The following is a 44,550-nucleotide window of genomic DNA, read 5'->3' as shown; positions in this document are numbered from 1 at the left end:
CGCCAAGGCCCGGCGCCGCGCGCGCCGGCCGCGCCGGACGGCCCCAATATCCAGCAAAGCGAGGGCGGCGCGCTGTCGCAGACCCGCACCTACCCCGACCTGCTCAAGACCGCGTACGACGCCGACCTGCTGGACTACCAATTGCAAAGCCAATTGGCGCTGCTCGGCATGGACGGCAAACTCAGCCTCATCGGCCAGCCGGAACGCTATCTCGGCGTCAGCGGCGCGCCCAACCGCCAATATCTACTGACCACCCGGCTGCAACGCCCCTATTCCACGCTGGTGCCGCTGTCGCGCTTTCCCAAGCGCATCGATGTACTGGATCGGCAGGGACGCATCGTGCGCACCGTGGCCCAGCGGCCGCTGCTGGAACGCATGCCTTCCGGCAATGACGCGGTGGAGGCCGGTCCGCGCGAAGTGGCCTGGCGCGCCGATGCGCCGGCCAGCCTGTTCTGGGTCGAGGCATTGGACGGCGGCGACCCTGGCCGCGCCGCCGCCGAGCGCGACGCGCTCTTTCTGCAAGCCGCGCCCTTCCAGCAAGCGCCGCGCCAATGGCAGCGGCTGGCCAGCCGCTTCGTCGAGATCCGCTGGGGCCGCGGCGACCTGGCCCTGGTGCGCGAACACTGGTGGAAAACCCGGGAATTGAAAGTCTGGCGCGCGCGCCCCGATCAAGACGCCGCGCCGGAACTGCTGAGCAGCCGCAAATCCGAAGACCGTTATAGCGACCCCGGTGAGGCCGCCACGGTCAGCAATGCCAATGGCCAGTTGGTGCTGCAGACCACGCCGGACGGCAAGGCCATCTACCTGCTTGGCGATGGCGCCGGCCCGGATGGCGACCGCCCCTTCGTCGACCGCTACGCGCTGGACGACAAGCGCGCCACCCGTTTGTGGCAATCACAGGCGCCGTGGTTCGAACAAGCGCTGGCGCTGCTGGACGACAAGGCAGGCCAGTTGCTGCTCAGCCGCGAATCTCCGTCGCAGCCGCCCAACCTCTACCGGCTGGAACCAGGCCGGCCGGCCAGCCTGGCCATGCTGACGCATATGCCGCATCCGACGCCGCAGTTGCAGAACGTGGGCAAGCAGTTGCTGCGCTATCGCCGCGCCGATGGCGTGGAACTGACCGCCACCTTGTATCTGCCGCCCGGCTACCAAGCCAAGCGCGACGGCCCGCTGCCGCTGCTGATGTGGGCCTATCCCACCGAATTCAAAACCGCCGCCGCGGCCAGCCAGGTAACAGAATCGCCGTACCGCTTCAACCGCATCAGCTATTGGGGGCCGCTGGCGATGCTGGCGCGCGGCTACGCGGTGCTGGACGACCCCGGCATGCCCATCGTCGGCGAAGGCGACAAAGAACCGAACGACAGCTATCTGCCGCAACTGAAAATGAACGCCCAGGCCGCGGTGGACGAAGTGCTGCGCCTAGGCGTGGCCGACCCCGCCCGCATCGCCGTCGGCGGCCACTCCTACGGCGCCTTCATGACCGCCAATCTGCTGGCGCACACCCGGCTGTTCCACGCCGGCATCGCCCGCTCCGGCGCTTACAACCGCACGCTGACGCCCTTCGGTTTCCAGTCGGAAGAACGCAATTTCTGGCAGGCCAAAGCGGTGTATCAAACCATGTCGCCGTTCAACTACGCCGAGCAAATCAAGGACCCGCTGCTGCTGATCCATGGCGAAATGGACAACAACCCCGGCACCTTCCCGCTGCAGAGCGAGCGGCTGTACCAGGCGCTACAGGGCCTGGGCGCCACCGCGCGGCTGGTGACGCTGCCGGCGGAAAGCCATGGCTACCGCGCGCGTGAGTCGATACTGCATATGCTGTGGGAGCAGGATCGCTGGCTGGAACGTTATCTGGGCCGCGCCAGCGCGGCGAAGACGCCCGGCTGAGCCGCGGGCAAGACAAGGCCTTGCGCTTGAAGCCGCGGCGCGCCCGCTGGCGGCGACAGGCCTAGAGCGGCCTCTCAGGCGGCGGGATCGCGCGCGGCGGCGGACAGCCAGCGCCGCACCGCCGCCTCTTCCTCCTCTGCAAAACCGGCTAGCAGCGCCTCGTCCAGCGCGTGCACCCGTTCGCGGCAACGCTCCAACAAGGCCAAACCCTGAGCACTGACGTCGATGTGGAGGATGCGGCCATGTTCCGCGTGCCGCCGCCGCGTCACCGCCCCTCTCGCCTCCAGATTGCCGACGATCACCGTGACCGTTGGCGCGGTCAGCACCGCGATGCGGGCGATGTCGGCATTGGAACAGCCGGGATAGGACGCCAGCATCGTCAACACCGTGAACTGCGGCGGCGTGATGTCCAGATCGGCCAAGGCCCGCTCCATCCGCAAGCGATGCGCCGCAGCGGCCTGACGCAATAGATAACCCAGGCGCCCTTCCGGCCCGCGTTTGTCCTCGCCCGCCTCCGGCAATGACATTTGCCTATTGCGCATAATGTTAGACCTCTAATATTATCTTAGAACTCTATCATTGCACGGAGCCGTCAAGATGTCATCCGCCCCCAAGCACGCCGCCAAGTGGCTGCCCATCGCCTGGTTCACCATTTTCCTGGTCGGCACCGACTTATTCGTCATCTCGCCGCTGCTGCCGCTGATCGGCCGCGAACTGGGCTATCAACCCGCCTCTCTGGCCGTGCTGGTCAGCGCTTTCAGCCTGACCTACGCCATCGCCTGTCCCTTGCAGGGACGCCTGGCCGAGCGCTGCGGCGCGCGCGGCGTGTTGCTGTTCGGCATCGCGGCCCTCGCCGCCGCCAATGCCTATACCGCGCTGGCCACCAGCCTTGCTCATCTCTTGGCCAGCCGCGTGCTGGCGGGATTCGCCGCGGCCTCCATCTCACCCATGCTTTACGCCCTCGCCGCCGAACATGCCGAAACGGAGCGGCGAGCCTCCCGCATGGCTCAGGTCAATTCCGGGCTGGTGATCGCGCTGGGACTAGGCGCGCCTTTCGGCCTGCTGGTCGGCGATATCGGCAACTGGCGTCTGGTCTTCCTCGGCCTGGCCTCGGCCTTGACGCTGATGCTGCCGCTCAATATGCGCGCCTGGCGCACGGCCGGCGACCCGCCGCCGCGCGCCGCTCAGGGCGCGGCAGCCGCGCCGGAAAGCCTGCTGCAAGCCTGGCCGCATTTGCTCACCATGACCGCCTGGGCATCCAGCGTCTACGCCGGTTACACCTTGTTGGCCACCGCGCTCGGGCGGGAACACGCCGCCGACGCCGGCCACATCGCCGCGCTGCTCAGCAGCTTTGGTTGCGGCGCCGCGCTGGGCGTGCTGCTGGGCGGCAAGATCGCCGATCGCATCGGCTCATGGCCGATGGTGCAAGCCGCCTTGCTGGCGATGAGCGCCATCTTCGCCGCCCTGGCCTGGCTCTGGTCCGCCGCATCGCTGCCGGTACTGGCAGCCGGCCTGTTCTTGCTGGCCTTGAGCGCCTACGGCTTCTTCCCCGCGGCGCAAGCCCATGCCGCGCAACACTTCCCCCGCCGCCGGACCACGGTGCTCGGCATGATGAGCAGCGCCCTCTACCTGGGCATCACTATCGGCGCCGCCGCGGGCGCTCAGCGCTTTCAACACGCCGGCATGCCGGCGGTGCTATGCCTGTCCGCCGTGCTGGCCGGGCTTGGGGCGCTGGCCGCGCGCGCCCACGGCCGGCGGCAAGGCCGCCCAAGTCCGCGCATAGCCTGAGAACCTGTTCAAGGTCTGCTGCGCTTCGTGAGGCGTCGCACGGTGAGTACGAGCTCAAAATGCTTATGTACCACGAGTACATTCCGCTTTTTCGCTCGTTTTCGCCTTGTCTCGCTCCTGCTCGCGAGATCATGAACACGTCCTGTGAAGCGCCGTATCTCGGCCGCGCTCAAGCCGCCAGGCCGCTCACGGCCTGCGCGGCCATGGCCAAACCAACCACCAGCATCAGCCCGGCCGACAGATAAGGCGCGCGCCGCGCCCACTCGCCCACCCCGCCGAAGCGGGCATCAGCCTTGCGCACGCCCCAGGCGGCCAGCAAGCCGACGCTGACCAGCGCCAAGGCCAGGCCCAGGCTGAACGACGCCACCAGGGTCGCGCCCAGGGAAAAATGCTTCAGATGCAGGCATAACAGCAGAATGGTCACCGAGGCTGGGCACGGTATCAGGCCGCCGGTCAGGCCGAACAAGGCGATCTGGACATTGCCGACCTCACGGCCGGCAAAGCGCCGCTGGATCTGCTCGGCGTGAGCCCTCTCATGAGCATCCTGATAAATCGACACCGTTTCCGGCCCACGCCGCAGGCTCTTGGCCGGCCCCACCTCCGCCGCGCGACGATAAGGCCCGGCCTGCGCCGCGTCGAGCGGTGACGTCAGCCGCAGCGGATAATGGTGCGCATGGCCGCCATGAGCCAGCCGCAAGGCCCCGATACGGGCTCCCGCCGGCAACGGCGCGCTCAACAGATACTCCCCCTCGGTTTCGAAACCGGACTCGCCCGCGCGGCCATCCAAGCACCACTCCAGCGTCAGGCCCTGTCCAGCCGGCTTTGCTCGCCGCAGTCCGGCGCCATACTGGTACAAGGCCACGCGCGCGACCGTCCCCGGCAGAAGCACGACCTCCAGCAAGCCGTGCCCGGTATCTATCATGCGGCCGCCATGAGGCGCTTGCCGCATCGCCCGTGCAGCCAGATTATCGCGCCAGGTGCGCCACAACATCCAGCCCGCCACCGTCAAGACCACCACGGCCGAGAACAACATCAAATACGGCTCGGCCTGCTCCGCGATCAGCTGATTGCCGTATTTGAGCGCCAGCCCCGCCAGCAGCCACACGATCAAGGAATGCGACAGGGCCGCGCACAAGCCCAGCAGCACCGCCTGGCCCAGACTGCCGCGGATGGCGATGATGAAGGACGCCATCATGGTCTTGGAATGCCCTGGCTCCAGCCCGTGCAGCGCGCCCAGCAGAATAGCGGATGGAATGAACAGCCAGAGATTGATGTTTCCTTGTTGAATCAGCTCGGCGATTGGCGGCATCTGTGACCTTCTCTACAATGAGTTCCGTTTGGCCACCGCGGCGGGTTCGCATCCACGCCCCGCGGCAGAATGGCGTTCAATATACTATACCCCAGTATATTACCAAGAAAAGGAAACCGCGCGCATGCCGCACACCGTGAAAGACAAGAAAAAGCTATTGACCCGCGTCCGCCGCATCAAGGGCCAGGCCGAAGCGCTGGAGCGCGCGCTGGAACAGGAAGTCGATTGCTCGGCGATATTGCAGCAGATCGCCGCGGTGCGCGGCGCCGTCAACGGCCTGATGATGGAGGTGATGGAGGGCCATCTGCGCGAGCATCTGGGCCCGGACGCGGCCGATCCCGCGCAACGCAGCCGGGACCTGGAACAGGTGGTGGGCGTCTTGCGCTCCTATCTGAAATAAGAGCCCCTGACAAAACCGCGCAGCGCACCTGAACCAAGGCGCGCCGACGCAGACAGTACCAGTAGTGCGACAAGGAGGCGCAACGCAGGATCAGGGGTTTTGTTAACGGGCCTGAGAAACCTGTTTACGATCTGCTGCGCGTCGTGAGACCTCACACGGTGAGTGCCGTTTCGAAATGCTCATGTACCGCTTGTACATTCCGCTTTCTCAACGGTTTTCGCCTTGTCTCGCCCTAGCTCGCAAGATCGTAAACACGTTCTAAGCGCGCAAAAAAATTGGGAGGGCTAAGCCCTCCCATCAAGTCTTGTAGCCAGGAGTGTTACAAGAAATCCTGCGCCGCCGGCCATCCGCCCGCGGCGCGTCAATAAGCGATCGCGCTTATTTCCAGTTCTGCGGCAGCTTGTAGCCCGCGTATTTCTGCTTGGCGTAAGCCTGGAAGGCCGGCGAGTTGTAGGCCGCCACCACATCCTTGGCCCAGGGCTTGCCGGCGTCCGCCGCGCGCACCACGCCCCAGTTCACATAGGCGTAGCTCTTTTCCTGATACACCGCCTCGGTCAGCTTGATGCCGGAGCTGGTGGCGAAATTGCCGTTGATCACCGCGAAGTCCACGTCGCTGCGCGAACGCGGCAGTTGCGCGGCTTCCAGCGGAATGATCTTGATCTTCTTCACATTGACGGCGATGTCGCGCTCGGAAGCGGTCAGCGGATTGATGCCCGGCTTCAGCTTGACCCAGCCCAGGTCGGCCAGCATCACCAGCGCGCGGGCGAAGTTGGACGGATCGTTGGGCGCGGCCACGGTGGAGCCCACCTTGACGTCCTTCAAGGCCTTGACCTTGCCGGCGTAAACGCCCAGCGGCGCGGTCGGCACTTGGAACGCCTCTTTCAGGCTCAGCTTGTGCTCTTTGGCGAAGTTGTCCAGATAGGGCTTGTGCTGGAATACATTCACATCCAGCGCGCCTTCCTGCAAGGCCAGGTTCGGACGCACATAGTCGGTGAATTCCACCAGCTTGACCTTATAACCCTGCTTTTCCAGGATGGGCTTGATCGACTGCTTGACCATATCGCCGAAGTCGCCGACGGTGGTGCCGATCACGATATCCTTCTTGGCCGGGTCCGCCGCCAGCGCCGCGCCGGCCACCGCCAGTCCCAATACCGAAGCCGCCACTGCCTTGATCACGAATCTGCGCATCTGTTTCTCCTGCTTGTCATTGATAGATAAAGGGTTCACCCTGCCGGCGCCAGGTGCCGGCGGATGTCAACGTTTGTCCAGCTTGGCCGCCAGGCGGTTGCCCAGCAGTTGGATGATCTGCACCAGCGCCACCAGCAGCAGCACCATGGCCACCATTACATCGGTCTGGTAACGGTAATAGCCGTAACGGATCGCCAGATCGCCAATGCCGCCGCCGCCCACCACCCCCGCCACCGCGGTATAGCTGAGGAAGCTGATGGTCAGGATGGTCAGGCTGGAAATCAGGCCGGAACGGGCTTCATTGATCAGCACCTTGCAGATGATCTGCAGCGGGCTGGCCCCCATCGCCTCGGCCGCTTCCACCACGCCGCGCGGAATCTCGCGCAGCGTCTGCTCGACCAGGCGGCCGAAATACGGAATCGCGGCGAAGGCCAGCGGCACCGAGGCGGCGATGGGGCCTATGGTGCTGCCCACCAGTACCCGCGTCAGCGGCACCAGCGACACCATCAGAATGATGAAGGGGAAGGAACGCACCAGGTTCACCGTCCAGCCCAGCACGCCGTTCAGCGCGCGGTTGGCGAATTGCTGACCCGGCTGGGTCAGATAGAGCACGATGCCGAGCGGACCGCCCAGCAAGATGGCGGCGCTCAAGCCCAGGCCCAGCATCACCATGGTTTCCTGCAGCGCCTGCCAGATCTCCGGTCCCATGCTCACCAGGTTCTGCACGGCTTCGTTCAGGGTTGCGGCATCCATTACGCGGCCTCCAGCAGCGAGCGCGCCAGATCGGAATCCGCCGCCACGACATTGTTCGACACTTCCACCACTTCCACCACCCGGCCGGCGTCCAGCGCCGCCGCGCGGTGGCAGATCGCCCGCACCACGCCCATTTCATGGGTGACGATGACGATGGTGACGCCAAAGCGCTGATTGATGTCCTTCAGGCACTCCAGCACCGCCTGGGTGGTTTTCGGGTCCAGCGCCGAGGTCGGCTCGTCGGCCAGGATCACCTTGGGATTGGGCGCCAGCGCGCGGGCGATGCCGACACGCTGCTTCTGGCCGCCGGACAATTGCGCCGGGTAATGGTTGGCGCGGTCCAAGAGGCCCACCACTTCCAGGCATTCATTGACGCGCTTGTCGATATCCGCCTTGGACCAGCCGGCCACTTCCAGCGGAAAGGCGACATTGCCGGCCACGGTGCGGTTGGCCATCAGATTGAATTGCTGGAACACCATGCCGATGTTCTGGCGCGCGCGGCGCAGCGCCTTGGCGGACAAGCTGGTCAGGTCTTCGCCGTCGACGATGACCGCGCCGTGGTCCGGGCGTTCCAACAAATTGATCAGCCGCAGCAAGGTGGACTTGCCGGCGCCGGAAAAACCGATCAGGCCGAAGACTTCACCCGGGCGGATGGTCAGAGAGGTTTCCGTCACCGCGTCGAACCAGCCACCCTCGGGGTGGCGAAACCGCTTGCGGACATTCTGTAGATGAATCATTCCAAACACTCCAAAAGCACAAGGCCCGCCGATTGGAGCCGGCGGGCCTTGCATGGGAATCTTCGGAATCACTGCTGAATCGAGATTGCTGTAAGCAGATGCTGGATCACGTCCTGGGTCTGCTTACCCACGCTTTAGCTGTTTTACGCCCGCAAGCTGTGTTCAAATCGGCGACTAAATTTGTTTATGATTGAACATCTATTTTCGTTTCCAGTCAATACCCGCCACCCAAAAAAACCGGTATTTGTCGCATCCGACGCCAAAGTCGCCATCTTTTAATACTAGGGGTTATAAGCAAATAAGCAAAGCACGCGCGCCCAAAGCGCCAGCACAATAAAAAACCGCCGTCAGCAATCGCTGGCGGCGGTCCATTTGGCCTTGCGCCGAACTTACTGCGCGTCGGCCAAGCCTTGCTTGCCCATGGTGACGCTGTACTTCTGGCGCAGGGTATCCAGATAGCTGGACAGCTGGGCATTGGCGTTCATCTCGCCCAGGATGGCGCCCAGCTGGCCACGCTCGGCCTCGCTGGCGGCCGGAGCCGGGATCACTTTGTCGATGCGATAAAGCGCGTAATCGCCGTTGTCGCGCTTGGCGCCGGCGAAAGCCGGCAGCTTGCCCGCCTGGGTGGCGAACACCGCGCGCGCATCGGCGATCGGCAGACCGGCCGGATCGCGGCGCAGCACGGTCTTGGCTTCGCCCCAGGCCTTGCCCTCGCCCTTGCCCGCCTTCAGCTCGGCCAACAGCGCCTGCCCCTTTTTCTCGGCCAGCTTGGCGCCTTCCTTGGCCACCAGCTCCGCCTTGATCGCGTCGCGCACCTCGTCCAGCTTCTGCTGGCGTTCCGGCTGATGATCGGCCACGCGCAGCACCAGCAGGCGGCCATTGCCGATGTCCACCGGCTCGCTATTGTGCTTTTTCTTCAGCACGTCTTCGCTGAACGCCGCTTCCAGCACTTTCGGGCTGTTGAGCAATGCGTCCGTCGCCGGCTTGTCGCGCCCCAGCCAATCCGAATGCTGCGGCTGCAGCTTCAGCTGTTCCGCGATCGCTTTCAGCGAATCGCCCTGCTGATAAGCCAGTTCGGCCAGCTTGTCCGCCTGAGCGCGGAACAGGCTGCCGGCCTGCTGACGCTGCAGCTTCTCGGCGATCGCCGCCTTGACCTCGGAGAAGTCGCGCGACTTCACTTCCGCCAGCTTGATGATGTGATAGCCGAAGTCGGTGGTGATCACCTCGCTGATCTGGCCCGGCTGCATGCGGAACACCGCGTCGTCGAAGGGCTTGACCATCATGCCGCGATCGAAGAAGCCCAGATCGCCGCCATTGGCGGCGGAGCCCGGGTCTTGCGACTTGGCCTTGGCCAGCTCGGCGAAGCGGGCCGGATTGGCGCGCACTTCCTTCAGCAAGGCCTCGGCCTCGGCCTTGATCTTGGCCTTTTGCTCCGGCTTGGCGTCCTTGGGCACGGTCAGCAGAATGTGGGACGCGCGGCGCTGTTCATTGCTGAACTCGGCCTTGTGCTGTTCGTAGTACTTCTGCAGCTCGGCGTCGCTGGGCTTGACGCTTTGCGCCAAGGCGTCCTGGGACAGCAGCACGTAGTCCAGCTTCACCTGCTCCGGCAGGCGGAAGCGCTTGGCGTTGGCGTCGTAGTAAGCCTTGAGCGCAGCGTCGTCGGTCTTGACCTCAGAGGCGAAGTCCGCCGGCTTCAGCAGCAGCGCGCGCACTTCGCGGCCCTCGCCCAACAAGCCGGCCAGGCGGCTGACCACGGTATTCGCGACGAATTCGGTGCCGGCGATGCCGGTCAGCTGGCTTTGCAGCACGATGTCGCGCTTGATCTGGGTCTCGAAGGCCTCGGGCGACGGATAGCGGTTCTGCAGGAATTCGCGGTAGCGTTCCGGGCTGAATTTGCCGTTGTCCTGGAAGGCTGGAATGGAGGCGATGACTTTGCGCAACTGCTCGGGGCTGACGGTGACGCCACGGTCATGCGCGTCGGACAGCAGCAGCTCTTGGCGAATCAGGTTTTCCAGCGCGGCCTGGCGGCTGGCGGAATCGGTGGGCTGGCCTTCCAATGCCCGATCCAGATCGCGCTTGTAAATCTTGGCGGAACCCACCTTGGCGAGATAAGGGTCGTCGGAAGCTGCTTCATAACTGCCTACGCCGAAGCCCACGAAGGTCAACGCGACAGCTCCCAAGACAACCTGAATGAAGACTTTATTGTTCTGGACAAACTCGAACATGGCGATTGGCTTGAGCCACCCTTGTCAAAAAAAAAGGTGAACGCTGTAGTTCGTTCACCTTTTTGTGAGTTCTGGCGGAGCGGACGGGACTCGAACCCGCGACCCCCGGCGTGACAGGCCGGTATTCTAACCAACTGAACTACCGCTCCGGACTGTGGTGGGCGTTGACGGAGTCGAACCGCCGACATTCTGCTTGTAAGGCAGACGCTCTACCAACTGAGCTAAACGCCCCTCGAAACACCTTGCCAGCCCTTAGAGGCTGCCAAGGCCGCTAATTATAGCGCGTCTTTCAGTGCCTTGCCAGCACGGAACTTCGGCGAACGTGCTGCCGGGATCTTGATGGTTTCGCCGGTTTTCGGGTTGCGGCCGCTGCGTTCTGCGCGCTCGCCAACGTAGAAAGTGCCGAAGCCCACCAGCGTCACGGTGTCGCCCTTTTTCAGAGCGTCGGTTACAGCAGCCACCATGCCATCCAGCGCCTTGGCGGCGGCAGCTTTGGAGATATCGGCCTCAGCGGCAATAGCATCAATCAGTTCAGACTTGTTCACGTAAGTCCCCTTTCGTCGTTCTCGGTCTACGTAATTCGGATAAAAACCGCTTGCTTTATAGCAAGGGCGAAATCCTTGTGTCAAGCGGCTTTGACGGGCATTTTGCCATTTCGCAAACCCGCTGGAAAGCCGCTTGAACACAAGTTATTCAACGTTCGGCTAAGGCCATGATTCTTAATGCTTCATCACGGACACGCCTTGCGCTGCCTCCTGCGTCGCTCGCAACTCCTCCGCCGGCTTTTCTTCTTCCGACAAAGGCTCCGGCTGTCGCTCCAACGCCAAGGCCAAGACTTCGTCTATCCACTTAACGGCATGGATTTCGATTTTATGCTTGATATTGGCGGGAATTTCAACCAAATCTTTTTCATTGCCCTTGGGGATCAACACATGCTTGATCCCGCCGCGATGCGCGGCCAGCAGCTTTTCCTTCAGGCCGCCGATGGGCAGCACTTCGCCGCGCAGCGTGATCTCGCCGGTCATCGCCACATCGGCGCGCACCGGAATGCCGGTCAGGACGGACACCAGGGCCGTGGTCATCGCGATGCCGGCACTGGGGCCGTCTTTCGGCGTCGCCCCTTCCGGCACGTGGATGTGCATATCGCTCTTCTCGTAGAAGTCCGGCTTGATGCCCAGCGAACGCGCGCGACTGCGCACCACGCTCATCGCCGCGGTGATGGATTCCTGCATCACCTCGCCCAGCTGGCCGGTGCGGATGATATTGCCCTTGCCCGGCAGCGACACCGCCTCGATGGTCAGCAATTCGCCGCCCACCTCGGTCCAAGCCAGGCCGGTGACCTGGCCGATGCGGTTCTCGTCCTCTGCGATGCCGTAATCGAAACGGCGCACGCCCAGGTATTTGTCCAGGTTGCGGCCGCTGACCGTCACCTTGGCCGCCTTGCCGGCCTTCAGCGAGGCGCTGGTCACCACCTTGCGGCAGATCTTGGCGATTTCGCGGTCCAGGCTGCGCACGCCGGCTTCACGGGTGTAGTAGCGCACGATGTCGCGCAGCGCGGTCTCCTGCACCGCCAGCTCGCCTTCCTGCACGCCGTTGGCCTTCATCTGCTTGGGCAACAGGTATTTGGTGGCGATATTGACCTTCTCGTCCTCGGTGTAGCCGGCGAGGCGAATGATCTCCATCCGGTCCAGCAGCGCCGGCGGAATGTTCAGCGAGTTGGCCGTGGCCACGAACATCACATCGGACAAGTCGAATTCGACTTCGGCGTAATGGTCGATGAAGGAGTGGTTCTGCTCCGGGTCCAAGACTTCCAACAGGGCCGACGACGGATCGCCGCGGAAGTCCGCGCCCATCTTGTCCACTTCGTCCAGCAGGAACAAGGGGTTCTTCACCGCCGCCTTGCTCATGTTCTGCAGCACCTTGCCCGGCATCGAGCCGATATAGGTGCGGCGATGACCGCGGATCTCGGACTCGTCGCGCACCCCGCCCAGCGCCATGCGCACGAACTTGCGGTTGGTGGCGCGCGCCAGCGACTGGCCCAGCGAGGTCTTGCCCACGCCCGGCGGTCCCACCAGGCACAGAATGGGCGCCTTGAGCTTGTCGACGCGCTGTTGCACCGCCAGGTACTCCAGAATGCGTTCCTTGACCTTTTCCAGGCCGAAGTGATCCTCGTCCAGCACTTCCTCGGCCTTGGCCACGTCCTTGCTGATCTTGGTCTTCTTCTTCCACGGCAGCTCAAGCAGGGTGTCGATGTAGTTGCGCACCACGGTGGCTTCCGCCGACATCGGCGACATCATGCGCAGCTTCTTGAGCTCGGACATCGCCTTTTCGCGGCCTTCCTTGCTCATGCCGGCGGCCTTGATCTTGTTTTCCAGCTCGTCGAGGTCGCTGACCTCGTCCATCTCGCCGAGCTCTTTCTGGATCGCCTTGACCTGCTCGTTCAGGTAGTACTCGCGCTGGCTCTTTTCCATCTGCCGCTTGACGCGGCCGCGGATGCGCTTTTCCACCTGCAGGATGTCGATCTCGCCTTCCAGCTGCGACATCAGATGCTCGAGGCGCTGCTGCACATCGAACATCTCCAGCACTTCCTGCTTCTGCTCCAGCTTCAGCGGCAAGTGGGCGATGATGGTGTCGGCCATGCGGCCGGCGCGGTCGATGCCGGCCAGCGAGTTCAACACCTCGGGCGGGATTTTCTTGTTCAGCTTGACGTACTGCTCGAACTGGGCGAGCAGCGCGCGGCGCATCGCCTCGGTCTCGGTCGATTCCTCGGCCTCCGGGCTCAGCGGCTTGAAGGCGCCGACGAAGCATTCGTCCTCTTCGCCCACCGATTCGATCATCGCGCGCTGGCGGCCTTCGACCAGCACCTTGACGGTGCCGTCCGGCAGCTTGAGCATCTGCAATACCGAGGCGATGGTGCCGACCTGATACAGGTCGTCGGCGGACGGCTCGTCCTTGGAGGCCGAGCGCTGGGCCACCAAGAGGATTTGCTTGCCCTCGTCCATCGCCAGCTCCAGCGCGCGGATGGATTTGGCGCGGCCGACGAACAGCGGGATCACCATATGGGGGAAGACCACCACGTCGCGCAGCGGCAGCAATGGCAGCGTGGCTTCTTCTTTGAGTTCTGCGGGTTGCGGCATATCACCTAACCTTGCTTATGAAACAATGCTTGGGAGATGGGGGGCGGACGACAAAATTCAACACCCCCATACTAAATCAGATTTCCGGCTCTACAAATAAAAAACCGCCCGGTTTGGGCGGTCTCCGGAAGCGCGGCGGTCTATCAGGCCGACTGCGCCTTATCGTCCTTGTCGCGATAGATGAACAGCGGCTTGTCGCCCTTGTCGATAACCTTTTCATCTACCACCACTTTTTCCACGTCGGCCATGGACGGCAGCTCGTACATGGTGTCGAGCAGCGCCCGTTCCAGAATGGAACGCAGGCCGCGCGCGCCGGTCTTGCGGTTCAGCGCCTGCTTGGCGATCACGCGCAAGGCGGACGGACGCACTTCCAGCTCCACCGACTCCATCGAGAACAGCTTCTGGTACTGCTTGATCAGCGCGTTCTTCGGCTGGGTCAGGATGGTGACCAGCGCTTCCTCGTCCAGCTCCTCCAGCGTCGCAGCCACCGGCAGGCGGCCGATCAGTTCCGGAATCAGACCGAAACGGATCAGATCCTGCGGCTCCACTTCCTGGAACAGCATGGACAGGCTCTTGCCGTCGTCCTTGGAGCTGATGTCGGCGCCGAAGCCGATGCCGCCCTTTTCCGAGCGCTGGCGAATGATCTTCTCCAGCCCGTCGAAAGCGCCGCCGCAAATGAACAGGATATTGGTGGTGTCCACCTGGATGAATTCCTGATTCGGATGCTTGCGGCCGCCCTGCGGCGGAATCGAGGCCACGGTGCCCTCGATCAGCTTCAGCAGCGCCTGCTGCACGCCCTCGCCCGATACGTCGCGGGTGATGGACGGGTTTTCAGACTTGCGCGAGATTTTGTCGATCTCGTCGATGTAGACGATGCCGCGCTGGGCCTTGTCCACGTCGTAATCGCACTTCTGCAGCAGCTTCTGGATGATGTGCTCGACATCCTCGCCCACATAACCCGCTTCGGTCAGCGTGGTGGCGTCGGCGATGACGAAGGGCACGTCCAGCAAACGCGCCAGCGACTGGGCGAGCAGGGTCTTGCCGGAGCCGGTCGGGCCGATCAGCAAGATGTTGCTCTTGGCCAGCTCGACCTCGTTCTTGCTGGCCGGGCTGTTCAGACGCTTGTAGTGGTTGTACACCGCCACCGACAGGGTCTTCTTGGCGAAGTCCTGGCCAATGATGTACTGGTCCAGGTCCGCGCGGATTTCCTGCGGCGTCGGCAGCGGACGGTCTTCGGAGACGGACGCGGCATCGCCGACGCCCTTCTCCAGCTCCTCGCGAATGATGTCGTTGCACAGCTCGACGCATTCATTGCAGATGAAGACCTGCGGCCCTGCGATCAGGCGCTGGACTTCATGCTGGCTCTTGCCGCAGAAAGAGCAGTAGAGAAGCTTTTCATTGCTGTTCTTGTCAGCCATTGGCGGATTCCATCGCTCCTTAAGCTGTCACGTCCTTGTGGGACGTCAGCACTTTGTCGATCAAGCCGTAAGCCTGTGCCTCGTCGGCGGACATGAAGTTGTCGCGCTCGGTGTCGGCCACCACGCGCTCCAGCTGCTGGCCGCTATGCTTGGCCAGCAGTTCGTTCATCTTGGCCTTGACCTTGACCAGTTCACGCGCATGGATTTCGATATCGGTGACCTGGCCGGACAGGCCGCCGCCGTACAGCAGCGGCTGGTGAATCATCACCCGGCTGTTGGCCAGCGCGAAACGCTTGCCCGCGGCGCCGGCGGCGAGCAGGAAAGCGCCCATGCTGGCGGCCTGGCCGATGCACAGGGTGGAGACATCCGGCTTGATGAAGTTCATCGTGTCGTAAATGGACATGCCCGCGGTAATCGACCCACCCGGCGAGTTGATGTAGAAGTGAATGTCCTTGTCCGGGTTTTCCGACTCAAGGAACAACATCTGCGCCACAACCAGGTTGGCCGACTCATCCGTGACAGGGCCCACCAGGAACACGATGCGTTCCTTCAGCAGACGCGAGTAGATGTCATACGCGCGCTCGCCGCGGCCGCTTTGTTCCACCACCATGGGCACCAGGCCCAGACCTTGAGGTTCCATCATCGATTTCATCGGCCACTCCAGCTGTTATCAGGCGTTGTTGCCCATCAGGGCGTCGAAGGACAATTCTTTCTCTACAACATTGGCCTTGGACAGCACAAATTCAACCACATTGTCTTCCAGGACCATGGAGGTCGGGCCTTCCAGGCGATCCGGGCTGGCGTAGTACCAGGTCAGCACTTCAGCCGGATCTTCGTAGCTGTCGGCGAACTCGGTGATCATGGCCTTGACTTGATCCTGCTTGGCTTCCAGCTTGTTGGATTCCACTACTTCGGACAGGATCAGACCCAGGGCCACGCGGCGCTCGGCTTGCTGAGCGAACAGTTCCGGCGGGAACGGCATGTCCTTGACGTTCATGCCGCGCTGTTGCAAGTCGCGACGGGCCTGCTCGACCAGACGGCCGATTTCCAGGCTGACCAGGGCTTTCGGCAGTTCGATCTCGGTGGCGTCCAGCAGCGCCTGCATCACGTTTTCCTTGGTGCGGGCCTGCAGGCGGCGCTTCACTTCGCGCTCGACGTTCTTGCGGATTTCGGCGCGCATTTTTTCCACGTCGCCGTCGGCGATGCCCAGTTGCTTGGCGAACTCATCGTTCACTTCCGGCAGCACGGCTTCAGCCACGTTCTTCAGCAGGATCTCGAACACGGCGGTTTTGCCGGCCACGTCCTTGCCATGGTAGTCCTCGGGGAAGCTCACTTCCACGCTCTTGATCTCGCCTTCCTTCATGCCGGTGACGCCGGCTTCGAACTCGGCCAGCATCTGGCCCTGGCCCAGCACGAAGGGGAAGTTCTCGGAAGAGCCGCCTTCGAAGGCCACGCCGTCGATGGCGCCCTTGAAGTCGATGATCACGCGGTCGCCGGCGGCGGCTTCGCGCTCAACGCGGTTGTAGCGAGTGCGCTGCTTGCGCAGGATGTCGATGGTTTTCTCGATCTCGGCATCGCTCACCGGGGTCAGCGGCTTCTCGATTTCCTTGCCGGCCAGTTCGCCTACCTTCACTTCCGGGTAAACCTCGAAAGTGGCGGCGAACTTGAAGCTTTCCTTGTCGTCGCCGGCGGCCACCGGCTCAAAGCGCGGGTAGCCGGCAACGCGCAGCTTCTGCTCGCTCACGGCGGAGTAGAAACCCTGTTGAACCTGTTCACCCATCACTTCTTCACGCACCTGGGCGCCGTAGTTCATTTCCACGATCTTCAACGGAGCCTTGCCCGGGCGGAAACCTTGGATCTTGGCGTTGCGGGCTACGCGCTTCAGGCGCTCGGCCACTTGCGCGTCGATGGCTGCCAGCGGCAGGGCGATGTTCATGCGGCGCTCAAGATTGCTCAATGTTTCCAGCTGTACTTGCATGTTAAATCCTTAGTGTGTGACAGGTTTAGTCATCTGGGACGGTACGACGCCACGGATAGGCGGACTCGGCGGGCATTGCCGCATCTCCATTACCGCACCTCCAAGTGGCGCTGCGCGGAGTTACACCGCGCACCCAACGCGAAAGCGGACAGTATAGCACGCGGCCCGCGCTGGCAAGTAGCCGCCCGGCCAGCCCGGCGTCACGGCCAGCGCAGGACGGCGGGCTCGTCGCGGGCGCCGCCGGCGCCGCGCGCAAGCCAAGTTTTTGAATCGACGGATGAATGCGCGCGTGATTTTGAACAGAGACAGGTCAGGCCGATAGGCCGGCGGCGACACGCTGATAAAAGATTTCAATCAGCGATGTTGAATATTCCAATCAAGCGAACGCTTAACCTTGCCCCGCCGCTCTTGTATATTGTCAGCCGAAACGCCCGCGCCCGGCGCGCGCGCTGTCCGAAAGAGTCCGCTCTTGGATTCCGGCGGACAGGCACCATACTTCAGAACTGAACGACTCAACCACGGCTCCAATCAGGCCGTCCGGTTCGACGCAATCGGTTTCATTACCCGCTTTTCACACAGGAAAACATCATGACCACGACTCGCCACAGTCCCCTGCTGATTCTGGGTTCCGGCCCCGCCGGCTACACCGCCGCCGTTTACGCCGCGCGCGCCAACCTGAAGCCGGTGCTGGTGACCGGCCTGGCGCAAGGCGGCCAGCTGATGACCACCACCGACGTGGACAACTGGCCTGCGGACGCGGCCGGCGTGATGGGCCCGGAACTGATGCAGCGCTTTCAGCAGCACGCCGAGCGCTTCGGCACCGAGATCCTGTTCGACCACATCCACACCACCCATCTGCACGAGAAGCCGATCCGCCTGGTCGGCGACGCCGGCGAATACACTTGCGACGCGTTGATCATCGCCACCGGCGCCTCGGCCAAATACCTGGGCCTGGCCTCCGAAGAAGCGTTCAAGGGCAAGGGCGTGTCCGCTTGCGCCACCTGCGACGGCTTCTTCTATCGCAACCAGGACGTGGCGGTGATCGGCGGCGGCAACACCGCGGTCGAGGAAGCGCTGTACCTGGCCAATATCGCCAAGCACGTGACCCTGATCCACCGCCGCGACACCTTCCGCGCCGAGAAGATCCTGATCGACAAGCTGATGGACCGCGTCAAGGAAGGCAAGATCAGCCTGAAGCTGAACGCCACCCTGGACGAAGTGCTGGGCGATGATTCCGGCGTCACCGGTCTGCGCCTGAAGTCCATGCAGGACGGCAGCACCGAAGAGATCAAGGTGCTGGGCCTGTTCGTCGCCATCGGCCACCAGCCCAACACCGAGATCTTCAAGGGCCAGCTGGAAATGGACGGCACCGGCTACCTGATCACCAAGAGCGGCCGCGAAGGCAACGCCACCGCCACCAGCGTGGCGGGCGTGTTCGCCGCCGGCGACGTGCAGGACCACATCTACCGCCAGGCGGTGACCAGCGCCGCTTCCGGCTGCCAGGCCGCCCTGGACGCGGAACGTTATCTGGACAGCCTGAAGTAAACACTTGAAAGCGTTCAAAAAAGCGCTGCAAGGCCTGCGCCAGCAGGTGCGCGATTCCCGCGCGCCGGCTGGCGTTTCCGTTTCCGCCGCCCCGCCGGCCGAGCCGGAACCGGACTTCCGCCAGCTATTCCGCGACGTCAAGCCGCTGAAACCGGATGGCCGCCATACCAGCCCGCGCGCCAAGCCCAGCCCGCACCCGCGCCGCCGCCACGCCCACGAGACGACGTCGGAGGCGGTGCAGCAGGCCTTGTTGCAGCAGATGGTGGGCTGGTTTGAACCGGCCGAGATCGACGCTCATTTCGCCCGTCCAGGCATGCCCTCCGCCACGCTGAAGAAACTGCGCGCCGGTTTCTGGCCGGTCAGCCGCCAGCTCGACCTGCACGGCTGCGACCGCTACCAGGCCCAGGATGCGCTGGCGCTGTTCCTGCACCAGGCGCGGCGCCACGGCCCTTGCGTGCGAGTGATACACGGCAAGGGTTTCGGCTCCAACGGCCAGCCGGTGCTCAAGCGCATGGTGCGCGCCTGGCTCAAGCACCACCCCGATGTGCTGGCCTTTTGCGAGGCCGGCGAAACCATGGGTGGCGCCGGCGCCTTGCTGGTGCTGCTGCGCCGCGAACACGCGCCGTGAAAATTTCGTTACCCATTCCCATTGTCTAACCGGGCGGGAATCCGCTAATCTCAAGACAAGGCGGACGCACCACCCAGTTCCACCACAGGAGTTATTGCATGTCCGGCACTGCTTGCCCCGACTTCACCCTGCCCGGCACCGCCGGCGTCTCGTTTCAGCTGTCCTCCAGCCCAAAGCCGCTGGTGATCTACTTCTACCCCAAAGACAACACGCCCGGCTGCACCAATGAAAGCATGGACTTCCGCGATCTCCATGCCGAATTCGCCGCGGCCGGCGCCGTCGTCGTCGGCATTTCCCGCGACGGCCTGAAGTCCCACGAAAACTTCAAGGCCAAGCTGGAGCTGCCGTTTGAACTGCTGTCCGACCAAGAGGAGACCGTCTGCAATCTGTTCGGCGTCATCAAGATGAAGAATATGTATGGCAAACAAGTCCGAGGCATTGAGCGCAGCACCTTCGTGATTGACCGGAACGGCGACATCGCGCGCGAGTGGCGCGGCGTCAAAGTGCCCGGCCACGCCGCGGCGGTGCTGGACTTCGTCAAGACGCTCTAAAAAACCGCGTCGGGGCCGGCCGGCTTCCGGGCCGCCCCGCGATAAAACCAGGGGATCATCATGGCCAGCCGCAAAAAAGTCAGCGCCAGCAAGCTGTTTGTTCTCGATACCAACGTATTGCTGCACGACCCCACCTGCTTGTATCGCTTCGAAGAACACGATGTGTTCATCCCCATCATCACGCTGGAAGAACTGGACACCCACAAGAAGGGCATGTCCGAAGTGGCGCGCAACGCCCGTCAGGCCAGCCGCTTCCTGGACGAGATCGTCAGCGGCGCCGAAGCGGAGATCGAATCCGGCATTCCGCTGAAGAGCGCCAGCCGCGACGCCGCCACCGGCAAGCTGATCCTGCAGACTCAGGCGATACACAGCGTGCTGCCGCCGTCGCTGCCGGTGGGCAAGGCCGACAACCAGATCCTCGGCATCGTGATGGCATTGAAGGAGCTGCAGCAAGGCCGCTCGGTGATCCTGGTGTCCAAAGACATCAATATGCGCATCAAGGCCCGCGCATTGGGCCTGGACGCGGAAGACTACTTCAACGACAAGGTGCTGGAAGACACCGACCTGCTCTACACCGGCACCCGGGAAATCGACGAAAGCTTCTGGGAGCGCAACGGCAAGGACATGAAGTCCTGGCAGGAACAGGGCCGCAGCTACTACCAGGTCAAGGGCCCGGACGGCCAGAACCTCTACGTTAACCAGATGCTGTGGCAGGAAGGCGCCCAGCCGCTGCAGGCGCGCGTGACCCAGGTGGAGGGCAAAACCGCGGTGCTGCAGACGCTGAAGGACTACAGCCACCACAAGAACAATGTCTGGGGCATTACCGCGCGCAACCGCGAGCAGAACTTCGCCCTCAATCTGCTGATGGACCCGGAAGTGGACTTCATCACCCTGCTGGGCCAAGCCGGCACCGGCAAGACCCTGCTGACGCTGGCCGCCGGCCTGGCGATGACGCTGGAACAGAAGCTGTACTCCGAAATCATCATGACCCGGGTCACCGTGCCGGTGGGCGAGGACATCGGCTTCCTGCCCGGCACCGAGGAAGAAAAGATGGCGCCGTGGATGGGCGCGCTGGAGGACAATCTGGATGTGCTCAACAAGAGCGACGACGACGGCGGCGACTGGGGCCGCGCCGCCACCCGCGATCTGATCCGCTCCCGCATCAAGGTCAAATCGCTGAACTTCATGCGCGGCCGCACCTTCCTGAATAAATACCTGATCATAGACGAGGCGCAGAACCTGACGCCCAAGCAGATGAAGACCCTGATCACCCGTGCCGGCCCCGGCACCAAGGTGGTCTGCCTGGGCAATATCTCGCAGATCGACACGCCCTATCTGACCGAGGGCAGCTCCGGCCTGACCTATGTGGTGGACCGCTTCAAAGGCTGGGAGCACTCCGGCCACATCACGCTGCAGCGCGGCGAGCGCTCGCGGCTGGCCGACCACGCGGCCGAAGCGCTGTGATGCATCCTCGCCTGGAACTGCTGCATCAGGCTCCGGCAACAACGGCGGCGCGAGACGCGCCGCCGTTGTTGTTCGTGCATGGCGCCTTTTGCGGCGCCTGGTGCTGGCGGGAGAATTTCATGCCCTGGTTCGCCCGACAAGGCTACGATTGCTGGGCGCTGAGCCTGGAAGGCCACGGCGGCAGCGAGGGTCGGGACTACCTGGCCGCGATCGGCGTCGACGATTATGTGCGCAATCTCGACACAACGCTCAAACAACTGCCGGCCGCGCCGGTGATGGTCGGCCATTCCATGGGCGGCTTTGTCGCTCAGCAATACCTGAGCCGCCACAAACTGCCCGGTGCCGCCTTGCTGGCCTCGGTACCACCCGGCGGGCTCGCCTCGTCCAGCCTGCGGCTGCTGACGCAGGCGCCGGCGCTATTCCTCAAGCTCAATATGTACCAGCACGGCCTGTACGACCCGGAGTTCGTCGAACTGAAAGACATGCTGCTGTCGCCGGATGCGCCGGAATCGGCGGTGGAACTGCTGATCAGCCGCTGCCAGCAGGAAAGCCAGCGCGCCTTGATGGACATGACCCTGGTCAATCCGCTGGCCAACCGGCCGCTGGCGAAGATGCCGGCGCTGGTGCTGGGCGCGGCCGAGGACAAGCTCGTAGGGCCGGAAGACGTGGTCGCCACCGCGCGGCGGCTGGATGTGGCGGCGGACATCCTGCCCCATCTCGGCCACATGATGATGCTGGACACGCGCTGGGAGAGCGCGGCGGAATGGCTAGCCAGCTGGCTGGAACGGCAGTTTCCGGAAGACTGGAATCAGGCGCTCAGCGCCTGAGAACCTGTTTACGCACTGCTGCGCGTCATGAGACGTGGCGAGGTGAGCACCGCTTCGGAATACTCATGCGCCACGGGCACATTCCGCTTCCTCAGCTGTTTTCGCCTTGTCTCGCCCTAGCTCGCGAGATCGTGAACAGGTTCTGAAACCCCACAATAAAAAAAGCGGCCTAGGCCGCTTTTTCAGTCACCCCGCCGTCTCAGGCGCGGGTATCGATATTCTGCCCCAGATGGGCCGGATTGCTGGCCTGGGCCTGTGCCATAGTGTCGGACGCGCCTTGCACCAAGCTCAAAGCCGACTGCGACTGCGCCGACATGGCTTTTTTCAATGCGTAGATCTGGATGCTGTTGGACACGCCCTGCCCACTGATCTGACTCAATCCATCCATACTTCGCCTCCCTCTGAAACACGCACAATGCGCATGGCTATAGTCTAGACGCATCATCGCCGGCTGTCATCGCTGAATTTAGTCTTTTGTATCCAATACACTACAGCCCTGGGCCACGATGCGACGCGGACGGCATAATACCGGACGCCCCCCGCATTCACCGAGACCGCGTCCATGCGTTTGCACAGCCTTTCCCTCACTCATTTTTCCCTGATCCACCAAGCCTTCACCCAGGCTTTCGACGACTATCTGGTACCGATGCGGATGGACGAAGAACAGCTGGCCGCCATGCTGCACCGTCGCGGCTGGCGGCCTGAACTCAGCGTCGGCGCCAGGCAAGGAGATGCTCTCGTCGGCCTGTGGCTGGCCGGCATCCATTGCGATGAGAGCGGCCCTGCCGGCTATTGCATCGCCACCGGCGTGCTGCCGGCCGCGCGCCGTCGGGGTCTGCTGCAGGCGATGGCCGCCGCGGTGAGCCAGCGCCTGGCCAGCCGCGGCATCCGCCGCCAACGGCTGGAAGTGATCGCCGACAACGCCGCTGCGCTGGCCGCCTATACCGGCCTCGGCTTTCAAGCGCATCGCCGGCTGGACTGTTACCGCATCGAACAAGCCATCGTCGCGCCACCCGGCGACTGGACGCTGCAACACGGCCAGCCGGAGAAATGGCCGTGTTGGGAGCTGGATTTCGAACCGGCAATACCCAATAGCCGCGACAGCCTACAACGGGCGCGGCCGCCGCTGAGCTTGCTGACCGCGCGGCGGAATGGTGCCCTGATCGGCTATGCCCTGCACTCCAGCGCCGGCGACATCGCAGAACTGGCGGTGCGCCCCGACTGCCGACGCCGTGGCGTCGCCCGTTCGTTGCTGGCCGCGACGCAAGCGGCCATCGGCGCCGAGCGCCTCGGCTGCAACAATATCGACGCCGCCGATCAGGCGATGGCCAACTTGCTGCGCGGCTGCGGCGGCCAGCTGTGGCTGTCGCAATGGGAGATGCGCCGCGCTTGACCGTGCGCATGCCATAGCGGTAACATCAAACAAATGTTTGCTAAACGGACAAATGTTTGATGACTGAGCGGGAACAACAAATCCTCTCTCTGCTGCGCCTGGATCCGCTGATCCCGCAGCAGGAGCTGGCGGATCAACTGGGCATCAGCCGCTCGGCGGTGGCCGGGCACATCATGAATCTGGTGCAAAAGGGGCATATCCGCGGCAAAGGCTACATCCTGGCCGAGCAGCGCTATATCGCCGCCGTCGGCGGCGCCAATATGGACATTGTCGGCAGCGCCGCCGCTGAACTGCGCCACGGCGACTCCAATCCCGGCCAGGTGCGCTGCTCGCCCGGCGGCGTGGCGCGCAACGTCGCGGAAAATCTGGCGCGGCTCGGCGCCGACTGCCGGCTGGTCTCGGTGGTGGGCGACGACATCCACGGCCGTTCGCTGCTGGAGGCCACCCAGCGCGCCGGCGTCGACGTGCGCGGCTGCCTGACGCTGCCGGACGCCGCCACCTCCACCTATCTGTCCATCCAGCAGGCCGATGGCGACATGGCGCTGGCCATCAACGACATGGACATCCTCAAGCGGCTGACGCCGGAACGGCTGCAAGCGCAGCGCGAGCTGGTGCGCCACGCCGGCGCGGTGGTGGCCGACACCAATCTATGCGCCGACGCGCTGGCCTGGCTGATCGCCGAAAGCGGCGATAAGCCGCTGTTCATCGATCCGGTCTCCGCGTTCAAGGCCGAGCGCATCCGCCCCTGGCTGTCGCGCATCCACACCTTGAAGCCCAACCGTCTGGAAGCCGCCGCCTTGTCCGGCCTGCCGCTGGAACGCCCGGAACACGCGCCGGACGCCGCGCGCTGGTTCCATGGCCAGGGCGTGCGCCGCGTGGTGCTGAGCATGGCCGGCGCCGGCATCTATTACAGCGGCGAAGCCGGCGATGGCTGGCTGGACGCGCCGGACTGCGCCATCGTCAACACCACCGGCTCCGGCGACGCGCTGATGGCCGGCCTGGCCTGGGGCTGGCTCAATGAGCTGCCGCTGGCGGACAGCGTGCGCTTCGCCCGCGGCTGCGCCGCGCTGACGCTGTCCTCCGCCGCCACCAACAACCCTTCACTGTCGCGCGCGGCGGTGGAAGCCTATCTGAACGCCTGATCTCGTCATCAACTAAGGAGCACGCAATGCACAACGCCCATCTCGACATCCATCCCGAAGTCGCCGCCGCCCTGGCCGCCAACCGCCCGGTGGTGGCGCTGGAGTCCACCATCATCTCCCACGGCATGCCCTATCCGCAGAACGTGGAAACCGCGCTGCAAGTGGAAGCGGAAATCCGCGCCCACGGCGCGGTGCCGGCCACCATCGCCATCATCGACGGCCGCTTGAAAGCCGGCCTGAGCGCGGACGAGATCGAATACCTGGGCAAGGGCGGTCGCGACATCGCCAAGGTCAGCCGCCGCGACCTGCCCTTCATCGTCGCCGGCAAGCGCAGCGGCGCCAGCACCGTGGCCACCACCATGATCATCGCCGCGATGGCCGGCATCCGCGTATTCGCCACCGGCGGCATCGGCGGCGTGCACCGCGGCGCAGAGCGCAGCTTCGACGTGTCCGCCGATCTGCAGGAACTGGCGCAAACCCCAGTGGCCGTGGTCTGCGCCGGCGCCAAGTCCATCCTGGACCTGGGCCTGACGCTGGAATACCTGGAAACCCATGGCGTGCCGGTCATCGGCCATCGCTGCGACCACCTGCCGGCCTTCTTCACCCGCGACAGCGCCTTCAAGCTGGACCACCGTCTGGACGAAGCCGCCGACATCGCCGCCACGATGCAGGCCAAGTGGCAGCTGCAGCTGCGCGGCGGCGTGGTGGTGGCCAACCCGATTCCGGAGCAATACGCGATGCCGCGCGACAAGATCGACGCCGCCATCGAGCAGGCTCTGGGCGAGGCCGAAGCGCAAGGCGTGGCCGGCAAGGAATCCACCCCCTTCCTGCTGGCCCGCGTCTGCGAACTGACCGGCGGCAACAGCCTGGCCGCCAACATCCAGCTGGTGCTGAACAACGCCCGCCTAGCCTCGGCGATCGCCGCGCGCTACTGCGAGCTGAGCGCCGGCTAAGCGCCTCGCGAGCAAGAACGACACATTGAACCGGCTTTTAACGCCGGCTTGACGGCGGTGCGGATTGGGGCTGTAATCCTCTGCCCCAACCCACCACCGCCGCAATGAGCCACCCCCTTAGCGATACCCCGCTGGAAAACTGGCGCCAACGCCTGATCCAGTTGCTGCTGCAACAGCCGGGCGACGACGACGGCGCCCACGACCTCAACCACTTCCACCGCGTCTGGGCCTGCGCCCGCCAGTTGCTGGACGCCCACCCCGAAGCCGACGCGCTGACCGTGCTGGCCGCCTGCTATCTGCATGACCTGGTCAACCTGCCCAAGAACCACCCGGAGCGCCATCTAGCCTCGCGCCAGGCCGCCACGCGCGCCCGCGCGCTGCTGGCCGCCGACAACTTTCCGCAGCACAAGCTCGACGGCGTCGCCCACGCCATCGAAGCGCACAGCTTCAGCGCCGCTATCGCGCCGCAAAGCCTGGAGGCGCGCATCGTGCAGGACGCCGATCGCATGGACGCGCTGGGCGCCATCGGACTGGCGCGGCTGTTCTACACCGCCGGCCGCATGGATTCCGCGCTGGCCCACCCGCTGGACCCTCAGGGCGCAGACCGCGAGCTGGACGACCGCCGCTGGGCGCTGGACCATATCGAGGTAAAACTGGCTAAATTGCCAGGCATGATGCAGACCGAGGCCGGCAGGAGGATGGCGGAGCAGCGGCTGCAAGCGCTGTTCGAATTCCGCCGGCAATTCTGCCAGGAATGGCTGACCGGCTAAGCTCAGACTCGCCACAGAACTCGCTAAGCCAATGATAGTCAAACAAAAATAGTTCTAGTTTGGAAACTATCAATACGATGACAAAACCATCGGCATGGCGCAAAATATCCGCACCCCACCCCCGAGTTCAAGCATGATTCTGAAGCTGCAACGCAATACCCAAGGCCGCGACTGGGCGGTAGGCGATATCCACGGCTGCTTCCGTCAACTGTCGCGGCTGTTGAAAATGGCCGCCTTCAATCCCACATGCGACCGGCTGTTCTCGGTCGGCGACATGGTGGACCGCGGCGCCGACAGCGCCGCGGTGCTGGAGTGGCTGACGCAACCGTGGTTCCACGCAGTGCGCGGCAATCACGAGCAATTGGCAATCGATTCGCTGCTGGGCGACAAACAGGCTGAGATCCGCCACGTCAACAATGGCGGCTCCTGGCTGCTGGCCCTGCCCACGGCGCAGCGACTAGCCTGCCTCGCAGCCTTTCAGCGCCTGCCCTACGCGATAGAGATCGCCGACGGCGCTGGCGGCAAGATAGGCGTGGTGCACGCCGATTGCCCGGACAATGACTGGGACGCCCTGGTCGCGGGTCTGGAAAACGGCACTCTGCCGGACGCCAGCCGCAACACCGCGCTGTGGTCGCGCGAACGCGCGCGCAATGGCCGCGGCGGCGTGGTCAGCGGCGTCGAGCTGCTGCTGGTTGGCCATACCCCGCAGACCAGCGCCACTCGTTTTGACAATGTGCTGAACCTGGACACCGGCGCGGTCTACGGCGGCAAGCTGACCTTGTTTTGCCTGAATGATTTCGTCGAATTATCGCTGCCCAGCGAAGAGCATGGGCTGATGGAGTTCCAGCTGCATTGAACGGGCCGCTGGCGCGCCGTGGCCGGGATGGCTAGAATGCGGCGCTCTGTCTTTTCCTCCAGGAGCCCCAGATGGCCAGCAAGAAAGCCGCGAGCAAGCCCCAGGCGCAGCAACGCCAGCAGCAGGACAAGCGCTGGAGTTCAGCGGAACAGGCCTGCCGCGAAATCATGGCGCTGCTGGATACGCTGGACCCCAGCCTGGACGCGCAACAGACCGCGTCGCAGTACGCGCAGATGGCGGCCGTGTACTACAAGAAAATCCGCAATGGCCGGGTGCTGTCGCCCGGCGACTTCAATCTGGCCGCCGATGTCGCCGCCAGCGCCCGCCGCGCGCTGCAAGCACTGTCACCAACGCTGGACGTCTCCTCCCTGCCCCAGGCCGCGGACTGCCAACGCATGCTGACGCTGGCCGATAGCGTGCTGGCGGCGATGAGCGAACTCAAGGCCGCTGGAAAACCAAGGCCTTAGAGCCTGTTCAGAGTCTCGCGAGCAAGAGCGAGACAAGGCGAGAAGCGCTGAGAAAACAGAATGTACTCGTGGTACATGAGCATTTCGAAGCGGTACTCACCGTGCCACATGTCACGACGCGCAGCGGATCGTAAATAGGTTTTCAGGCATCGTCGGTCGCCGGCTGCTCCGTCTGCTGCAAGCGCCACATTTCGGCATAGCGCCCGCCACGCTCCAGCAACTCGCGGTGGCTGCCCTGCTCCAGCACGCGCCCGGCCTCCATCACCAGGATCTGGTCGGCGTCAACGATGGTGGACAGCCGATGGGCGATGATCAGCGTGGTGCGGTTGGCGGAGATTTCCGCCAGCTCGCGCTGGATCGCCTTCTCGGTGCGCGAGTCCAGCGCGCTGGTGGCCTCGTCGAAGATCAGGATGGGCGGATTCTTCAGAATGGTGCGCGCAATCGCCACCCGCTGCTTTTCGCCGCCGGACAGCTTGAGTCCGCGCTCGCCCACCATGGTGTCGTAACCATCCGGCAGGCCGCTGACGAAATCGTGGATGTGCGCGGACTTGGCCGCTTCCATCACTTGCTCGCGGCTGGCGCCGGGCCGGCCATAGGCAATGTTGTAATACACCGTGTCGTTGAACAGCACCGTGTCCTGCGGCACGATGCCGATATGAGCGCGCAAGCTGTCCTGGCTCAGTTCGCGGATATCTCGGCCATTGACTAGGATGCGGCCCTGGCTGACGTCGTAGTAGCGGAACAGCAGCCGCGACAGCGTGGATTTGCCGGCGCCGCTGGCGCCCACCACCGCCAATGTCTTGCCGGCCGGAATCTCGAAGCTGACCTCGCTCAGAATCCGGCGCTTGCTCTCGTAAGCGAAGCCCACCTGTTCAAAGCGTACCGAGGCCGCCGGCGCGGCCAGCGTGGCCGCCCCTTCCACGTCCGCCACTTCTTCATTCGCTCCCAGCAGCGAGAACATGCGCTCGATATCGGCCAGCGAATGCTTGATCTCGCGGTAGACGAAGCCGAGGAAGTTCAAGGGCGCGTACAGTTGGGTGATGAAGGTGGCCACCAACACCACATCGCCCACCGTCATCCGCGCGGCCACCACTTCGCGCGCCGCCAGCACCATGATCAGGGTGACGCCGCTGGCGATGATCAGGCCCTGACCGGCGTTGAGCATGGACAGCGATACCTGGTTCTTGATCGCCGACGCCTCCCAAGCCGCCAGATTCTTGTCGTAGCGCGCCGCCTCGTAGCCTTCATTATTGAAGTATTTGACCGTCTCGTAATTGAGCAGCGCGTCTATCGCCTTGGCGTTGGCCTTGGAGTCCAGGTCGTTCATGCTGCGGCGGTAGACGGTGCGCCACTCGGTCACCACCAGGGTGAAGGCGATGTAGACGGCGATGGTGGCGAAGGTCACCAGCGCGAACGGCCAGGCGTAGCGGTGCAGCAGAATGGCGGTGACCATGCCGATTTCCAGCAGCGTGGGCAGGATGTTGAACACGGTGAAGTTCAGCAGAAAGCCTATGCCCTTGGTGCCACGCTCGATGTCGCGGCTCATGCCGCCGGTCTGGCGTTCCAGATGAAAGCGCAGCGACAGCCGCAGCAGGTGCTGGAACACCCCGCGCGCGACGCTGCGCACCGCGCCCTGTATCACCCGCGCGAACACCGCGTCGCGCAGTTCGCCCAGCACGCTGGACAGCAGCCGGGCACAGCCATAGCCGGCCAGCGCCAGCACCGGCAGCGCCAGCAAGGTGGCCGGCACCGAGAGTTGATCGACGATGTCTTTCAGGTACAAGGGCACGCTGACTGCGGCCACCTTGGCCAGAATCATGCAAGACAGCGCCAGCAGCACGCGGCCCTTGAACACCCACAGATAGGGCAGCAGCGTCTTCAGCGTCGCTGCGTCGTTGCGGTTGCCCGGGGCCGGGCCGGAATGGGTAAAACGCATATTTGGGATTGCCTGTGACGACAAGCTGTTCCAAAGTGAGAGTTGAGCGGTCTTGCGAACATCATCAACGCTCGCTAGGGAGAGCGGATATGTGGATATTATTGCTGGAAGCGGCGATTGCCGGCGGTTTGGCCACCTTCATCGTGTGGTGGACCTGGCCCAGGGAAAAATAGCGCCGCCGGCGGGAGCGTTTCAGTGCAGCACGCGCGGCGCCACCAGGTTCATCTCGGGGATCTCCGCCTCGAAACGCTTGCCGTCGTCGGCCAGGAACTGGTAGCTGCCCTTCATTGAACCGTAGGGGGTTTTCAGGTGGGTGGCGCTGGAATAGTCGAAAGACTGGCCCGGCTCGATGCGCGGCTGCTCGCCCACCACGCCCATGCCGCGCACTTCCTGCACCTGCTCGTTGGCGTCCGCGATGATCCAGTGGCGGCTGATCAGCTGCGCCGGTTCGCTGCCGGTATTGGTGATGCGGATGCGATAGCCGAACACATAGATGTCGTTGGCCATATTGGATTGCTCTTCGATGTAATGCGGCTCGGCCTGGACTTCGACGCGGTAGGTTTTTTCCGCCATGTTCTGCGCTCCTTTTGTTGTTTGTGCTTTATTTTATCCCGCCGTCCCGCATTTGGCGCGGTAGAATGTGGCCATCCCGTGTTCATCCTTGCCCAAAGCAACGCCCTATGCGCACTTTCCGTATCGCCCCTAGCATTCTTTCCGCCGATTTTTCCTGTCTTGGCCAAGAGGTTCGCGACGTGATCGCCGCCGGCGCCGACATTATCCATTTCGACGTGATGGACAACCACTATGTGCCCAACCTGACCATAGGGCCTATGGTGTGCGAGGCCATCCGTCCGCACAGCAACGCGCCCATCGACGTGCACCTGATGGTGAAGCCGGTGGACAGCCTGGCCGCCGCCTTCGCCAAGGCCGGCGCCGACATCATCACCTTCCACCCGGAAGCCTCCGAGCACATAGACCGCACGCTGGGCCTGATCAAGGACGCCGGCTGCAAGGCCGGTCTGGTGTTCAACCCGGCCACCTCGCTGTCCTACCTCGATCATGTGATGGACAAGATAGACATGGTGCTGATCATGTCGGTGAACCCGGGCTTCGGCGGCCAGAAGTTCATTCCGCACGCGCTGGACAAGGTGCGCGAGGCGCGCCGCCGCATCGATGAATACACCGCCAGGCACGGCGGCGAAATCTGGCTGGAAGTGGACGGCGGCATCAAGACCGACAATATCCGCGCGGTGGCCGAGGCCGGCGCCGACACCTTCGTCGCCGGTTCCGCCATCTACGGCCAGGCCGATTACAAGACCGTGATCGACGCAATGCGCGCCGAGCTGGCCCAACTCCGCTGAAACCGGCCCTCAAACCAGGAGCACAGACTATGCATGCCTTCATCGTGACCGGCGCCTCGCGCGGCCTTGGCCTGGCGCTGACCGAAGCCCTGCTCGCCGACGGCTACCGCGTCGCCGGCCTGGCGCGCGGCGCCGTGGACGCGCTGGCGCCGCTGACGCGCCGCTACCCGGAGCGCCTGATCGCCCTCGACGTCGACCTCGCCGACGCCGCCGCGGTGGCGCCCGCCATCGCCGCAGCGGTGGAACAACTGAAGCCGGCCGATTGCGCCAGCCTCAATCTGATCAACAACGCCGGCGTGGTCACGCCCATCGCCCAGGCTGGCCATTACCCGGCCGAAGACGTGGTGCGCGCGCTGGCGATCAATCTGGCCGCGCCCATGCTGGCCACCGACGCGCTGCTGCGCGCCAGCGCCGGCCTCAAGGCCCGCCGCCGCATCCTGAACATATCCTCCGGCGCCGCGGCCAAGCCCTATCCGGGCTGGAGCGTGTACTGCACCACCAAGGCCGGGCTGGACCACTTCAGCCGCAGCGTGGCCGTGGAACAGGCCGGCCAGGCCAACGCCGCGCAAATCGTCGCGCTCTATCCCGGCGTGGTGGACACCGAGATGCAGGCCAGCATCCGCGGCAGCGACACCGAGCAGTTTCCGCAGAAAGCCCGCTTCGACGCGCTGAAGGCGGACGGAGAACTGAGCACCCCGGCCGCCGCCGCGCGCCGCATCGTCGACCATCTGCTGTCGCCGGCCTTTGGCTTGCAAGCCGTGGTGGACATCCGCAACCTGGGCTGACGCCTGTTTACAATCCGCCGCGCGCAAACGCGCGCGACAAGCACAAGCGGCGGCCAAGGCCGCCGCGCTGAAACGCATATGAATCTGAAACACATCAAAGCCGTCGCCTTCGATCTGGACGGCACCCTGGTCGACTCCATTCCCGATCTCGCCGCCGCCGCCAACGCCATGCGCGAACACCTGGACCTGCCGCCGCTGCCGGCGCTGCGCATCCAGGAGCACGTCGGCGACGGCATCGCCAGCCTGGTGCACCGCGCGCTGACCAATGAGCGCGACGGCCAGGCTGATCCGGCGCTGTGGGAACGCGGCTACGTCTTCTTCATCCAGTACTACCGCGAGCACCTGAGCGACAACACCAGCATCTATCCGGGCGTGACCGACGGCCTGGGCCTGTTGCGCGCGCTGCAGCTGCCGCTGGCGGTGATCACCAATAAATCCGAGCGGCTGGCGCTGCCGCTGCTGGAACAGCTGGGCCTGCGCGACCACTTCAGCCTGATCATCGGCGGCGACACCCTGGCGGAAAAGAAACCGTCGGCGCTGCCCTTGCAGCACGTTTGCCAGGTCTTGGGCATCGCCCCGGAGCAAATGGCGATGGTGGGCGACTCCGCCAACGACGTGCTGGCCGCGCGCAATGCCGGCTGCGCCGCCGTGGCCGTCAGCTACGGCTATGCCGACGCCGCCGCGCTGGGCTCGGATCTGGTGGTGGCCAATATTGCCGAACTTTACGATTTGATGAAGAATAGCTGATCAGCTGATAACTTTTTTTACGGATGACAACTTCATGATGAACCTAGGATTCCGGCTTGGATGCCGATGGCGTCGCTCAATGCCTGTTTGACAAGCTGCATTCGACCTCACCACGACCGCAAAAGCGCAGGACCCGCCATGAACCATGAAGAATTCAACCGCCTGGCCGCCGCCGGCTACAACCGCATCCCGGTCAGCCTGGAGCTGTTCGCCGACCTCGACACCCCGATGTCGGTTTATCTGAAGTTGGCCAACCAGCCTTATTCCTATCTGCTGGAGTCCGTCGTCGGCGGCGAGCGCTTCGGCCGCTACTCCTTCATCGGCCTGCCGTCCAATACCCGCTTGCGGGTCAATGGCCAGCAAGTGCAAGTGGAATACGGCGACAAGGTGATAGAACGCCACAGCGGCGACCCGCTGGCCTTCATCGAAGCCTTCCAGCAGCGCTTCCGCACCCCGCCGCAGCCGAACCTGCCGCGCTTCGCCGGCGGCCTGGTCGGCTACTTCGGCTACGACACCATACGCCACATCGAAAAGCGGCTGGCCGAAACCGCCAAGCCCGACGCCATCGGCACCCCGGACATGCTGCTGATGGTGTCCGAGGAACTGGCGGTGGTGGACAATCTGTCCGGCAAGCTGTTTCTCATCGTCTACGCCGATCCGGAAGTGCCCAACGCGCTGCTGAAGGCCGAGGCGCGGCTGGCCCAGCTGCGCGCGCGCCTGCGCGAGCCGCAGGAAGTGCCGCTGTCCTTGCCGTCCCAGGCCTCGCAAGCGGCGTCGGAATACGGCGAACAGGCGTTCAAGGACGCGGTGGCCGACTGTAAGCGCTACATCCAAGACGGCGACATCATGCAGGTGGTGCTGTCCCAGCGCATGCAGATGCCGTTCGCGGAGTCCCCGCTCAGCCTCTACCGCGCGCTGCGCAGCCTGAACCCGTCGCCCTATATGTTCCTCTACCACTTCGACGACTTCCACGTGGTGGGCGCCTCGCCGGAAATCCTGGTGCGCCGCGAGCGCGACACCGTCACCGTGCGCCCTATCGCCGGCACCCGCCCGCGCGGCCAGAGCCGCGAGCAGGACGAAGCGCTGGCGGCCGAGCTGCTGGCCGACCCCAAGGAAATCGCCGAACACGTGATGCTGATGGACCTGGGCCGCAACGACGTGGGCCGCGTCGCCGCCACCGGCAGCGTGCGCGTCACCGACAATATGGCGATCGAGCGCTATTCCCACGTGATGCACATCGTGTCCAGCGTGGAGGGCAAGGTCGGCCCCGAGACATCGAACATCGACGTGCTCAAGGCCACCTTCCCGGCCGGCACCCTGTCCGGCGCGCCCAAGGTGCGGGCGATGGAGATCATCGACCAGTACGAACCCAGCAAGCGCGGCATCTACGGCGGCGCGGTCGGCTATCTGGGCTTCAACGGCGACATGGATCTGTGCATCGCCATCCGCACCGCGGTGTTGAAGAACCGCATGCTCTACGTGCAGGCCGGCGCCGGCATCGTCGCCGACTCCTCGCCGGAAATGGAGTGGCAGGAAACCCAGAACAAGGCGCGCGCGGTCCTGCGCGCCGCGGCGCTGGCCCAGCAAGGGCTGGACGCCTAAGCCAAACAAACGGCCCGCCTTGGCGGGCCGTTTTAGCAAGCGCACCAGCCATGCTGCGCCGACTCCAGGAGCCAAACGCTGAATCCCACCATCACGCTACGCCCCGCCAGGCGCGACGACCTGGCCTTCCTGCTGACGCTGCGCCGCGCCAGCATGGGCCCCCATCTACAAGCCGCGCGCATGCCCTGCGCTGAGGACGCGCATCTGAGCCGCATCCACCATGGTTTCGAACACGCCGCCATCATCATGGAAGGCGAGCGGGACATCGGCCTGCTCAAAGTCGCGCGCCGGCTCCCCGCCTGGCAGTTGATCCAGCTGCAACTGCTGCCGGACTGCCATGGCCGCGGCCTGGGCGGCAAGCTGATCCGCAGTCTGCAACGCGAGGCCGAACACGCCGGAGCCGCCTTGGAACTCAGCGTGCTGGAGCGTAATCCGGCGCGACGGCTCTACCTGCGCCTAGGCTTTGTCGATATCCAATACGCCGACGGCGAATTCCTGATGCGCTGGACCGCCTGACAGACCTCAGGCCGCCGGCCACAACACCGGAAACCAATCCTCGCGCAGGCGCTGACCCGGCCGCATGCCGTGATCCGGATACGGCGGCGAGGTGCGGCCCGGACGCTCTACGTAGCGCGCGTCGTCGCCCAGCCAGCGCAAGGACAGCGCGCGCCGCCGTCCGCCGCCGGGATTGCCGCGCGCGCCATGCACGGTGCGGAAATCGAACAATACCGCGTCGCCCGGCTCCAGCGCCCACTCCAGCACCGTCATGCCCGGTTCGCGGTCCGGGTCCGGCGCGTCGCGATAGCGGCGCGCATCGCCCTCGTAGAAGCCGGAGTCGTCCTTCCAGCGCACCGGCCGCACCCATTCCTCCCAACGGTGGGAGCCGGCGATCAGCCGCAGCGTTGCCTCGCGCACCGGGTCTACCGGAATCCAGAAGCTGACGGTCTGCTCGCCATCGACAAAATAATACGGAATATCCTGGTGCCAGGGCGTGGGTTTGTGGGTGCCCGGCTCCTTGACCAGCACATGCTCGTGGAAGAATTGCGCGCCAGCCGAGCGCATCAGGGTGGCCGCGGCGGCGGCGGCCGGCGACGCCGTCACCACCGCTTCGAATTCGGGAATGCGCCGCCAGTTGCAATAATCCTCGAAGAAGGACCCCGGCTCGCCGGCGGCGACCACATTGCCGGCATAGGGGCCTGGCGCCTGCAGATTGCGCTCGATGCCGGCGGCGATGACCTCCACCCAATCTCTGAACAGGCCACGCAGGCAGATGGCGCCGTCGCTCTGAAAGGCGGCGATGTCGGCGGTGGAAATTTCGGGACAGGCTGACATGGGCTTCTCCTCCTCTTGTATGGATGCACTCCGCCACTGCGGGCGCCCGTCCTCACTATCGCCACAAGTCCATGCCAAAATAAAATAATATGTTTTGATCATCCTCCTCGGAAAAAGCGATGAAGCTGACCTTGCGTCAATTGCGCTACGCGTTGGCGGTGGCCCGTCACGGCGGCATCAGCGCGGCGGCTGAACGGCTGAACGTCTCCCAGCCGGCGGTATCCGCCGCCATCGGCGAACTGGAGGAGATCCTGGGCCAGGCCCTGTTCGTGCGCGCGCGCGGCTCCGGCATGACGACGACGCCGTTTGGCCGGCAAGCGCTGGCGCAGGCGCGGCGAACCATGGAAGCCGCGATGGCTCTGGAGGGGCTGGCCGACGGCGCGGCATCCTTGGCCGGGGAGTTGGCCTTGGGCTGCTTCGAGGACTTGGCGCCTTACTGCCTGCCGCCCTTGCTGAGCGCGCTGCGCGAACGGCACCCGTCCTTGCGCGTGGAGCCGCGGGAGTGCGGCTTCGACCTGATCGGCCCGCAACTGCTGCAAGGCGGGCTGGACGCCGCCATCAGCTACGATCTGGCGCTGCCGCCCGCGCTGGCGCTGACCGAACTGCGCACGCTGGCGCCCCACGCGCTGCTGGCGGCCGACCATCCGCTGGCGCGGGGTGAACAAGTGAGTTTGAGGGAATTATGCGAATGGCCGCTACTGCTGACCGAGCAGGCATACAGCGGTGCGCATTTTCTGGACTTGCTGCGCATGCACGGCCTGCGGCCGGCGCGGCTGGAAACCGTGCGCAGTCTTGAACTGCAACGCGGCATGGTGGCTCACGGACTGGGCGTGGCCATCGCCTACACCCGGCCCAGCGGCGACCACAGCTATGACGGCCGTCCGCTGGCGCTGCGGCCCATCGCCGATCCGCTGCCGACGCAACGCATCGTGCTGGCCTGCCTGCGGGAACGCACGGACACGCCGGCCATCGCCGCCTTGCGCGAACTGGCCCAGGGCTGGTTCGCCGCCAGGCCGGAGTTTGGCGTCGGCGCGCCCGGCAACGCGGGATGAACCTTGCGCCGCGCGAGGTCTCAGCCGGCCTGAGCCTGCAGATACTGCCCTATCTTGGCCGCGCTGATCTTCTGCATGCCGCACAGCTGACCATGGCCGCACAGGTGCGCGCCATAGCGGCTGCTCAGTTCGCCCTGCAGATGCGATAGCAAATGCGCGGCCATTTCCGCGTCGGCCAGCGCACGGTGGGCGCGGCCGGTGTCCGGCAAGCGCAACCAGCGCGCCAGGGTGCCCAGCTTGTGGTCCGGCGCCTGCGGCAACACCCGGCGCGACAGCAGCAGGGTACAGGCGAAATCCTGGCTGCGCGCCAGGCCCAGCTGCGCCAGTTCGTAGTCCCAGAACTTACGGTCGAAGCTGGCGTTGTGCGCGGCCAGCGGCGTATCGCCGACGAAACGCGCCGCCTCCGCCATCGCCACCGCCGGCGGCGGCGCGTCGCGCAACATCGCGTTGCTGATGCCGGTCAGCCGCTCTATCATCGGCGGAATCCACACCCCGGCATTGATCAGGCTTTGATAGCGATCGACGATGCGGCCGTCTTCCAGCAGCGCCACGCCGATTTCGGTGGCGCGGCAATCGCGTCCCGGGGACGCGCCGTTGGTTTCGAAATCGATGACGGCGATGCGTCGACTCATTTCAGCGCCGCCCGCGCCGCTTCTTCCGGACTCAAGCCGTCGTAGTACTGGTCGGTATACCACTCCGCCTGTTCCTCGATATGCTCCTGCGCCTCCGCCACCGTGGCGCCGGCCGCCACCAGATGGGTTTCCACCTCGGCGCACCATTCCAGCAGCGCGCGGGTTTCCTCGTCCAGTTCGTCCTGTTTCTGTTTTTTGGCCATGGCCGCATCCTCCGCGCCGCTTCGGCGTGTCAAAAACCGTGCATTCTACCCGCGCCGGCCGTGGCGGCCAAACCGGATCAAACGCGCATGTGGCGGATGGACTCGCTCAGTTCACCAAAATGGCCGCGCAGCTGCAGCAATTCGTCCTGTACTTGTTCCACCGAACGGCTGGTGGTTCCGGCATGCTCGGTCACCGCGTCGACGTTGACCAGGATTTGCGCTCCGGCCGCCTTCTGGTTGTCCAGCAGCCGGGAAATATTGCGGATGCGCTCCTCCGCCACGCCGGCCTGACGGCCGATCTGGTCCACCATGCCGCCCAGTTGTTTCACGAGTTCCACACCTTCCTCCACCTGGCCAACACCGTTTTCCATGCCGCTGACCACCTGCTCCGAGGTGGCCTGCAGCTGGGAAATGACGTTGACGATGTCCGCCGTCGCCTGCGCGGTGCGCTCCGCCAGCGCGCGCACTTCGTCGGCCACCACGGCGAAGCCGCGGCCGGATTCACCGGCACGCGCGGCTTCTATCGCGGCGTTCAAGGCCAGGAGATTGGTTTGATCGGCGATGCCGCGGATCGAATTCACCATGCCGCCTATCTTGCGGATATCGCCCTCCAGCAATTGCACGCTGTTGGCGCTGTGATGAATGGTTTGGGCCAGGTTGCCGATATTGCCCACGGTCTGCTGCACCGCCCTGCTGCCTTCGCTCGAGCATTGCCCCACTTCGCCGGCGATCTGCAAGGTGCTGTCGGCGTGCTCGGCCACGCTGGCCAGATGATCGGCGAGTTGCTGGATGGCGCCGGCCATGGACTGGGCCGAATCGGTCTGCTGCTGGCTAGCCTGCCCCACCCGCAGGGTCAACTGCGCGATCTCGTCTACCGAGCCGCCCAACGCGCCGGAGGTCTGGCCCACCTTGCCGACAATGCCCTGCAAGGTATCCATCAAGGTGTTGAATTCGCCGATGGCGGCGCCCAACTCATCGTTGCGGCCCACCGGCGCCCGGATCGACAAATCCCCGCTGCGCTCTATGCGCTGCGCCGCGTCCTTGAAGTGCTCGATCGGCGGCAGCATCGAGCGCGCCACCCACCAACACAACAAGGCCATCAGCAGCGCCGCGGCCACCGCCGCCACGATGATGACCACCGCGGCCCCCCCCACCTGCGCCACCGAGCTATCACTCTGCCGTCGCGAGCCGTTGTCGATGGCGTCGGCCAGTTTTTCCATCTTGTCTTCCAGCAGCGCGAAATCCTGCTGAAAACCCTTCAAACTCACGGCGGCCGTCTCCGGATGCTCAAACCCACCGGCGATGATGGCGGTCGCGGTCGCGGTATAGCGCTCCACCACGGGAAGGATCTGCTGCAGCAAGGCGCGGGCCGCTGGATCGCTGAGCTTGTCCTGGTTCTCCTTCATCGCGCCAAGGAAACGCTTGCGATGCTCGTCGACATCCTTGCGGATATCGCTGAGCGCCTCACGATCGCCGTTTTTCTGCGCCAACAAAAGCGCCAGCACATCGGCATGCACCGCGTCATGCATCATGTCGGCATCCATCTGCCGGCGCACAGCCCCCTGGCTATCTAGCAATTCGTAGATATTCCGCACCAGTTGCGCCGTGCTTTGATAGCCGACCGCGCCGATCAACAGGCAGGACACCACCGCCCCGCATGCCAACAGCCGCAGCTGCGCCCGGATTGTCAGACTCCACATCGCGGCCTCCCTTCTCAGTATTCATGCCTTCAGCATTAACACTAATACATCCCCGCGATTTCACCGAAGCAATTGGGCCGGCTACAAGTCCACCTTGCCGCGCAGCGACTTGACCTCGCCACGCCGGGTCTTGCCGGCCAGGCGGCGCTGCTTGGAGCCGTAAGTGGGCTTGGTGGCGCGGCGCGCCTTGGGGGTGTGGCTGACGGCGTCGATCAAGGCTTGCAGGCGCTGCAGCGCGTCGGCGCGGTTCAATTCCTGGGTGCGGTGCTGCTGCGCCTTGATCACCAGCACGCCATCCTTGTTCAGCCGCTGGTCCGCCAGCGCGAGCAGGCGCTCGCGCAGCCATTCCGGCAGCGAGGACGCGCGCACATCGAAGCGCAGATGCACCGCCGACGATACCTTGTTGACGTTTTGCCCGCCCGCGCCTTGCGCGCGCATCGCGCTGAATTCCACTTCGCGCTCGCTGATCGGATACTGCGGCTTGTCCATGATGCAGACCAACAATCAAAAGGGATAATTGTAGCGCACCCGCCGCATCCCATGGCATGGCGCGGCGTTTTATTTCAGAGTGAAATTGTATGGATATCAATAGACTGCTATTGTCTTGCGCTTGCCTGGCCGATACCCAGCCAGACGCTCTTTGCTAGTAGAACACGATGTCATTTTTCCTCGACCCACGGACAACGCTGGCCTGTACCGCCGGCTACAGCCTGGTCATCTCCCTGGTCACCTTCCTGTTCTGGCGCCGCAGCCAACGCCAGCCCGCCGTATTGGCGCTGGCCATAGGCGGCTTGCTGGACGCGGCGGCCGGCCTGCTCTATCTGGCGCCGCTGGAGCTGGATCAGGCGCTGATCTCGATCAGCTCCAAGCTGCTGATCCAGCTGGCCGCCCTGCAGGTGCTGATCGGCATCGAACGTTTTTACAATCATTCCAGCCATTACAGCCTGCCCTTGGGGCTGGCGCTGATCTTCGTGCCGCTGCTGCTGTTCACCCATAACGGCCTGGCCCACTCGGCGCTGGCGCGCCACGCCATCTTTTCGCTGGGTGGCTGCCTGCTGTGGGGAATGATTTCCTGGCGCTTGTGGCAGGCGGAGCAGGACAAGCCGCGCGCCGGCAAATCGCTGGCCTCGGCGCTGGCGGTGCTGACCCTGCTGCTGGAGTTGACCCGGCTGGCGCTGGCGCTGTCCTCGGGAGAGCCGGAACTGGAAGTGGCCGGCCAAAGGCAGAACCTGCTGCTGTTGATGACGCAATGGACCGGTTACGGCGTGGTGGTTTGCCAGCTCTATCTGGTGTACGAACGGGCGATGGACCAATTGCTGCAGCAGTCGCGCAGCGACAGCCTGACCCGCTTGCTGAACCGGCGCAGTTTCGACGAGGAAGCGGTGGCCGCCTTCCGCAAGGCCCAGCGCGAACGGCGCGCGCTGTCACTGATCGTGTTGGACCTGGACCATTTCAAAAGCATCAACGACCGTCACGGCCACCTGACCGGCGACCAGGCGCTGACCGAGCTGGCGGACTGTCTGCGCCGCCAGGCGCGGCAGACCGATCTGATCGGCCGCCACGGCGGCGAGGAGTTTTGCATCCTGCTGCCGGACACCGGCCGCGAGCAGGCGGCGCAAGTAGCGGAACGGCTGCGCGCCGCCATCGCCCGCATCGAACTGCCGCTGCCGGACACCGGCGCGCGGCTGCGTTTCACCGCCAGCCTGGGCGTGGCCTGCCTGAACAGCAGCCACGCCTCGCTGGAAAGCCTGTTCTGCGAGGCCGACGCCATGCTCTACCAGGCCAAGCATCACGGCCGCGACAAGGTGATGCTGTCGGCGCTGCCGGCCGCGGTATGACTCAAGACCGGGCCGACAGCGCCAAGCCCTCGCACACCGGCTTTTGCGGATCGCCGGCCGGCAACTTGGCGCACACCTCGTCCAGCTGTCCGGCCAGCCGCGCCAGCGCCGCCGCCTGCTGTTGCTGCCGGCCCCAGGCCTTGAGCCGGTTCACCGCTTTTTCCAGCGAGCGCCGATTGCGCTCGTAGAAGGCGCTGGGCGTGCCGCCCGCTTCCTTGAAAATGGCGCTGGCGGTACTCTCGATCCGCTTCTCGTCCGCCGGCGCCAGCTCAATCGCCCCGCTCAGATAGCTGACACCCCATTGCAGCCGCGTGGCCGGGCCGTTGGCGGCCTCATAAGCCTGACGATACCAGTCCAGCGCCGCCGCCTTGTCGCCGCGCTGCTTGGCGTTGGAGGCCAGGATCAGCATGTGGTAGTACGGCGCGTGGGAGCGGCCCAACTCCGCCTTCAGCAGCGCGTCGGATTCATCCAGCCAGCCCGCTTGCGTCAGCAGGTCGGCGCCGGCGGTGATCACCGCCTGGCGCTCATAGGGATTGGCGGTGGCCTTGTCCGCCGCCGCCACCCGCTGTTTGACTTCCTCGCGCAAGGACCGCGGCAGCTCGCCCTTGGGCTGGTTCAAGCGCGCCAGCGTCAGCCGCGAGGACAAGGCGCCCAGGCGATCGGCGGTGGACAAGCCGGCGTCCGCGGCCAGTTTTTCCAGCGCGGCGTTCCATTGCGCCGCCAGCGCCTGACGCTCCGCCCCGTCCGCACTCAAGGCCTTGACGATGTCGGCGGCGCTATTGATCAGGATGTCAGCATTGGCGCGTGGCTGCGCCAAGGCGGCGCGCGCGACGGCCAGCCCCTGCCCTCGGTCCGCCACCGGTGCCTCCTCGCTGGCCGCTGCGGCCAGCGCTTTCAGCTTCAGCCGCTGCGCGGTGGCCGCCGGCTGCGCCGGCACCTTGTCCGCCAGGCGCGCCAGCGTCGCCGCCACCTGTTTCTCCGGCACGATCTGCGCTTGATCGGTGTCCCAGGAATAATCCGCCAGCAATTGCCAGTCGCCGTCCGCCAGCTTGTCGCCGTCCAAGGCCGCCCGCAGCAGCGCCTTCACCGGCCGCGCCGCCACCAGCCCCAGCTCCAGCGTGCGCAGATAGCGCTCCGGATCCACCTCGCCCGGCAGGCGGGTGATCTCGGCGCCGTCCGGCCGGAACAGAATCATGGTCGGATAGCCGCGTACCTTGAACTCGCTGCCCAGTTTTTGCGCGTCCGGGCTGTCGCCGTCCAGGTAGACCGGCACGAACTGGCGGGCGCGGGCGATGAAATCCTGGCGGTTGAAAATGGTGGCCTTGACCTGATTGCACGGCGGGCACCATACCGCGCCCCAGTACAGGAATAGCGGCTTGTTTTCCGATTTGGCCTTGGCGAAGGCCGCCGCCACATCGCCCTGCAGCCAGGCGATGCCGGGCGGCAGCGCATGTCCATCCGCCGGAGCGGAGGCCGCCTGCGCCGGCAAGGCCAGGCTGGCGGCGACAAAAGCCAGCGAGATCAAGGTAAGCTTCATCGCAGAATTCTCTTAGAGTTGGTTTGTCGAACCATGCTAACGCAATTATTCGAACGTAATAAAGTGCAATCCCTTCTGTGCTTAGCGATAAAAAATCCATTGTCGCGCGCGCGCCGCGCGACGCCGCCACTCCCGCCGCAAGGACAGCTCGCATGACCGCCCTACCCGCCTACTGGCTTGGCGCCCTATTGCTGGAAGACGGCTTCGAACGCGACGCCGCCGGCCAGATTGTCGCCACCGCCACCCGCCGCGCCCATTTGCTGATCGCCGACGGCCGCATCGCCGAACTACGCTTCGACGCCGTCCCTGACGATGGCCGGCCGCGCCGAGACGCGCGCGGCTGGCTGGCGCTGCCGGCCTTCGCCGACATGCACATCCACCTGGACAAAGGCCATTACGGCGGGCCTTGGCGCGCCGCCACGCCCTTCGTCAGCGTGGCGGAACGCATCCGCGAGGAACAAGGTTTCCTGCTGGATTTCCTGCCGGACACCCGGCGCCGCGCCGAAGCGCTGCTGGACCTGATCGCCGCCGACGGCGTCGCCTTCGCCCGCGTGCATTGCAATGTGGACCCGGTGGCCGGTCTCGCCACCATGGAGCAAGTGCGTCTGGCGCTGGACAGCCGCAAGCACTGGCTGGATTACGAGCTGGTCGCCTTCCCGCAGCACGGCCTGCTGTCCGGCGGCACCCTCAAGCTGATGGACCAGGCGCTGGCCTCCGGTTTCAATGTGGTGGGCGGGCTGGACCCGGCCAGCGTGGACGGCGACATCGAACGCTCGCTCAATGCCACGCTGGAGCTGGCGGTCAAGCACGATGCGCCGGTGGACCTGCATCTGCATGATCGCGGCGAGCTGGGCGCCCATACGCTGGAACGGCTGGCGCGGCTGAGCGAATCGGCCGGCCTGGCTGGCCGGGTCAGCGTCAGCCACGCTTACTGCTTGGGGGAACTGGAACCGGCCCGGCTGGACCAGGTGTGCGCGGCGCTGGCCGCCAGCGGCATCGCCATCGTGTCGGCGGCGCCCATCGACGTGCCTATGCCGCCGCCGCGCGTGCTGGCCGCGCACGGCATTCCGCTGAGCCTGGGCAATGACAATATCAACGACCACTGGACGCCCTACAACAGCGGCAGCATCGTCGAGCGCGCCAGCCGTCTGGGCGAGCGCCACGGCTGGAACGATGAATACTCGCTGAGCCGCGCCTTGCGCCACATCAGCCGCGGCCTGACGCCGCTGGACGACGCCGGCCGCCGCGCGTGGCCGCAAGTCGGCGACGCCGCCGATCTGACCCTGGTGGACGCCTGTTGCTCCGCCGAGCTGATCGCCCGCCGCAAGCCGGTGCGCGGCGTGCTGCGCGGCGGCCGGCCGGGCTGGTGGGCCGAGGGCTAGGCCCGACCAGGCTTCACCGTCTGAAAAGCTCTTACAGCAACTCCAGCGCCATCGCCGTCGCCTCGCCGCCGCCTATGCACAGGCTGGCCACGCCGCGCTTGCCGCCGCGCTGACGCAGCGCCGACAGCAAGGTGATGATGATGCGCGCGCCGGAAGCGCCGATGGGATGGCCCAGCGCGCAGGCGCCGCCGTGGACGTTGACCTTGTCGTGCGGCAGGCCCAAGTCCTGCATCGCCGCCATGGTCACCACGGCGAAGGCTTCGTTGATCTCGTAGAGATCGACGTCGCCGGCGCTCCAGCCCGCCCGGGCCAGCAGCTTGCGGATCGCCTCCACCGGCGCGGTGGTGAACCAGCCCGGCTCCTGGGCGTGGGTGGCGTGGCCGACGATGCGGGCCAGCGGGCGCAGGCCGCGGCGCGCCGCCTCCTCCGCCGTCATCAACACCAGCGCGGCGGCGCCGTCGGAAATGGAGCTGGCGTTGGCCGGCGTCACCGTGCCGTCCTTCTTGAACGCCGGCTTCAGCGTTGGAATCTTGTCGACATTGGCCTTCAAGGGCTGCTCGTCGGTGTCCACCACCTGCTCGCCGCCGCGGCCGCTGACCGTCACCGGCGCGATCTCGTCGCGGAACAATCCATCGCGGATGGCTGCCTGGGCGCGGTTCAGCGAGGCGATGGCGAAGGCGTCCTGGGCCTCGCGGCTGAAGCCGTATTTCTCCGCGCACCATTCGGCGAACACGCCCATCAGCTTGCCCTTGTCGTAAGCGTCCTCCAGACCGTCCAGGAACATATGGTCCTTGATTTCGCCATGGCCCAGGCGCAGGCCGGCCCGCGCCTTGGTCATCAGATAGGGCGCGTTGCTCATGCTCTCCATGCCGCCGGCCACCATCACCCGCGCGCTGCCGGCGCGCAGCAAATCATGGGCCAGCATCGCCGCCTTCATGCCGGAACCGCACATCTTGTTGACCGTGGTGCAGTTCACCGCCAGCGGCAGGCCGGCGCCCAGCGCCGCCTGGCGCGCCGGCGCCTGGCC

The 44,550-nt window shown here is 64.8% G+C and carries 43 protein-coding genes and 2 tRNA genes; 22 read left to right on the top strand and 23 right to left on the bottom strand.

The window, feature by feature from the left end:
• Window positions 1-1,887 (top strand): alpha/beta hydrolase family protein (locus tag LQT98_RS00955; protein ID WP_231460801.1); only part of this gene is annotated, 1,887 nt, incomplete at its 5' end.
• Between the two features lie 74 nt (window positions 1,888-1,961).
• Here LQT98_RS00955 and LQT98_RS00950 read toward each other — a convergent pair.
• Window positions 1,962-2,414: a MarR family winged helix-turn-helix transcriptional regulator gene (locus tag LQT98_RS00950; RefSeq protein WP_231460800.1), complete on the bottom strand. Its 453-nt coding sequence runs from the start codon at window positions 2,412-2,414 to the stop codon at window positions 1,962-1,964.
• Window positions 2,415-2,484: 70 nt separating this feature from the next.
• Here LQT98_RS00950 and LQT98_RS00945 point away from each other — a divergent pair, with 70 nt between their 5' ends.
• Window positions 2,485-3,675: an MFS transporter gene (locus LQT98_RS00945; RefSeq protein WP_231460799.1), complete on the top strand. Its 1,191-nt coding sequence runs from the start codon at window positions 2,485-2,487 to the stop codon at window positions 3,673-3,675.
• A 169-nt stretch (window positions 3,676-3,844) separates the two neighbouring features.
• On the opposite strand, the gene LQT98_RS24000 is transcribed toward LQT98_RS00945, so the two are convergent.
• Entirely contained in the window at window positions 3,845-4,984 is a 1,140-nt protein-coding gene (locus LQT98_RS24000) for a HoxN/HupN/NixA family nickel/cobalt transporter (RefSeq protein ID WP_269325882.1), read from the bottom strand.
• 124 nt (window positions 4,985-5,108) lie between these two features.
• Between LQT98_RS24000 and LQT98_RS00930 the strand changes: the two genes are divergently transcribed.
• A complete protein-coding gene (locus tag LQT98_RS00930) occupies window positions 5,109-5,384 on the top strand; it encodes a metal/formaldehyde-sensitive transcriptional repressor (RefSeq protein WP_048411117.1) in 276 nt (91 codons plus the stop codon).
• A gap of 378 nt (window positions 5,385-5,762) precedes the next feature.
• On the opposite strand, the gene LQT98_RS00925 is transcribed toward LQT98_RS00930, so the two are convergent.
• From LQT98_RS00925 to tig, 11 genes are all read right to left on the bottom strand, one after another.
• A complete protein-coding gene (locus LQT98_RS00925) occupies window positions 5,763-6,572 on the bottom strand; it encodes a MetQ/NlpA family ABC transporter substrate-binding protein (RefSeq protein WP_048411020.1) in 810 nt (269 codons plus the stop codon).
• Between the two features lie 66 nt (window positions 6,573-6,638).
• The gene (locus LQT98_RS00920) at window positions 6,639-7,325 is read right to left on the bottom strand and encodes a methionine ABC transporter permease (RefSeq protein WP_048411021.1); all 687 of its coding nucleotides are present in this window, start codon (window positions 7,323-7,325) and stop codon (window positions 6,639-6,641) included.
• On the bottom strand, window positions 7,325-8,062 hold the full coding sequence (locus LQT98_RS00915; RefSeq protein WP_048411022.1) for a methionine ABC transporter ATP-binding protein: 738 nt from the start codon (window positions 8,060-8,062) through the stop codon (window positions 7,325-7,327). The genes LQT98_RS00920 and LQT98_RS00915 overlap by 1 nt, the downstream gene beginning before the upstream one ends.
• Window positions 8,063-8,451: 389 nt before the next feature.
• On the bottom strand, window positions 8,452-10,287 hold the full coding sequence (locus LQT98_RS00910) for a SurA N-terminal domain-containing protein (RefSeq protein WP_231460798.1): 1,836 nt from the start codon (window positions 10,285-10,287) through the stop codon (window positions 8,452-8,454).
• A gap of 72 nt (window positions 10,288-10,359) precedes the next feature.
• Window positions 10,360-10,436 (bottom strand) — tRNA-Asp (locus LQT98_RS00905).
• A gap of 6 nt (window positions 10,437-10,442) precedes the next feature.
• Window positions 10,443-10,518: transfer RNA gene (locus LQT98_RS00900), tRNA-Val, on the bottom strand.
• Window positions 10,519-10,562: 44 nt separating this feature from the next.
• Window positions 10,563-10,832, bottom strand: a complete 270-nt coding sequence (locus tag LQT98_RS00895; RefSeq protein WP_043572292.1) for an HU family DNA-binding protein — start codon at window positions 10,830-10,832, stop codon at window positions 10,563-10,565.
• A gap of 174 nt (window positions 10,833-11,006) precedes the next feature.
• The gene (gene lon, locus LQT98_RS00890; protein WP_048411024.1) at window positions 11,007-13,424 is read right to left on the bottom strand and encodes an endopeptidase La; all 2,418 of its coding nucleotides are present in this window, start codon (window positions 13,422-13,424) and stop codon (window positions 11,007-11,009) included.
• Between the two features lie 143 nt (window positions 13,425-13,567).
• The gene (gene clpX, locus LQT98_RS00885; protein ID WP_048411025.1) at window positions 13,568-14,842 is read right to left on the bottom strand and encodes an ATP-dependent Clp protease ATP-binding subunit ClpX; all 1,275 of its coding nucleotides are present in this window, start codon (window positions 14,840-14,842) and stop codon (window positions 13,568-13,570) included.
• Window positions 14,843-14,861: 19 nt separating this feature from the next.
• Window positions 14,862-15,494: an ATP-dependent Clp endopeptidase proteolytic subunit ClpP gene (gene clpP / locus LQT98_RS00880; protein WP_269325881.1), complete on the bottom strand. Its 633-nt coding sequence runs from the start codon at window positions 15,492-15,494 to the stop codon at window positions 14,862-14,864.
• Window positions 15,495-15,512: 18 nt separating this feature from the next.
• Entirely contained in the window at window positions 15,513-16,820 is a 1,308-nt protein-coding gene (gene tig / locus LQT98_RS00875; protein WP_231460797.1) for a trigger factor, read from the bottom strand.
• A gap of 588 nt (window positions 16,821-17,408) precedes the next feature.
• Here tig and trxB point away from each other — a divergent pair.
• The 5 genes from trxB (at window position 17,409) to LQT98_RS00850 (ending at window position 21,835) form a co-directional block, all read left to right on the top strand.
• Window positions 17,409-18,365, top strand: a complete 957-nt coding sequence (trxB, locus tag LQT98_RS00870) for a thioredoxin-disulfide reductase (RefSeq protein WP_048411028.1) — start codon at window positions 17,409-17,411, stop codon at window positions 18,363-18,365.
• Between the two features lie 4 nt (window positions 18,366-18,369).
• Complete coding sequence (locus LQT98_RS00865; protein WP_231460796.1) at window positions 18,370-18,993, top strand: Smr/MutS family protein; 624 nt, start codon at window positions 18,370-18,372, stop codon at window positions 18,991-18,993.
• A 98-nt stretch (window positions 18,994-19,091) separates the two neighbouring features.
• Window positions 19,092-19,544 (top strand): peroxiredoxin, encoded by a 453-nt coding sequence (locus LQT98_RS00860; protein WP_048411030.1) that lies wholly within the window; start codon window positions 19,092-19,094, stop codon window positions 19,542-19,544.
• Window positions 19,545-19,604: 60 nt separating this feature from the next.
• A complete protein-coding gene (locus tag LQT98_RS00855) occupies window positions 19,605-21,008 on the top strand; it encodes a PhoH family protein (protein ID WP_231460795.1) in 1,404 nt (467 codons plus the stop codon).
• On the top strand, window positions 21,008-21,835 hold the full coding sequence (locus LQT98_RS00850) for an alpha/beta hydrolase (protein ID WP_231460794.1): 828 nt from the start codon (window positions 21,008-21,010) through the stop codon (window positions 21,833-21,835). Before LQT98_RS00855 ends, LQT98_RS00850 begins: the two co-directional genes overlap by 1 nt.
• 199 nt (window positions 21,836-22,034) lie before the next feature.
• Here the strand turns inward: LQT98_RS00850 and LQT98_RS00845 are convergent, their stop codons facing one another.
• Complete coding sequence (locus tag LQT98_RS00845) at window positions 22,035-22,223, bottom strand: putative motility protein (RefSeq protein WP_166450753.1); 189 nt, start codon at window positions 22,221-22,223, stop codon at window positions 22,035-22,037.
• Between the two features lie 174 nt (window positions 22,224-22,397).
• Here LQT98_RS00845 and LQT98_RS00840 point away from each other — a divergent pair, with 174 nt between their 5' ends.
• From LQT98_RS00840 to LQT98_RS00815, 6 genes are all read left to right on the top strand, one after another.
• Window positions 22,398-23,228 (top strand): GNAT family N-acetyltransferase, encoded by an 831-nt coding sequence (locus LQT98_RS00840; protein WP_231460793.1) that lies wholly within the window; start codon window positions 22,398-22,400, stop codon window positions 23,226-23,228.
• A gap of 59 nt (window positions 23,229-23,287) precedes the next feature.
• Window positions 23,288-24,370, top strand: coding sequence for a PfkB family carbohydrate kinase (locus tag LQT98_RS00835; RefSeq protein ID WP_231460792.1), 1,083 nt, complete (start codon window positions 23,288-23,290; stop codon window positions 24,368-24,370).
• Between the two features lie 26 nt (window positions 24,371-24,396).
• Complete coding sequence (locus LQT98_RS00830) at window positions 24,397-25,323, top strand: pseudouridine-5'-phosphate glycosidase (RefSeq protein ID WP_231460791.1); 927 nt, start codon at window positions 24,397-24,399, stop codon at window positions 25,321-25,323.
• Window positions 25,324-25,427: 104 nt separating this feature from the next.
• A complete protein-coding gene (locus LQT98_RS00825; RefSeq protein WP_231460790.1) occupies window positions 25,428-26,093 on the top strand; it encodes an HD domain-containing protein in 666 nt (221 codons plus the stop codon).
• Window positions 26,094-26,226: 133 nt separating this feature from the next.
• Window positions 26,227-26,949, top strand: a complete 723-nt coding sequence (locus LQT98_RS00820) for a metallophosphoesterase (protein ID WP_231460789.1) — start codon at window positions 26,227-26,229, stop codon at window positions 26,947-26,949.
• A 71-nt stretch (window positions 26,950-27,020) separates the two neighbouring features.
• Entirely contained in the window at window positions 27,021-27,416 is a 396-nt protein-coding gene (locus LQT98_RS00815; RefSeq protein WP_231460788.1) for a hypothetical protein, read from the top strand.
• Between the two features lie 142 nt (window positions 27,417-27,558).
• On the opposite strand, the gene LQT98_RS00810 is transcribed toward LQT98_RS00815, so the two are convergent.
• Entirely contained in the window at window positions 27,559-29,352 is a 1,794-nt protein-coding gene (locus LQT98_RS00810) for an ABCB family ABC transporter ATP-binding protein/permease (protein ID WP_231460787.1), read from the bottom strand.
• Window positions 29,353-29,544: 192 nt separating this feature from the next.
• Window positions 29,545-29,925: a Co2+/Mg2+ efflux protein ApaG gene (gene apaG / locus LQT98_RS00805; RefSeq protein ID WP_231460786.1), complete on the bottom strand. Its 381-nt coding sequence runs from the start codon at window positions 29,923-29,925 to the stop codon at window positions 29,545-29,547.
• 107 nt (window positions 29,926-30,032) lie between these two features.
• Between apaG and rpe the strand changes: the two genes are divergently transcribed.
• The 5 genes from rpe (at window position 30,033) to LQT98_RS00780 (ending at window position 34,363) form a co-directional block, all read left to right on the top strand.
• Window positions 30,033-30,713, top strand: a complete 681-nt coding sequence (rpe, locus tag LQT98_RS00800) for a ribulose-phosphate 3-epimerase (RefSeq protein WP_231460785.1) — start codon at window positions 30,033-30,035, stop codon at window positions 30,711-30,713.
• Window positions 30,714-30,742: 29 nt separating this feature from the next.
• A complete protein-coding gene (locus LQT98_RS00795; protein WP_231460784.1) occupies window positions 30,743-31,498 on the top strand; it encodes an SDR family oxidoreductase in 756 nt (251 codons plus the stop codon).
• 78 nt (window positions 31,499-31,576) lie between these two features.
• Window positions 31,577-32,245 carry a phosphoglycolate phosphatase gene (locus tag LQT98_RS00790; RefSeq protein ID WP_231460783.1) on the top strand — a complete coding sequence of 223 codons (669 nt, stop codon included), beginning with the start codon at window positions 31,577-31,579 and terminating at the stop codon, window positions 32,243-32,245.
• Between the two features lie 138 nt (window positions 32,246-32,383).
• Complete coding sequence (gene trpE, locus LQT98_RS00785) at window positions 32,384-33,847, top strand: anthranilate synthase component I (protein ID WP_231460782.1); 1,464 nt, start codon at window positions 32,384-32,386, stop codon at window positions 33,845-33,847.
• 180 nt (window positions 33,848-34,027) lie between these two features.
• Window positions 34,028-34,363, top strand: a complete 336-nt coding sequence (locus tag LQT98_RS00780; protein ID WP_231460781.1) for a GNAT family N-acetyltransferase — start codon at window positions 34,028-34,030, stop codon at window positions 34,361-34,363.
• Window positions 34,364-34,369: 6 nt separating this feature from the next.
• On the opposite strand, the gene LQT98_RS00775 is transcribed toward LQT98_RS00780, so the two are convergent.
• Window positions 34,370-35,179, bottom strand: a complete 810-nt coding sequence (locus LQT98_RS00775) for a phytanoyl-CoA dioxygenase family protein (protein ID WP_231460780.1) — start codon at window positions 35,177-35,179, stop codon at window positions 34,370-34,372.
• Window positions 35,180-35,298: 119 nt separating this feature from the next.
• Here LQT98_RS00775 and LQT98_RS00770 point away from each other — a divergent pair, with 119 nt between their 5' ends.
• Entirely contained in the window at window positions 35,299-36,231 is a 933-nt protein-coding gene (locus LQT98_RS00770; protein WP_231460779.1) for a LysR family transcriptional regulator, read from the top strand.
• Between the two features lie 20 nt (window positions 36,232-36,251).
• Here LQT98_RS00770 and LQT98_RS00765 read toward each other — a convergent pair whose 3' ends face one another.
• From LQT98_RS00765 to arfB, 4 genes are all read right to left on the bottom strand, one after another.
• Window positions 36,252-36,863, bottom strand: coding sequence for a 3'-5' exonuclease (locus LQT98_RS00765; RefSeq protein ID WP_231460778.1), 612 nt, complete (start codon window positions 36,861-36,863; stop codon window positions 36,252-36,254).
• Window positions 36,860-37,066, bottom strand: a complete 207-nt coding sequence (locus LQT98_RS00760; RefSeq protein WP_019101381.1) for a hypothetical protein — start codon at window positions 37,064-37,066, stop codon at window positions 36,860-36,862. The genes LQT98_RS00765 and LQT98_RS00760 overlap by 4 nt, the downstream gene beginning before the upstream one ends.
• Before the next feature lie 77 nt (window positions 37,067-37,143).
• The gene (locus tag LQT98_RS00755; RefSeq protein ID WP_231460777.1) at window positions 37,144-38,766 is read right to left on the bottom strand and encodes a methyl-accepting chemotaxis protein; all 1,623 of its coding nucleotides are present in this window, start codon (window positions 38,764-38,766) and stop codon (window positions 37,144-37,146) included.
• An 81-nt stretch (window positions 38,767-38,847) separates the two neighbouring features.
• Window positions 38,848-39,255 carry an alternative ribosome rescue aminoacyl-tRNA hydrolase ArfB gene (arfB, locus tag LQT98_RS00750; protein WP_231460776.1) on the bottom strand — a complete coding sequence of 136 codons (408 nt, stop codon included), beginning with the start codon at window positions 39,253-39,255 and terminating at the stop codon, window positions 38,848-38,850.
• Window positions 39,256-39,422: 167 nt separating this feature from the next.
• Between arfB and LQT98_RS00745 the strand changes: the two genes are divergently transcribed.
• A complete protein-coding gene (locus tag LQT98_RS00745; protein ID WP_231460775.1) occupies window positions 39,423-40,604 on the top strand; it encodes a GGDEF domain-containing protein in 1,182 nt (393 codons plus the stop codon).
• A gap of 1 nt (window position 40,605) precedes the next feature.
• Here LQT98_RS00745 and LQT98_RS23995 read toward each other — a convergent pair whose 3' ends face one another.
• Window positions 40,606-42,141: a thioredoxin family protein gene (locus LQT98_RS23995; protein ID WP_269325880.1), complete on the bottom strand. Its 1,536-nt coding sequence runs from the start codon at window positions 42,139-42,141 to the stop codon at window positions 40,606-40,608.
• Window positions 42,142-42,293: 152 nt separating this feature from the next.
• Here LQT98_RS23995 and LQT98_RS00735 point away from each other — a divergent pair, with 152 nt between their 5' ends.
• Window positions 42,294-43,523: an amidohydrolase gene (locus LQT98_RS00735; RefSeq protein WP_231460774.1), complete on the top strand. Its 1,230-nt coding sequence runs from the start codon at window positions 42,294-42,296 to the stop codon at window positions 43,521-43,523.
• Window positions 43,524-43,554: 31 nt separating this feature from the next.
• Here the strand turns inward: LQT98_RS00735 and LQT98_RS00730 are convergent.
• The coding region (locus LQT98_RS00730) for an acetyl-CoA C-acyltransferase (RefSeq protein WP_231460773.1) at window positions 43,555-44,550 on the bottom strand (996 nt) is incomplete at its 5' end.

This window comes from Chromobacterium aquaticum (assembly GCF_021129195.1).
GTDB lineage: Bacteria > Pseudomonadota > Gammaproteobacteria > Burkholderiales > Chromobacteriaceae > Chromobacterium > Chromobacterium aquaticum.
The sequence above is the reverse complement of the archived record's forward strand: the minus strand, read 5'-3'. Positions and strand labels throughout refer to the sequence as shown.

Excerpts from the sequence above, each read along its gene's own strand:
- LQT98_RS00820 (WP_231460789.1), top strand. The coding sequence starts at position 26,227 with ATGATTCTGAAGCTGCAACGCAATACCCAAGGCCGCGACTGGGCGGTA.
- LQT98_RS00835 (WP_231460792.1), top strand. The coding sequence starts at position 23,288 with ATGACTGAGCGGGAACAACAAATCCTCTCTCTGCTGCGCCTGGATCCG.
- LQT98_RS00780 (WP_231460781.1), top strand. The coding sequence starts at position 34,028 with ATGCCCTGCGCTGAGGACGCGCATCTGAGCCGCATCCACCATGGTTTC.
- clpX (WP_048411025.1), bottom strand. The coding sequence starts at position 14,842 with ATGGCTGACAAGAACAGCAATGAAAAGCTTCTCTACTGCTCTTTCTGC.
- LQT98_RS00790 (WP_231460783.1), top strand. The coding sequence starts at position 31,577 with ATGAATCTGAAACACATCAAAGCCGTCGCCTTCGATCTGGACGGCACC.
- LQT98_RS00840 (WP_231460793.1), top strand. The coding sequence starts at position 22,398 with ATGCGTTTGCACAGCCTTTCCCTCACTCATTTTTCCCTGATCCACCAA.
- LQT98_RS00775 (WP_231460780.1), bottom strand. The coding sequence starts at position 35,179 with ATGTCAGCCTGTCCCGAAATTTCCACCGCCGACATCGCCGCCTTTCAG.
- clpP (WP_269325881.1), bottom strand. The coding sequence starts at position 15,494 with ATGAAATCGATGATGGAACCTCAAGGTCTGGGCCTGGTGCCCATGGTG.
- LQT98_RS00735 (WP_231460774.1), top strand. The coding sequence starts at position 42,294 with ATGACCGCCCTACCCGCCTACTGGCTTGGCGCCCTATTGCTGGAAGAC.
- LQT98_RS00745 (WP_231460775.1), top strand. The coding sequence starts at position 39,423 with ATGTCATTTTTCCTCGACCCACGGACAACGCTGGCCTGTACCGCCGGC.
- LQT98_RS00845 (WP_166450753.1), bottom strand. The coding sequence starts at position 22,223 with ATGGATGGATTGAGTCAGATCAGTGGGCAGGGCGTGTCCAACAGCATC.
- LQT98_RS00915 (WP_048411022.1), bottom strand. The coding sequence starts at position 8,062 with ATGATTCATCTACAGAATGTCCGCAAGCGGTTTCGCCACCCCGAGGGT.
- lon (WP_048411024.1), bottom strand. The coding sequence starts at position 13,424 with ATGCCGCAACCCGCAGAACTCAAAGAAGAAGCCACGCTGCCATTGCTG.
- LQT98_RS00765 (WP_231460778.1), bottom strand. The coding sequence starts at position 36,863 with ATGAGTCGACGCATCGCCGTCATCGATTTCGAAACCAACGGCGCGTCC.
- LQT98_RS00760 (WP_019101381.1), bottom strand. The coding sequence starts at position 37,066 with ATGGCCAAAAAACAGAAACAGGACGAACTGGACGAGGAAACCCGCGCG.
- LQT98_RS00815 (WP_231460788.1), top strand. The coding sequence starts at position 27,021 with ATGGCCAGCAAGAAAGCCGCGAGCAAGCCCCAGGCGCAGCAACGCCAG.
- trpE (WP_231460782.1), top strand. The coding sequence starts at position 32,384 with ATGAACCATGAAGAATTCAACCGCCTGGCCGCCGCCGGCTACAACCGC.
- LQT98_RS00755 (WP_231460777.1), bottom strand. The coding sequence starts at position 38,766 with ATGTGGAGTCTGACAATCCGGGCGCAGCTGCGGCTGTTGGCATGCGGG.
- LQT98_RS00910 (WP_231460798.1), bottom strand. The coding sequence starts at position 10,287 with ATGTTCGAGTTTGTCCAGAACAATAAAGTCTTCATTCAGGTTGTCTTG.
- LQT98_RS00825 (WP_231460790.1), top strand. The coding sequence starts at position 25,428 with ATGAGCCACCCCCTTAGCGATACCCCGCTGGAAAACTGGCGCCAACGC.
- LQT98_RS24000 (WP_269325882.1), bottom strand. The coding sequence starts at position 4,984 with ATGCCGCCAATCGCCGAGCTGATTCAACAAGGAAACATCAATCTCTGG.
- LQT98_RS23995 (WP_269325880.1), bottom strand. The coding sequence starts at position 42,141 with ATGAAGCTTACCTTGATCTCGCTGGCTTTTGTCGCCGCCAGCCTGGCC.
- rpe (WP_231460785.1), top strand. The coding sequence starts at position 30,033 with ATGCGCACTTTCCGTATCGCCCCTAGCATTCTTTCCGCCGATTTTTCC.
- tig (WP_231460797.1), bottom strand. The coding sequence starts at position 16,820 with ATGCAAGTACAGCTGGAAACATTGAGCAATCTTGAGCGCCGCATGAAC.
- apaG (WP_231460786.1), bottom strand. The coding sequence starts at position 29,925 with ATGGCGGAAAAAACCTACCGCGTCGAAGTCCAGGCCGAGCCGCATTAC.
- LQT98_RS00920 (WP_048411021.1), bottom strand. The coding sequence starts at position 7,325 with ATGGATGCCGCAACCCTGAACGAAGCCGTGCAGAACCTGGTGAGCATG.
- LQT98_RS00795 (WP_231460784.1), top strand. The coding sequence starts at position 30,743 with ATGCATGCCTTCATCGTGACCGGCGCCTCGCGCGGCCTTGGCCTGGCG.
- LQT98_RS00930 (WP_048411117.1), top strand. The coding sequence starts at position 5,109 with ATGCCGCACACCGTGAAAGACAAGAAAAAGCTATTGACCCGCGTCCGC.
- LQT98_RS00925 (WP_048411020.1), bottom strand. The coding sequence starts at position 6,572 with ATGCGCAGATTCGTGATCAAGGCAGTGGCGGCTTCGGTATTGGGACTG.
- LQT98_RS00850 (WP_231460794.1), top strand. The coding sequence starts at position 21,008 with ATGCATCCTCGCCTGGAACTGCTGCATCAGGCTCCGGCAACAACGGCG.
- LQT98_RS00855 (WP_231460795.1), top strand. The coding sequence starts at position 19,605 with ATGGCCAGCCGCAAAAAAGTCAGCGCCAGCAAGCTGTTTGTTCTCGAT.
- trxB (WP_048411028.1), top strand. The coding sequence starts at position 17,409 with ATGACCACGACTCGCCACAGTCCCCTGCTGATTCTGGGTTCCGGCCCC.
- LQT98_RS00950 (WP_231460800.1), bottom strand. The coding sequence starts at position 2,414 with ATGTCATTGCCGGAGGCGGGCGAGGACAAACGCGGGCCGGAAGGGCGC.
- LQT98_RS00860 (WP_048411030.1), top strand. The coding sequence starts at position 19,092 with ATGTCCGGCACTGCTTGCCCCGACTTCACCCTGCCCGGCACCGCCGGC.
- LQT98_RS00770 (WP_231460779.1), top strand. The coding sequence starts at position 35,299 with ATGAAGCTGACCTTGCGTCAATTGCGCTACGCGTTGGCGGTGGCCCGT.
- LQT98_RS00945 (WP_231460799.1), top strand. The coding sequence starts at position 2,485 with ATGTCATCCGCCCCCAAGCACGCCGCCAAGTGGCTGCCCATCGCCTGG.
- LQT98_RS00810 (WP_231460787.1), bottom strand. The coding sequence starts at position 29,352 with ATGCGTTTTACCCATTCCGGCCCGGCCCCGGGCAACCGCAACGACGCA.
- LQT98_RS00830 (WP_231460791.1), top strand. The coding sequence starts at position 24,397 with ATGCACAACGCCCATCTCGACATCCATCCCGAAGTCGCCGCCGCCCTG.
- arfB (WP_231460776.1), bottom strand. The coding sequence starts at position 39,255 with ATGGACAAGCCGCAGTATCCGATCAGCGAGCGCGAAGTGGAATTCAGC.